The sequence below is a fragment of the Salinimonas profundi genome (assembly GCF_014750655.1).
Lineage (GTDB): Bacteria > Pseudomonadota > Gammaproteobacteria > Enterobacterales > Alteromonadaceae > Alteromonas > Alteromonas profundi_A.
In genome coordinates this window covers 1-53,150 of the sequence record NZ_JABBXD010000017.1, presented here as the reverse complement: position 1 = coordinate 53,150, position 53,150 = coordinate 1, and the positions used below count along the sequence as shown (strand labels likewise).

Below are 53,150 nucleotides of genomic sequence, written 5' to 3'. Positions count from 1 at the left end.
AGAAGTGAAACACGTTAGCGGCGATGGTAGTGTGGGGTCTCCCCATGTGAGAGTAGCACACCGCCAAGCTCCCATTCCACGAAGAAGCCCACTCATTGAGTGGGCTTTTTTCGTTTCAGAAGTGCATGATTGTGCAGTACGCCTGCATTGCAATACCTCACCATCAGAGAGCACCGACTGCAAAGGCTCATAAACAACAATCTATCCTTGGTGCTACGATGCACTTACTCTCTGCGACCTGGCGCTCGTCACTTTAAGCATTATATCGCTGTAATCTGTCTGTTAGCGCAAGACAGTTAACGTTGTTCAAACTCACTTAATATCACTTTATCTTTCTGCGCCCCGACGCTTATCAATCGCTACGATCACAGCGCTTAATTCAATGTAAGCCGGGCAGCAAATGCTAGAATTGGCTGGGATGAGAGATGAATGGCCGGAATAAACCAGCTTTCGTCACAATGAGAAGCGCAATACGTCGCTGTGATACAGAAGTATCAGACATAGAAGCCGTAGGGTTTTCGTTTCAGAACGACAGGTTGGTATAGAATTACGCGCATAGCGTAAATAAACTCATCAGATAGCTGAAGCAATGCATAATCATATGAATAGCTGGTAAACAACGCATGTCCAGATGATGGATGTTTTAGAGCTGCTGACTTATTTTGCCGCACGCTGCTAAAATGGAAGGGTATCAACGACTCTTGTAAGGTTAGAAAAAGTACGAAGTAAAATAAAACCCGGCTGAACCGGGCTTTATTAACAGAACATATTAAAATTAACGACTTACTTCTGCTGAACGGCGATATTCACGATACTCTTGACGAGAGATCATGCTGTCCTTGTCTTCATCCATTTCATCAAAGATACTGTTTACGCCAGCCATGCTTGCCTCTTCTTCAGAGATCATGCCATCGCCATTTTTATCCATCATTTTAAACTCATTTTCAGCTACCATGCGATCGCCTTCATTTCCCGCCATCTCATCATTGTTTCGAAGGTCGGCATCATGATCAGAATCGTAATCATCCATGTTTTCGTCGCGCTCATATGAACTCATGGCGGATTCACTTTCATGCTTCATTGAATCCATTTCATCATTCATTGCGTTCATATCGCTGTCGCTTGAATAATCGCTTCCCATATCTGCACCAACCTGAGTTTCATCGGTTTTCAGGTCTTTGGGTGATGATGCAACGACTTCATCTGCGTCTGCGGTTACTTTTGCCTTGGTGTACTGAACCTGATCTTTTACATCTTCAGAAAACGCTTTTGGGTTGTTTTCCAGGTATGTGATGTATTCATTCTCAGATAATTTTTTATCGCCGTTTGTGTCCAATTTATCGAAATGTTTCGAGATAACGTGATCACTAACTTCGTCTTTGCCTAACATTCCGTCTTTGTCAGCATCAATTTTGGTAAAAGTGTGTTTGACTTGCTTCATATGGTCTTCTTTATCCATATGGTCATGCGCCATAGCTGCTGTCGACATTGCACCTGAAATTAATACTGCTAGTGTTAACTTTTTCATTGTATCTCCTTTAGTCGTTGCCTCCTCGTGGAACTGCTGACAGGAGGTGATTTACATAAGGAGATATTCACTAATTATGCCCAAGTGTAATATCTGATTTATTTCAGGAGGATAGAAGAAACTATAGACGCTTTTATTGTATGCCGATTGTCAGAAGTTTAGAACTAATTGAAAATTATTCGTAAATCGATTGCGAGATAATTGTTGCACTTATGCTCTGCCTGTTAGTTATAATTTTCTCTGAGTGATTTCAGTATGGCCTGCGGGTGACGAATCTGATATTTGGTGTAGATGGACTGAATAATATCGGGGTTGTGTTCAATAAAAGAAGAAAGATCAGCGACTAATCCCGGATGCTTTATGGTGGACAGCATAAACCCGACATCATCGTGTGGCAGCCCCGGAGCGAGTGTAAATGGACCTAGCTCAGGCGTGATGGACGCAATATACTGAACCACGTTGTATTCTAAGTTAGCAGCGTCCACTCTTCTTTTTTGGAGCATCTGTAGCGCCGTGATCGAATCATTGACGGAAATCAGTTTAGTTTGATCATTGTCTACCCGTTTTTGCCAGTTTACGGGTGTGAACCCCAGAGGCATTGCGATACGCTTTATCTTGTCGATAGCGTTATTGCTATCTTCAGGGTGAACAATCGTACCGCCCAGCGCCCTAACCAAAGGCGTCGAATAATATTTCTTCTCATGATTGCCCGGTGCATCATACCATTTGGGATTATCCGGATAGACGAAGTCTACATTGCCTTTTACCAGTTCTCGCTGAAGTCGCAGTATTGGCATTGCATGGTAATTAAAGGTGTGGCCGGAATCTGCAGCGTATGCTTCAAGAATCGCCCACCCAATGCCCTTGTCAACATTTGATTGAAAATCGTAATGAGGGTAGTAATGAATGTTTTGTGCACCCACGATATAACTTTTAGCTTCTGAGTGAAGACTAAATACAACACTGATCACCAGTAATAATGTGCGCACGAACATATACCTGCTAATGTTAGTGATTAATATAACTTTATATATACTACTTAATGCAGACTAATGGAAATCTCTTGAAGGCACTTGTAGTGTTTCCAACCAATCAGACCGATCAGTCAGCTTACCTGCAATAACGTGAATCACACCCTCTTCAGAGCGTTCGAGAATACCATCAACCTGCAGAATGGTTGCTTTGAGGTACGGTTGCTTCTGGTGTCGGGCAGTAGACTGCCAGATAACAACATTGGTATTGCCGGTATGATCTTCCAGGGTCAGGAAAGTGACCCCGGTTGCGGTTCCCGGCGCTTGCCGACAGGTCACGCAGCCTAGCAGATGCACCACGGATTTATCTGGCTTGTCAGTCAATTGCTTTGCAAATGAAATAGCAGGCAAGTGGCGGGTCTTCAAAATCATCTCAATCGGATGGTGACGCACTGATACACTGGTTGAAGCATAATCCTCAAGCATGTTTTCAGCATCAGTGGGTATCAGTGATAACTGCTCAGCGTCAGACTGCCCGGCAAATAATGGCAATTCTGATTGTTTATCCATTATTTGCCACCGAGCCTGATAGCGGTTGCCCGCAATAGAGGAAAAGGCATCGGCACTGGCCAGTGCTTCCACCATATCAGCAGACAAACAAACAGACGAACGCACTTGTTCAATAGATGTAAACCCATTTTCAGGCCGTAGGGATAACAAGTTGCTTATCACGTCTTCATTAAGCCCTTTAACCAGGCAAAAGCCCAGTCGAATCGTTTTTTCGTGCCCGTCTATTATCATCTGATGTGTCCACTGCGAATGGTTGATACACACCGGCCTGATAGTAATATTGTGACGTTTGGCATCCTGTAAAAGCTGGCTCGGGGTATAAAAACCCATCGGCCAGCTATTTAATAAACCCACATAAAACTCGACCGGGAAGTAGTATTTAAGCCAGCAGGATACGTAAGCTAAAACCGCAAAAGAGGCGCTGTGGGACTCTGGAAAACCATATCCGCTGAAGCCTTTTATCTGGTCGAAAAGACGGGTCGCAAAATCTGAATCATATCCTTTATCAAGCATGCCGTTTATAAGCTTTTCGCGGAACAAATTAAGCCGCCCGTTTTTCTTCCAGCTTGCCATCGCCCGCCGAAGCTGGTCCGCCTCACCACCGGTAAAACCAGCCGCAACCATCGCCAACTGAATGACCTGTTCCTGAAAAATCGGTACGCCCATTGTTCTGCCCAGAACGCGTTCAACGTCGGCGGAAGGGTAAGCTATTTTGGTACCGCTTTTTCTGCGTTTGAGGTAAGGGTGGACCATGTCCCCCTGAATCGGGCCAGGCCTGACGATAGCGATTTGTACCACCAGGTCGTAATATTTGCGGGGGCGCAATCGCGGCAGCATACTCATTTGCGCCCGCGACTCAATTTGAAAAACGCCAACGGTATCTGCGTTACCAATCATATCGTAGACTTGCGCATCATCGCCCAGTCCGGTAATAAAAGGAATTGAAACAGGAAAACCTGTCGATTGCTGAATAATTTTAAAAGTCCTCTGTATAGCGCTTAACATACCCAATGCCAGAACGTCGACTTTAAGCAGTCCCAGTGTTTCAAGGTCATCTTTGTCCCACTGTATCACTGTACGATCAGCCATCGAGGCATTCTCAACCGGCACCAGCTCATAGAGATGACCGGCTGATATCACGAAGCCACCCACATGTTGGGACAGGTGACGCGGAAAACCGATGATTTCTTCTACCAGATAGATCAGTTGTCGTACTTTCAAAGTGGTGGGATCAAGCCCAAGTTCCGCAATTTGTGATTGCCACGGAATAGTGCGATCCCGCCGGTTAATATTTTTAATCACAAAATCAAGTTGGGACTCTGCGAACCCCAGGGCTTTGCCCACCTCGCGAAATGCGCTTTTAAAGCGAAAGCTGATAACCGTTGCCGCCAGAGCAGTCCGCTCACGACCATATTTGCTGTAAATGTACTGGATGACTTCTTCACGGCGCTGATGCTCAAAGTCCACGTCAATATCTGGTGGTTCATCACGCTCTTTGGAAATAAAGCGTTCAAAAAGTACATCAATCTGACGAGGGTCGACCGCTGTTATTTCAAGGCAATAGCACACTACCGAATTCGCAGCCGAGCCCCGGCCCTGATATAAAATCCCTTTGGCGCGGGCAAACTGCACCACATCGTAAATTGTCAGAAAGAAGTATTCGTACTGCTGCTCGCTGATAAGCGCCATTTCTTTTTCGATGGTTTGACGTATCTCGGCGGGCAGCGTTTCTCCAAATCGCTTTTTTATCCCAGCTTCGACACAGTGACGCAGATAAGTGCTGGCTGTATAGCCGTCTGGCACAACCTCAGAGGGATACTGGTATTTCAGCTCATCCAGTGAAAACTGACACAAGCGGGCAACAGAGACAGTATTTTCAAGCCATCGTGCAGGAAACAGTTTTTTCATTTTTGCAATCGGGCGCAAGCAACGTTCAGCATTAGATTGCGCGGCAAGCCCGAGTTTCTCCACGGTGGAGGAGGTATCAATGGCTTGCAAAATCTGTTGTACCGGAAGTCTGTCGATGTGATGAAACAGCACCAGTGATGATGCCACAACAGGAAAGTTAAAAGTTTTGTGTAGTCGCACCACTTCTTCTGTGTGAGATTCATCGCTGCCATTTAAAAGCCGGCTTCCGGCCAGATAGCATCGCGATGCGTAGTGCTTTGATAACCAGTTTCCCCAATACTGGTTGTTGTCGCAGTTACGATCAGGTAACCATAATAACAGGCAGTGTTTAACGGATTTTAAATCCCATTCAGCCAGCTTATAGCTGCCTTTTTCAGAGCGACGGCGGGCATTGGTAATGATCCGGCATAATTCGGCATACGCTTTTTTATCAGGACAGAGTAACACCACAGAAAGACTTTCATTGAGCCTGAACAGGCTCCCTACAATCAAATGCAGAGGCAGGTTATTACGCCTGATTTCTGCGTAGGCGCGAACCACCCCTGCTACAGAGCATTCATCGGTAATGGCCAGACTGCTATAACCTAAAAAGGCGGCGGTGTTTACCAGTTCCTCAGGATCTGACGCACCGTGTAAAAAGCTAAAGTTAGTCTGACACACCAGTTCAGCAACCATCAGCAGTACATTCCGCTGATGAACCACGCCCCGGCACTATCCCTGTAAAGGTGCAGACGCCTGCCATCATCAGTGCGTCCGATGTAATAATCACGTTTAACAGTGTTACCGTCCCACCAACCTGTCTGAATTCGCACCGGACCATATTCTATGTGGGGGGATTCATCTAACGGGGCAGGGGATAACAGTGATACACAAGGCAAAGGATGATGTCTTTCCACCTTTACGTTGTTTTGTTGAAAAGACGAGAGCTGATCAGGGCGAAAGTCATCACCGGCATAGGGGTACTGGATGACGGATTCGCCCAGTCTGGCTTGTAAGCGGCTTATAAGTTGCTTTTGAGCAAACTCATGCACCCGGTTGTTAAAAAAATCGCTGGTTTGCTCATCTACATCCTCAAGTTCATCAACCTGCAGAGTGAGTTTTACCACGGGGGCCGGTAACACTATTTGCTCCAGCTTCAGGCTGACCAGACTTTCCCATTGTTTTACTTTAAACAGAGGCGCAGCGCTGCCAACGGTCAACGTCATTGAGGGGATTTCCCGGAAGCAAAGCGAAAAACAGAGCTGCTGACTAAACCTGTTGCGTAGCCGGGCGAACGTCAAAAACTCGTCCGTGAGGTTGCGCATGAAGGGGAGTAATTGTTCGGTATGGCTGATTTCGTAGCTTGGCTCAATCAGGCTGAAGAAAGTATCCGGAGGAGAATAATAGTTCACCCGCGGGAAGGTTTCTGCTCTCAACGCACACAGATAACTGATGAGCGTGTTATCAAACCTGCGCCCCAGTTCGGATGCGGGAACGTCTAAAAGCTGCTGCAGGGAATGAATGCCTACGCGTTTTAACGCATTACGCTGTTTATCGGTTAATTCGGTGGCAGACAGCGGGCATGCCGACAGTGCTTGACGGATTTGTTCATTGCGATGAAATAACTGATTTGCCTTATTCATCGCCAGTGTTTTTGCCGCCTCGATACTCCAACCCACGCCAAAAGCGTATTTAACCTTGGCTGCATTCAGCTCATTCACCAGCACCTGCCAGATATTTTCCAGTCCTTCGTAGTACCGAATAAGCGGATCGAGCCGGAGAGCCAGTCCGTCTGGGGTAAAAGTAACAATATCCGATGCCGCCTGATAAAGCCGGTTAGCCAGCGCCATCAGTCGGTGCGCTTCACGTTGCTCACAATAATCAATCACACTGACAGACTGACAAAGTGCGGCGGCCTGAGCCATTCCCATTCCAACCGCTACTCCTGCGCTTGAAGCCGCTGCGTTACACTGGCGCACCCGATTCGTTTTTGCCTCATAAACAATAACCGCTGCAGTATTGTCCTTTTCACCACCGCTATCGATAGTTAGCTGATAAAAATGAAAGTAAGCCCACAGCATAATTAACCTGTTGCCGAGGTAACGTAATCAGGGGAGTGATGGAGAATCTGATTGATCGTTTTGTTACTAGGTGTGTGGGTAAACCGGATATCCGCTGATACGTCTGTTCGCGCTCCTACGTGCTTATCAATATGTACATGTAACCCGGTCAATGTCGGATTAATACGCATATCAAGCGCAAGGGGTAATGCACATCGTGCTGTATGCTCCGACTCAAACATCAGGCACAAGGTGTTATGCTGACTGGCAGCGACTTGCAGACGGCGGGCCTGTCGCGGAGTCAGGCTGTTTATCCATAACACCACAATATGACAGGCTTCACTTTTTAAGCATTGCTCTGCTGACCACAATATATCCTGGGTCAATTCAGGGCGTATCAGCCTGACATGCTCTGCATCAATATGATACTGATGCAACCAGGCTGCATGTACGTTGCCCGGGCAATTGATCATACTGATAAGCTTTTCATTCGGGTTATCGGCCAGCACCTGATGAAAAACAGATAATTCGCCGATACCCGACAGACTTCTTATTCTGATTAACCCTTTGGACGGCAATCCACCGCCCAGGCGTGAATCCAGCTCACGATGACCTGTTTTCAGCCGGGCGCGGTTATCCGACATTCCCTCTCGGGCACGCCAGACAGCGGGATGTTGAAAAGTGAAAACCGTATCAGCCATAAATAATACCTGTATCTATATACAGTATTATAGGCGATTCTATGTCGCTGACAAGATGCTAATCTTGCCAGATAAGCTAAAACCGCCGTCAGCGTGAGGCAAAAAAACGGATAATTTTTATCGGAATCAAAGCGTTGAGGAAGGCGATGTCAGATTAAAAAAAAGCCAGTTCGAACACTGGCTTTTTTTGAAACTAGGTCTGGCTGGCTGCCTGTTCGTTTTCAGACTGAGCTTGTAATGGCTGTTTGGTAAGATGGGCGCAGGCCTGCATAAAACCATCTGGGGTGTTTTTCACCCAGGCCATCCGGATATGACTGGGCTGCTTTTTCATCACATCACGCACGGCTTGCTCAGTAATTTCAGGCGTTGCCCGGACTGCCGTTTTCAACGCTTCTTCGACCGTGCGTTGCTTCTCAAAGCAGTCCAGAACAATCTGCGCGAAATGCCTCATGATAAATGCTTGCACAGCGTAATCCTCAGCACTGATGAGTCTTTTTTTATAAGCAGATTCGACCCGATCTATATAGACATTCTGTAAATCTGTGCAGACCATGACCAGGCTTGAGTAAGCATCTTTTAAACGTTTATTGCTGACCTTCGCAGCCTGACGCGATTGCGTCGTCTCGCGCTGCAACGTCTGCGAGCGAATCACAAAATAAATAAGTATAAATACAAGGATCCCTATGATGCTAAACGCAATCATGACTACTTTCCTGCTTGCTGCTCTTCAATAAAGCGTTCGATATTTTGCTCAAGAATAAATAGCGGGACCGAACCATGTTCAAGCACGGCAGTATGAAACTGACGTACATCAAATGAGGAACCCAGTGCCTTTTCCGCTTTTTTTCTGAGCGACTTAATCTTTATTTCACCAATTTTATAAGATAATGCCTGCCCCGGCCATGAGATATAACGATCCACTTCGGTTTTAATATTGTGCGCTGACAAGGCGGTGTTTTTCATCATGTAATCGATGGCTTCCTGTCGACTCCAGCCAAACATATGCATGCCTGTATCAACGACTAACCGACATGCACGCCACATTTCGTAACTCAGACGCCCGAAGTGATCGTAAGGCGTTTCATAAATGCCCATCTCAACGCCCAAAAATTCGGTATACAATCCCCAGCCTTCGCCAAATGCTGAAATATAGGTTTCCTGCCGAACAGGAGGAAGGTTTTCCATTTCACCGGCCAAAGAAATCTGTAAATGATGGCCGGGAACGGCTTCGTGCAGGGTTAAAGCCGGCAAGGCGTACAGCGGGCGCTTATCCAGGGCGTACGTATTCACCCAGTAATAGCCGGGCTGGGTATCACTTCCCGCATGTATGTAGCGACCGGTTGTGTATTTAGGTGCGATGTCATCAGGTACCGGCGCAACGCCGTAGGGCTTGCGGGGGATCTTTTCAAAAAAGCGCGGTAACTGGGCATCCGCTTTTTTTGCAATAAACGACGCTTCTTTTAATAACTCTCTGGCTGAGGTCGCATAAAATTGTTCATCAGTGCGTAAAAAGTGAATGAACGCATCCACATCCCCATCAAACTCTACATCTTCTACGATGGCTTTCATCTGTTCACGAATGCGCTTAACTTCCTGCAAACCTAAATCATGAATCTCCTGCGCTGTCATGTCTGTAGTGGTGTAATGCTTAATACGGTTCTGATAATAAGCCTCGCCATCCGGCCAGTTTTTGGCCGCGATATCGGTGCGGGCACCCGGGATATAGGTTTCTACCATAAAATCATAAAAGCGCTGAAAGGCGGGCGTTACCTCATCGCTGATTATCTGTCTGGCTTGTTTGCGAAGAGCATTTTGGGCTGATGCGCCTACGAATTCTGATATGGATTCAAAGGGGGCGTAAAAAGGGCTTTTTTCTGGTGACTCACTGATGAGTGGCGTAATGCTCTCTTCGTAACCCTCCAGTACCAGCTTTGGCTGGGTATAGCCTTCTTTCAGACCCTGTTTCATATAGTCAATTTGCTGGTCAACATAAGCCGGAACTCCCGCGAGTTGTTCCAGGTAAGTTTGATAGTCTTCTTTATTCTTAAAACTCATCTGTCCTGGCAGCGATGCTAACGCGCTATGAAAACCATATTCAGAGGTGATAGGTACTTTAAAGGCACCAAATTCATACTCATCAACTTTATTATTCAGGCGATATTGCTGCATCAGAAGGGTGATTCGGTCATCCTCTGACAATTGCGCTGTATCAATGGTTTGTAGTTCAGACAAATAATCAGAATATTGTTGATGTTGTGCTGATAATGCAGACGGTGAGATATCAGTAGGAACGACTTCATCCAGCGATGTCTCATATTCCCAGATAGCATCGATGAGAGTTTGAAGCTGTTCGTCGGCTGTGGTTTCAGCCTGACTGACAGAAGAAAGAAAGCCTGACGTCAGGATGATGAACAACGTGATTTTTATAGCATTCATAAGCGCATTCCAAGCGATCTGTCCCGGAATACGCCGCAACAGACTAGTCTTTTTTGGGTGTGTATATCGGTCCGGGAAACGCTGTAACTTTGTCTGACAACGTGGTTATGGTGGCGGATCCCTGTTTTTTTACCGCGTCTATTCGTAACACATTATGCATGGGAACGTAAGTTCTTGTCACATCGGAAAATTCAGCTTTCAATTTCTCATGACTCGGGTCTACCACAATACCTGAGTGGGTATCCCAGACAAAGTCACCAATTTCAATAAAGCCGAACAAACTTCCCTGACTGATTTCTTTTACGTACAGCTCGTATCGCTCTCCATTACTCACAAACTGTACTTTGTATAGAAGGTCTGTACTACTCATAATCTATGACTTGCAATTAAAACAGACAGATTAGATGGGGATAAAAACCCGAATTTCACGTCCTGAATCAATGATCATATTGTTATTGGTTTCGTAAACAGATGAAACGAAATTGCGGTTTTAATCTTTAAATCCGCAGACGCGCTATTTCTTTCGATGAGCAAATGATTGCAGCACTGGTCATTTTATCTCACTGGTATACCATAACCTATTCTTATAAGACGAAAATATCTAACGACTATGATGAAAAAACTATTATTCGGTGCCATGGTGTCAGCCCTGAGCACAGTTTCTGCCGCGCAGGATAATCAACAGGATGTTGCTTTTGCGCCGGATACTAACCGCATTAAATCTCACCTTTTCTTTCTGGCTGATGACCTGCTGGAAGGACGCGACACCGGTTCTCGCGGTCACGATATTGCCTCACTGTATATCGCTACCGAGTTTGCAAAATACGGCTTAAAGCCTATGGGTACAGATGGCTACATGCAGTCAGTGGATTTTAGAAAAGCCACACTGGTTCAGGAATCACCGACACTGACGCTTACGCGTGATAGTGCTGAGACTCAGTTTAAATATCCTAAAGAATATCTGACAGGGCCGGATCTTCTGAACACTGATACCAGCCTGCAAGGCAAAATGGTTTTCGCCGGCTATGGCATCGTTGCTGATGAACTGGATCACAATGACTACGACGGCCTGGACGTTGATGGCAAGATTGTAGTTATCTTGTCAGGCAAACCGAAATCTTTCCCCAGCGAAATGGGTGCGCACCTGGCTTCAGGTAGTCAGAAAGCACAGTACGCCGTTGACCGTGGCGCGATTGGCATGATTTCAGTAACCACGCCTACGGCGGAAAAAGTTCGCCCTTATCAGAGCCGTCTTAGTTACATTCACACGCCTCGTCTGGCCTGGCTGGATGAAAATGATAAGCCTGCCAATACCTTTGAACAGATTAAAGGCTCTGCCTTTTTAAGTGAAGGTGCTGCACGCCAGTTGTTTGATGGCGCTAAAATGAGTCTGGATGACATTTATGCCATGCTGGAAAAAGACGAAACGCCAAAAGGTTTTGAGATTCCCGGCGAAATTTCGTTAAACAAGCAAAGCAAGCATTCTCAGATTACCAGCCCCAATGTTGTTGCAGCTGTAGAAGGCTCAGACCCTGAACTTAAAGATGAGTATGTAGTGTTTTCTGCACACTCCGATCATATTGGCTTTGCCAAAACCGTTAAGAAAGACAACATCAACAATGGCGCGATGGACAATGCTTCAGGTACCGCCGTGATGCTGGAAACTGCGCGCTTATTCAGTCAGATGGAGCAAAAACCTAAACGCTCTATTTTATTTGTTTCTGTGACAGGTGAAGAAAAAGGGCTGCTGGGAGCGGATTATTTTGCCCACAACCCGACGGTTCCGGTAGAAAAAATGGTTGCTAACGTGAACCTGGATATGCCAATTCTGACTTATGAATTCGCCGATGTTATCGCTTTTGGTGCCAGCCACAGTGATATGAAAGCATCTGTGACTGAGGCAGCAAATAATGCTGGTATTGAGCTAAGCCCTGACCCCTGGCCGGAACAGGCACTGTTCACACGCTCTGACCACTATGCATTTGTAAAACAGGGCGTGCCTTCTGTATTTTTGGTGCCCGGTCTGAAATCAAAAGATCCCGAAGTAGACGGCTCTAAAGTATTCGGGCAATTCCTTTCAACGCATTATCACAAGCCAAGTGATGATGTGAACCAGGACTTTAACTGGGATGCAGCCCGCACGTTTGCAGAGGTTAACGCTCAAATAGGCCACACCCTGGCGACGCAGGAAAAAGCGCCGACATGGAACGAGGGTGATTTCTTCGGAAAGACATTCGGTAAGTAACTGCTATAGATGAATACTTACTAAGAAAATAAAAAGCAGCCTTTAGTGCTGCTTTTTTTATATCTGCAACTAATTGGTAAAGAAAAAGTCATAAAGTTATTCGAATAACTTAAATCAATGCCAACGTACTGTTATAAAGTGCTTGAAATGCCCATTTAGCTTAATAGTGTTTTAACGTAATCTAACAGTCAGGGAAGTAATGATTACCGGTCAGGTAACATCACGCAGGAGACATTAATGTGATAGATCGGCAAAAGAAATATGTTTTTATTGCCCGAGGAAGTTCTCACATCCGTTATTTTAAAGCGGTAGCCGCTGGATCTTCTTTGAATATTGCCGTGATTAGACTTAGTCCTCTGCACTTAGCTCCATCACTAATACGCTATGCACGTATCACTAAACGTGTAGATCTTGAAGCACTGGTTGCGCCTCATCTTGAAAAAAAGGCCATCAAGCATCCCACTCTGAGACGCTCTGTATTCTGGCCGGCCTTTGTCTCGCTTACCCGCTTTTTGACAAAATTTTCAATTGCCAAAAATGCTGCGATCATCCATCGCGCCAAGGCTGATGTGGTTGGCGTCTGGAATGGTCAGAAACAGCCAAGCGCTGGTATTGCAGTGGCCGCCAGGGCACTGGGTAAAGAAGTCATTTATTTTGAAAATGGTTTGTTACCTAACACCACAACCTGTGACTGGTCAGGCGTAAATTGCAAAAATTCGCTACCCAAAGACGCTGAGTTTTACCGCCGGTTCTATGTTGATAAAACGCTTCCATGTGAATTAGTCACGCGTAAGGCGGTGCGCGAAAAGGCGGCTGGCCTGGGTGCTGAACATTTGCCGGAACGGTATATTTTTGTTCCTTTCCAGGTGGAAACAGATAGCCAGATAATCTCAAACTCCCCATGGATTAAAAATATGAGTCAGCTCTACAGTCACTTATCAAATGTGATTGAGCAGGTGGATGACGCTGATTTGCATATCGTGATTAAAGAACATCCCTCAGAACCCACGAGGCACGATCATTTACATCAAAAAAATACGCGCATTGTGTTTGCTAACCACTGTAACACGCAGGAGCTGATAGAACGGGCGCATGCAGTCATGACCATAAACTCCACGGTAGGCATTGAATCCTTAATGTTGGGAAAGCCCGTAATTGTGTTAGGTGACGCCTGTTACGACATTGATGGTGTGACACATAAGGTGCAGTCAGAACAGGCGATGCTTAAGGCCCTGAATACACTGGAGCATCTCTATTCAAATCCCGAAGTCAAAGGAGGATTTTTACACTTTTTGCATGATCATTATGTGATACCGACAACATGGAAGAATATTGATGAGCAGCACATACGGGCTATTAGTCAGCGTCTGCTCAGACAAGACGTATTAGCACAGTCGCTTGATGATTATAAAAGTGTACGCTCATTACAGGCTGACCAGGGCGTGAGATAAAAAAGGCGCTGGTTAAAGCGCCGATTTTTTACAGAAAAGTCTGGCGATAGCACGACCAGTGATCGGAAAACTGCTCCGTGGGCTTTCTGACAAAACCGCTGCGAATAAACATGTTGATTCTGCCATCAACATAACAAATAAACAGATTGGCTAGCACGGCCTCATCTGCGCCCAGCTCTCGTCCTTCGCGCAATTTTCGTTCACGCAGCACCTGCTTGAATTGCGTTTCCAGTCGCTCAAACAGTTTAGCGATACGAGCACGCAGTCTGTCCTGCTCGCCCTGAAGCGCATCACCATTGAGGATACGACTGATACCAGGATTTTTTTCAGCAAAACCCAGCAACAGATGCAGAATCATCTGGCATCGGGCCAGCGAATCTTTTTCTTCATTAAGAATTTTATTTATTCGAGAGAATAACGTCTCTTCAATAAACTCTATCAGTCCTTCAAACATACGTGCTTTACTTGGAAAATGGCGATAAAGCGCAGCTTCTGATACGCCTACCTTTTCCGCAAGTTTTGCTGTTGTAATGCGCTGACCCGGATTGCTTTCCAGCATACCGGCCAGTGCCTGAAGGATTTGAGCACGACGATTGGTCTTTTTAACAGCAGGCATAACGCGTGTATTTCCTCAGCTTTGGGCTAGCGCCCGTTCCTTGTCTAATACGGCTTATAAGCCAGGATTTTTATAGGTTGTTATCGACCATCTGCGTGTCAATTTGATGATTTATTTTTATATCTTTCATCGATAAGCGATAACAACTCCCGGGCGAGTTGTGTTTTGGGGGCGGGACCAAGTTGTTTGTCACCATTTTCCCAAAAGACATGCAGTGCATTGTAATCACTGTTAAAGCCCAGACCGCTGGTGGTTATATCGTTAGCAGCCACCATCGCCAATTTCTTCTTTTCTAATTTTGACTTGGCATAATGCGCCAGGTTCTGGCTTTCAGCGGCAAAGCCGACCGCAAAAGGCGCATCAGGTAGTGCTGCTACCTCCTTAAGAATATCAGGGTTTTTAACAAAAGTAAGCGTTAACTCATCACCCTTTTTCTTTATTTTATTATTTTCTAGCACTTTTGCTTTGTAATCAGCAACGGCAGCGGTGGCGATAAAGATGTCGGCAGCCTTTACATGTTGCATAACGGCATCCAACATTTGTTGTGCGGTTTCTACCCGCATTACATCAACGCCTGCGGGTGGCCGGACAGAAACCGGCCCAGATACCAAGACGACATTTGCGCCCGCATCAGCCGCCGCCGCAGCCATCGCATAACCCATTTTTCCAGAACTGTGATTCGAAATATACCGTACCGGATCCAGCGGTTCCCGGGTCGGGCCTGCCGTGATCAAAATTGTCTTTCCCTGCAGGTCAGTAGCCTGATCCTGCCCTGTACAATCACCAAGCAGGTGGTCAACAATGTCCGCGGGCTCGACCATTCTGCCATAGCCCACGTCACCGCAAGCCTGCTCACCACTGGCGGGTCCGATAAAAGATATCTGCATTGCTTCCAGTGTTTGTAAATTTCTTTGTGTCGCCGGGGCAGCCCACATTTGCTGGTTCATTGCCGGGGCAATAAAAATCTGCGCATCCGTTGCTAAAAACAATGTCGTAAGTAAATCGTCAGCCATACCACAGGCCAGCTTTGCCATGACATTAGCGGTGGCGGGAGCGATGAGCAGAATATCAGCCCATTTAGCCAGCTCTATATGACCCATAGCCGCTTCAGCGGCTGGATCCAGTAACGTATCATGCACCGGGCTACCTGACACCGCTTGTAGTGACATGCCACTGACGAACGCTTTTGCTGAGTCAGTCAGCACAACTCTGACAGTAGCACCGGCGGCAGTGAGCTTTCTCACCAGATCCGGCGTTTTGTATGCAGCGATCCCACCAGTGATGCCCAGTAAAACGTTTTTACCCTGTAATTGCATAAGCGTTAGTAACCATTGGCGAATAAAAGCGTAGCCTACCACGCTCAGGGGGCAATCGGTAGATTGTGGCGAAGGGTAAAAACCGGCCATAGATCAGTACACGTCAGGTTTTACAGCGTTTATAAATGAGCTTTTTAGGTAGAATCATGACTATCGTCACCTGGCCGTTATGCGAACAACCGCGGGAAAAATTACTCAGGCAAGGCGCTGAGCAGCTATCAGATAGCGAGCTATTGGCCGTTTTTCTTGGCAATGGTACGCAAAAGCAAACTGTCTCCATGCTTTCACAGGCGATGATGCGGGAGTTTGCCACAGTAGGGCGTCTGTTAACTGCAGATCTGCATAGCTTCTGCGCTATAAGTGGTGTAGGGGTAGTGCGGTTTTGCCAGTTGCAGGCCGCAAAAGAATTAGTCAAACGCATGTACGAAGAACCATTGACACAAAAAAACGTATTAAGTGATGTAGCGCAGGTAAGCCGTTATTTACGTGCCCAGCTGATGAACGCAGAGCACGAGATTTTTGCCGTGTTAATGCTTGATTCCCAACACCGGCTGATTGCATTTCGACGTATGTTTAGCGGCACCATCGACAGCGCAGCCGTTTATCCGCGGGAAATATTGAAGCAAGCATTAAAAGACAATGCCGCGGCGATCATTTTAGTGCATAATCACCCCTCCGGGATCGCGGATCCCAGCAGAGCCGATATTGCGCTGACGAAAGAGATCAAGGCAGCCATGGCGCTGGTGGACATAAGCGTACTGGATCATTTTATTGTAGGTCAGGGATATGTGGTTTCTTTATCGCAGCAAGGATTGATGTGACAAAAAACCCCAGCTATACTGACAACGCGTCAAATTCTGACCGGCTTTTTTATAACTGCTGGGGACGGATTTTTGATAAAATCGACGAATTATTGTTTAAAGTATGGTCAGCATCGATCAATTCCTTTAACATAGTGAGTCAATGGATATTTGTAAGGACCATTATGAAAAAGTCATTAGTTTCATTATTAATTGGTGCTAGCTTAGCTTTTTCTGCTACAGCTCAGGATCAGGCTGGCGGAAACACTTCAGGTGATTCTGCTGAAAACGGTATTGCTACAAGCACTATCGCAACAGGTGTTGTTGCAGCGGGTATCGCCGCAGCAGTAATCAGTAACAACCGTGGCTCAAGCAACGTTGATGAAGTAGTAGATCCTTCTCCAACTTGTAACGGCGACGATGAAATCAACTCTGATGGTTTCTGTGTTGGTACAACTAACACGGTAACTAGTCTGACTGGTACTGCTACTACAATGACAGCTGTTACTTTCACTTACGAGCCTTCTCTGTAAGTTGATACAGTTTGTTTAAAGCCGCTCCATTGGTGCGGCTTTTTTTGTTTTTATCCCTCTGGATTTTTCTTAATACCACGCCTCTTCATGAATAAATTTTTTTCAACCGTTTTTACTGTGGCCTTGCTTTGTCTGGCGCTTGTCGGATGCTCATCAACAAACAAAGCCTACTACGACACCATCAAACTCGCGCTGGCGTCTGAAAAACCGCTCTCACTGCCAATAGAAAAGGTACTGGCCAGTCGCGCCGATTTGCTCAAGGTCAGACACGGAGAGCGAAACACGGCGGTCATGGCACTGGCTTATATTGAAAATGGCCAGAATAAGTGGGTTTCAGCTGACAGCGCTCAGCTGCACATGCATAACGGTGTTATTGTCCGCACACACGGACTTAATCAGGATATGCTTTATACCAGCAACCTAGACAAAAACCCGTTGTCTGATCCGTTGCCGTTATCCTTTGACTGGACGCGGGAAGTTGATATCAAGGGCATGGGGTACGGGCTGACGGTAACCAGTCAGTGGAAGGCTGTAGCAGAGGAAGAGCTTACAGAGTTTTCAGCGTCATTCCCCGTGCAGCGAATAGAGGAAACGGTGTCTTTTCCGAAAACCACACCCTACATCGAAACCGGCCTGACCTGGACAAACACTTATTGGGTCAGTCAGGAAAATGGTGAGTTACTCAAAGCGTCAGTAAAAATTACGCCTCAATCCGATCGCTTTGAAATGACCTATCTCAGCCGTGCTGCGCGGCTTCTCAACGAGCGGAAATAATAGCAATGACCAGAATTCTTTTTCTCCTGCTTCTGGTGTCTGTAAGCGCGACTGCACGCGCCGACGTTCGGATAGACATCAATAATCAAGTATTTCGTTATCAGGAGCCTGTGCGCTTATCTCAGGTACTTGCGCCTGTTGCCTCAAACCAGCAATGGTACTGGCCGGCTACCCGGGTTTATGACTTAACGGCAGATGTGGAATCGCAGCGCGCAGAGGTTATTTCATTAATTGATGCGCTGACCGTTGAGCTGGCACCGAAAGATGAGCGCGCCATAGGGCTTCGCACCCTGCGCCAGCAAATCGAAAACTGGAAATTAGCGAAACGCATAAAACTGCCGGTAAATTATGATGTTGCGCGTCTGGATATCTCTCATAATCCAGAATTACAGCACGGTGCTTACAAATTGTCGTTAACCACCCGACCCAATACCGTCCAGATCAGCGGACTGGTTAAGATGCCCGGTGCTTACGAATATCGCGCCATGGCCAGTGGTTTTCAGTATACCCAGGCAGTACCGCTAAGAGAGGATGCAGAGCCGGACTTTGTTTATGTCATTTCGCCTGATGGTGATATCCGCCGGTTGGATACGGCCTACTGGAACCGGGATTATGCGTCAATCATGCCCGGAAGTCAGATTATTGTGCCGGTGTTTTCTTATCTTCTTACCCCATCGCTGTCTGAACTCAATGAAAAAGTCGCGGCGCTAGCAGTAAACAGAGTATTTCAATGATATCCGGAAAACCTACTTACTTATCTGCACTTATCGCCAGTATTCTCGCATCACCTGGCGTGATAGCGCAGGAAAAGCATACATCACTATCGGTAACCCCTTCGCAAATGGTGCAGGGCGGAACCGGACTGATACAAACGCCCACGTCCAGAATGCGCCCGGAAGGGGACCTGGCTATCAGCTACACCGATAATGACCAGTATCGTTTCTGGTCTGTCAGCATGCAGTTGTATCCCTGGATGGAAGCGACGGCTCGTTACACCGATGTGCGTACGCGCCTGTACAGTCAGTCAGAAAGCTTCAGTGGCGATCAAACCCTGAAAGACAAAGGGCTGGATGTGAAATTCAGGCTGCTGGAGGAAAGCTTCTATCTGCCGGAAATTTCCGTGGGCTTACGCGATTTTGGCGGTACCGGCTTTTTTGAAAGCGAGCATGTCAGTGCCAGTAAGGCCTGGGGCCCGCTAGACTTTCATTTAGGTGTTGGCTGGGGCTACATGGGCCGGGCCGATGATATCACCAACCCCTTTTGTAAAATCAAAGACAGCTATTGTTCTCGTCCGCTGGGCTATTCGGGCAACGGTGGAAAGGTGGATTATGACCAGTTCTTTAAAGGGCCGATGGCATTTTTTGGTGGGATAGAATATCAGTCGCCGTGGGAACCGCTTCGTTTTAAACTGGAATTTGAGGGTAATGATTACAGTCAGGACAGAGCCGGTCGTCTGGAACAGGACTCGCGCTGGAATGTCGGCGCGGTGTATCGCTATAAAGGCTTCGATTTTTCGCTGAATTACCAGCGCGGTAATACGGTGGGTTTTGGTATCACCTATAACTTTAATATGGATACCTTCAGCCAGGTCAAAATTGATGAGCCACCGAAATCTCTTTTCAACGCTACCCCCCCTGCGGTGGTTAGTGATGTTAATCGCGCCAGGCTTTCCAGGCAATTAGCTACTGACGGCTCATTTTATATTCATGATGCAAATATCACTGAAGAGAAGGTGACGGTATACGGCTCTCAGCGCGCTTATCGCGACATCGTTGAAGCAACCGACAGGGTCGGGCGCTTGCTGGCGACAGAGATGCCAGAGACAGTGAAAGAATACCGCATTGTAGAAACGCAAAACGGTTTACCCATGACCACCACAACCGTTGATGCAGAGGCCTTTAAATCGGTAGCACGCTACGAAGGGCTGGAAACATCCGTTGAGGATACCTATGAGCGGATTACGCCATCGGATGAAGATATGGCGCAGTATGATCCTAAGGGCGTGACCGGATTTGGCTATTCCACCGACTTTTTCTGGACACAGAGCTTCGGCGGGCCGGAAGATTTCTACCTTTACCAGGGTGGCCTTATCTTTGGTGGTGCGTATTCGTTTAACGAAAACTTTGGTCTGTATGGCAGCGTTTCAGCGACGTTGCTGGAGAACTACGATAAATTCAACTATACCCTGGACCGGGCTGACTCAAGTCTGCCACGGGTCAGAACTTATGTCCGCGAATACGTCACGCGCTCCAAGGTACTGCTAAGTAATCTGTATGGCCGCTGGATTGATAAGGTGGCAGATGACTGGTATGCACAGGCCTACGGTGGATATCTGGAAACGATGTTTGGCGGTGTTGGTGCAGAAGTAATGTATCGCCCGGTGGACAGTAACTGGTCATTCGGCGTGGATCTTAACTATGTTCAGCAGCGTTCCTACGAAAACGACTGGGATTTCTTTGACTATAAAGTACTGACCGGTTTTGCTTCAGCCTACTACCAGCCTGAGTTTCTGCCAGATACTCGCCTGACCGTCAGTGCCGGTCAGTTTCTGGCCAAAGACAAAGGGGTAAATGTCGATTTTGCCAAGCGCTTTGACAGCGGTATTGTCGTCGGGGCTTACGCAGCATTCACTGATGCATCTGCAGAAGAATACGGTGAGGGAAGCTTTACCAAAGGCTTCTATATTTCAGTGCCGCTGGATTTGTTTGTGCTGAAACCGGCTAAAGGCCGTGGACGGTTCCCGTGGGTGCCTATCTCACGGGACGGCGGTCAAATGCTTAATCGCCCGTCGATTTTAAGTGATATTACGGCGCCACGTTCACCGTTCTACCGGTAATACCTATGCCGGATGATGCCTGGCGTCATCCGGCATGGCTTTTCACATTTCCCGTAAGCAATTACCGCTCTTTGATAATTTCAATAATTTCTGTGGTAGAGATTGACGGAGTGCGGGACAGGTAAATTACATCACACGTGTCTTTGAGATCATCAAACCGACCCTCCCAGTCATTGCCCATCACCAGCACATCTGCCTTATGCGCCCGAATATATTCCCGCTTTTTCTCCAGCGATTCTTCTATAAAAATCTCATCGACAAAGCGTAGCGATGCGATCAGTTCATGACGACTTTGATAGGGATAAACGGGGTTTCGTCCCTTTTTATTAACGTTAAGCTCATCAGAAGAAATGCCCACAATAAGAAAGTCGCCCAATGCTTTCGCGCGTTTAAGCAGACGAATATGGCCGATATGTAAAACATCGAAGGTGCCGAAGGTAATCACTCTGCGCACAATATTTCCCGGTAATTAACTATGTTTAGTCAGATACGCCGCAATTCTTGCACCGCACTGGCCATCTGTTTTCCCTACCATGGTATTGACCAGCTCCTGCCGGGCCATTTGTTTTGTCTCTGGATGTTTCAGACAGCCGGCAATCGCCGGCTTTACGTATTTTGCTGCGCTGGTACGTGTTGTCAGCTTGTGAAACAGTTCGATATCCGGGTCCAGCCGCTGCTTAAGTCTGAATTTCAACAAGCCTTTATAACTCCACCGTGTCTGATAAAAATCACACCAGATAACAGGCTTATTCAGTGCCGCAAATTCAAAAATAGCGGAAGACGCATCGGACAGCATTACATCGGCTAATTGCATGAAGGGCAGCAAATTATAATGCGCCACACTGGCAACCCAGACATTGTCAAACTGCGCCCACGCATCGAAACGTTTGCGATGCGCCTTGTACCGGTCCTTGGTCAGGCTGAAAAAGTGTGGCTTAACAATCAGATTGTAATCAGTAAGTGAAGCGGGCCACTCAGCCTGAAAGTGCTCAATACTGGAAGGAAAGAAAGTGGGGGCGTACAAAACTGTCGGTTTTGTAGGATCTAGTCCCAGATCTGACAGCTGGAGATCGGAATGCTGATTATTAAAAACAGGATCCAGCTTGGCAAATCCGGTATCAACGAACTGTTTGTCAGGAAATTGCTGTGACAGCCGCCTCAGACGTTCCTGTCCCTCAACAAACCTCACATCAAAGGGAAACGCCGATACATCGTAATAACATGCTTTAGGGCCAATGCCATGCTGCATCAGCGCCAGTTTTGCAGTAATGTGATTTTTTTGCTGTGCTGAAAATGGCGGGACATTGCCGAAAACAATCCATTGAGCGAGGGCATGTTGATAAAAGTCAAAAGCGTGGGTTTTATCTTCCAGATACACATACTCGAAACCCGCATCAGTGATCGCTTTTTCTTTTACTTTATCAAGCGCTTCTTCGTGATAAAGCACAAATTCAGACTTTACCCCATTCGCTTTTAACAGTGCTGCGACTGGCAGATATTGGGGCAGGTAGTACAGGTGCTGTGTATCAAACAGGACTTTTTCGAACATCACACGTTCCTGATATCGAAATCAGCGCAAAAGGCTGTCGATATATTTTATTATTCTTATAATAGTGACGTTTATCGCATAAATACGCAGGTTGTAGCAAATCTGTCATAAAAATTAGCATCGTCTTTTCTACAAATGCGTAAATAATGAGCAATTAAATTGGTTTTGCGCGTGACTGGATTGTGGTCTAAGCAGGATGATGAATTGATCGCGGAACATTCAAACAGCGCAATCCGGTCAACAGCGAGATCAAATTCTGCGGATCGCAGATTAATTCCTCGTCGAAACGCTGCTTTTTCCTTCAATGCAGCGCGGCTTTGATGTAGAATCCGCAGCCCGGATCCGGGGAGATCTCGATCTGAGGGACATTTACCAGGTTTTTTTGCGGCTTATCTTGTATTTTGGCTAGCTTTACTGTATAAAATGCGCCCTCTAATTTATAGTAATACGTCATTTGACCCAGAGACTAATGAAGTGGTGGGATCGATTGGCGCGACAGTTATCGTTGTTCTGGAGACAAATACAATGTCAAGAGTATGTCAAGTAACAGGTAAGCGTCCTACGGTTGGTAACAATCGTTCGCACGCAAGAAACGCGACCCGTCGTCGCTTCTTACCAAACCTTCAATCTCACCGTTTCTGGGTAGAGAGCGAAAACCGTTTCGTTAAACTGCGTCTGTCTGCTAAAGGCATGCGTATTATCGACAAAAAAGGCATTGATTCAGTACTGACTGACATCCGTGCCCGTGGTGAAAAGATCTAAGGAAGCCAAACAATGCGTGATAAAATCAAATTAGTTTCTTCTGCAGGTACTGGTTTCTTCTACACCACAGATAAGAACAAGCGTAATATGCCTGGCAAAATGGAGATCAAAAAGTTTGATCCCGTTGTGCGCAAGCACGTTATGTTCAAAGAGGCCAAAATCAAGTAATAAAGCTTGCTTTTGTCTCCACGAAAACCCGGCCCACGCCGGGTTTTTTGCGTTTAGCGCCTGATAGCGTTTCCCTGCGCATTCTTATACACTTTGCTATATCATTGATAGTTAAGAGGCCTTCATGGCAAGAACGCGAATTTCTCCCAGAGTAATGAACAATGTTGTGATCTTCGCAATGCTATTCATGATTCTTCTGTTCAATCTGGATGCCTTTTTGCCTGAACCAGCCGCGCCGCAAGCCCGCTCATTGATAAGTCAAAACGATTACCTGCTCAAAGTAGAGCAATCACCCTATAGCCTTGAGCGCGCCGGACAGAGTTGGCGACAAACCCAGCTTAATACTGCGCTTTCCGTAACGCCTGAGACGCAGTTAGCGGCTTGGCAGCAGGGTCAGCTGGCACCGGCAGATGCCGTGCCTGAAGATATCGCCACCGCCCAACCTTATATTGCCGTCGTCTGGCTGGCCGGTAACAGTGAGGGGCAGGTCTTTGCGTTTTATCCCGACCAACAACGCACATTTGTGAAAACCCAACATCAGTGGTTTATCTTGAAAGATGCAGCACTGCCCACACTCTTACCGTGGAATGAATATAACTAAGAGTTTTTTACATGCCTGAGTTACCGGAAGTTGAAGTCAGCCGTCAGGGCGTTTCTCCCTGGCTGAGTAACCAGACCATTACCGACATCGTTGTACGCCAACGACAAATGCGCTGGCCCGTACCAGACGAGCTTTCGCAGGCGATTGGCCAACAGGTGCTGCGTGTTGATCGCCGCGCAAAATATCTGCTGATTGTGGTCGAGACAGGCACCATCGTTATTCATCTGGGGATGTCGGGTAAGTTACGTGTGGTAGATGCATCGCTGGCACCGGTAAAACACGATCATATCGATATTATATTGGGGAGCGGAAAATGCCTGCGCTTTAACGATCCCCGTAGATTCGGTGCCTGCCTTTGGCAACCTGAGGGCGCGCAGCTAGCGCAAATGCAGAACTTAGGGTCTGAGCCACTAACGGACGCTTTTGACGATGAGCGCCTTTACAGGCTGTCTCGGCAGCGCAAAGGGGCGATCAAAAATTTTGTTATGGATAATGCGATTGTAGTGGGCGTGGGAAATATTTACGCCAATGAAGCGTTGTTTATGGCAGGCATCGATCCGCGCCGGGCTGCAGGCAAAGTGAGTGCGAAACGCTATAAACTTTTAACAGCAGCCATAAAGCAGGTGCTGGCAGAGGCGATAGAGCAGGGCGGCACCACGCTAAAAGACTTTGCGCAAAGTGACGGTAATCCGGGTTACTTTAAACAAAAGCTAAGGGTATACGGCAGAGCAGAAGCGCCATGCCTGAGCTGCCAGACTCCTATAAAAAGCGTTGTCATCGGACAGCGTAATACCTTTTACTGCCCGGCGTGTCAGCGCTAGTTACTTCTTATCTGTATGAAAGCGTTTCGCCAGCGCTTTTTCAACTTCAGGGTGGCAAAATTCGGTGACTTTACCGTGATGCATTGCCACTTCCTTAACCAGCGTTGAGGAAATAAAGGAGTTTTCTTCTGACGGCGTCAGGAACACGCTTTCCAGTTTCGGGTTCAGTCTGCGATTCATGTTGGCTAACTGAAACTCATACTCAAAGTCTGAAACGGCGCGCAGCCCCCGGATAAGAATGGTAGCATTTTGCTGATCAGCAAAATCAGCCAGCAAGCCGGTAAATCCCTGCACTTCAACGTTATCCAAATCGCCTGTCACGGTTTTAATCAGTCGGACGCGTTCTTCCAGCGTAAAAACGGGCTTTTTACTGGGATTAGATGCAATCGCCACAATCACATGAGAAAACATCTGTGAGGCGCGCTGAATAAGATCAGCATGGCCATTGGTAATCGGGTCAAATGTTCCCGGATAAATTGCTCTGGTATGCATGGTATACAATCGATTCCTTAGATAAATCGCACACTACCGACTAATTAAAGCGGATGCAATGCGGTTTAAGCTTCCTGGTAGCCAGTTATCAGGGTATTCCAGTTATGCTGATCCCAATAAAAGGTTGCGTTGCGGCCTGATTCTTTTTCAAATGAGCGACGCAAACGTTCAAGGTTGGTTTTCTTCCAGCCACTGGCATTGCGTTTCGCGCATCGATCAAAATCGATAATCCACACCTGACCTGCCGTGTCCAGCATGATGTTCCGCACATTCAGATCGTGATGGTAAACCTGGGTATTATGCATTTTTTTCACTGCGCTTCCCACCGCCAGCCAGGTAGCATCATCAAGCGCATGCTCCGATAGCACATGATGTAGGTCTTGTGCATCCGGAATTCGTAACGTCAGTAAGTCTGCCCGATAAATCAGCCCGGTGCGTTTAACCTGCGCGCCGATAGCTGTGGGTACGTTCAGTCCACACTGCTGCATATAATCAAGCAGCTGCATTTCCATAAACGGGCGGGTTCGATGAAGGCCTGCGTAAAGGAACTGATCGGTAAGCACCTTGCCGATTAAGCCACCGCGGCGATAGTGACGAAGTACCCATTGCTGCGGTGAATCCGGCTGTACAAAGAGAGTGGTTCCACGCCCCTTTGCCTGGCCTTCGACGGCATCACGATTGTGCCAGTAATCTGGTGAAAATACCGCCACATCGGTATCAGATAAGTAGTGGGTATTTACTAACGTATGATGCCCAATACCTAATTTATGGTGTATTATAGCCATATATGCTTTATGTTGTGATAGATTCGCTATTCTAATGATTAGTTTAAGCTTTTTAGAGTTTGAGGAAAGGCGCATTGACGAAAAAGATTTGTCTGGTCCGGCTGTCAGCCATCGGTGATGTTACCCATGCCGCGGCGATGGTCACCCGAATTCGTCAGCGCTGGCCGCAGGCCCAGCTTACCTGGGTTATCGGTAAAATTGAATACCAACTGGTGCGGCTGATCCCTGACGTCCGGTTTATTATTTTCGATAAAAAAGAGAAGAAGGCGGCGGTCACAAAGCTTAAAGCCGAGCTGGCCGGAGAAACATTTGACGCCTTGTTGATGATGCAGGTGGCATTACGCGCCAATCTGGCTTCCCGGGTTATAAAGGCAGAGCGCCGTATTGGTTTTGACTGGTCGCGCAGTAAAGAACTGCACTGGTGGTTTACCAATGAACGCGTCGCGCCTTCCAGGCACGCCCATGTTCTTGAAGGCTTTATGGATTTTGCTGACAAGCTTGGCGTGCCCGAAGCACCATTGCAGTGGGATATTCCCCTTGAACCTGACGCGCTTACCTGGGCAGAGAAGCAGCACCAGGCGTTAGGCAAGTTTGTGGTAATCAGCCCGGCGGCAAGTAAAGCCGAGCGGAACTGGCTGGCGGAGCGCTATGCGCAAATCGCGGATAATCTGGCAGAACGAGGTATTCAGGTGGTGTTGTGTGGTGGTCCCGCTTCACTGGACAGGCAAACCGGCGATGCGATTAAAGCGCATGCGCAAAGCGTGTTGGTGGACTTAATCGGACAAACCAGTCTGCATCAGATGGCGGCGTTGCTAAGCCGCGCTGCGCTGGTGATTGCACCTGATACCGGGCCTGCGCATATCGCGGCCTGTAAAGGTACGCCGGTGGTGGGACTGTATGCACACTCTAACCCGCGCCGCACCGGGCCTTATAATAATTTACACAATGTGGTTTCGGTTTACGACGACGTAATCGCAAAGCAAAAAGGACAGTCGTGGGAGCAGCTTGGCTGGGGAACCCGCGCAAAAGGAGAGGATCTCATGTCGCTAATCACCGTGGAGCAGGTATGGGCGAAAGTGGCGGCGATCATAGAATAAGCGCTGCCAGCTGCCGATAGTTTGCAAAGCAAAAACAAAAACAATAACTACACTTAAAATAATGCGAAAATTCGGCACAACCAGGGAGAAGCGCTGGGTGTCCAGGCTGCTTGGGTTACTTTTTACGAAACGTGTGCGTCACGCGGTGGGAATTGCGCTGATCACAATGATTCAGTTATCTGCAACCTCCGCGAGGGCGGCAGAGGATAACCTTCAGTTTGTCTTTCACCCTTCTGTGGGCAAGCAAGCCCTGTCTCCAACAGAAGCACGTTCCATCTTTACCGCCCGGCAACAACACTGGGAAGACGGTAATAAAATTCATGTGTTTGTTCTGAAAACGGAATCTGACGTGCATCGGCGATTTTGTCGCGAGATGCTGCAAATGTTTCCCTATCAGCTCGAACGGATATGGAACCAAATCATCTATTCCGGGCAGGGTGACGCACCAAAAGTTGTGCCCTCTCAGGAAGCACTTATCGACGCAGTAAAAGCCACTCCGGGCGCGGTGGGCTACGCCAGCGAAGAACTACTACAACAACGGCAAGATAAGGTCGACCCGCAATGAAACGGCTGTTTTTTCTTTCTCTCTTCTCACTCTGCGCACAGGCTCAGGAAGTGCAACAAGTACAATGGCACGGCTATGTTTCGCAGGGTCTTACACAATCAGTTGATAGCGACTATCTGACTGACAACAATGATATAACAACCGACCTGACCGAAATCGGGATTAATGGGCGCTGGCAAATACAGGATCAGCTTGCTCTGGTGGGCCAGCTGAATTACCTCAATGGCGGAAACCGTTATGAGTCAGGTGGCAGGGTCGACTACCTGTTTATCGACTGGGCAGCGCCGCATATTGCGAACTGGTCCACCCATGTTCATCTTGGGCGCTTCAAAAACCGTCACTGGCTGTACTCTGCCAGCCGCGATGTTCCCCACACCCGGGCCACTGCTATTTTGCCACAGTCTGTGTATTTTGATGGCTCCCGGGATATTGCACTGGGCAGCGACGGTATAAGCATACAATCAACGCGCAGTAATGCCAGTGGGGTGTGGGAAGTCAACTGGAGTTACGGTAAATCCCCCCTTGATGATGACGACACTGAAGCGTTTTTGGGCCCGGATGCTCAAGGTGAGGTAAAACAGGACTATGTCCATCAGTTCAGTGTGTTTTATCAACCACCGTCTTATAACTGGCGACTGGGAGCCAGTTGGCTCAGCTCAGATTTTCGCTATGATGCTGCACCACAGGAATCGTTTTTTAACGGCAAAAGCGAAATAGAGCGTATTGTGTTCTCGGGCATTTATTTCAGTGAATTCTGGGAGCTGAGTGCTGAATGGGTGATAGAATCCCGACGAGATTCAGGTGCATACGCGCCTACCTTTGTAACCGACCGCACCGGTGAGGGCGGTTATGTGCAGGCACGCTATCTGTTTAACAGAGACTTTAGCGCGCTGGCCAGTTACGATACCTACACGCTGGACAGAGATGACCCCGACGGACACGCACTTTCTGCGATGAGCGGTGGTCTCGTCCCTGCTTACTACGGATATTCCCGAACCTATGCCGTCGGCGCCAGATGGAATATCGCTCCAAACTGGCGGTTACAGGCCGAACATCATTGGGTAGAGGGGGCCGCTCGCGCTACCAGTCGTATTTTGCCGCGAACTGCCACAAATGTAGATAAGCACTGGAGGATGTGGGCAGTGCAACTGATGTACTGGTTTTAGTTATGCAGGTAAAGCTGTCGTTTCTGACAAAAGTGATGCTGCTGGTCCTGCTGATGATGGCAAGTATCACGGCGCTTATTAGCTCGCTGTTAATTCAGCAGTCAAACAATGCCATTGAAACGCAGCATCAGGCGATGCAGCAGCTGAACATGCGCCGGTATCAGTTGCTCAATACGCTGCTGGATGACCGCATTCAGCTGTGGGCAGAAACATTCCCGCGGACCAAAGGTGGCAGACCTGCCACGCTTAAGGAGCTGACCAGCTCTATTGAGGGTGCCAGGGCATCCCTGGAAGTTTACCTGCAGGTAGACAATATCTGGCTGTTTTCAGCCGCGGGCACACTTATGCATGGTGAGGCGTCCGAGATGCCCGGTTTTGTGGCAACCATGCGTCAGCAGGCCTTTACTGATCTGCGTCCGCAGATGACCACGTCCTGTGAACACCTTTGCCGACGCTATGTGGCGATTCCGGTCATGGTGCAGGATGACGACCCGGCGGTGCTGGTTTTCTCCTCAGGCACGCAGGAGCTGGTGGCGCTGCTATCACGTTTTGCTGATGTCGAGCGTATTGCCATCGTCAGAGGCGAGCAAAAGGCAGCGTCTATGGAAGTGATCAGCCGTTTATCTGCCTCAAACAAAGCGCATGTCAGTAAGATTTTGCGTCAGCTGCCGCAGGATACAACCATCGAGAGCCTCATCGCGCAGGGAAGTCGTATCGACTACGATAACCGGCTGATGCTGGTCAGCCTGTTACCTGTACTGGACGGACGACTACCTGACAGCTACATACTATTTACCCGCGACATAACCCGACAGGTCATGTCAGCCCGAAACTATCAGGACTGGGTTGTAGGCAGTGCTCTTATCACACTGGCTGTTTTTGCGCTGCTGTTTTACTTTATTCTCAATCGCTCGCGTAAAAAGCTGATTGCCCTGAGCTGGCGTTTACCACTGCTCGCCGAGCATCGCTACGATGAGTTTAAGCGTGCCTCCACGCAACATGTAAACTTTGCCGCGAAACGTCTGCCCGACGAGCTTGATGTCCTGGAAACCGCAGCCAGTAATCTGGCTGTCGAGCTGGAACGCGTTGACACCAAGATGAACGAAACCACCGCCAAGCTTGAAAATATGGCGATGTTCGATGTGCTGACCGGGCTTCCGAATCGCAATATGCTGATGTTTCAGATGGAGAAGGAAGTCTCGTTCCGTACCCGCAACGCCAAGCCGATGGCGGTATTGTTCCTGGATATGGATGACTTCAAGCGCATTAATGATATTCACGGGCATGATGTGGGCGATAAGCTTATTAAAGCGGCTGCATCACGCCTCTCTGCGCCACTGCGCGACAGCGATCTGGCTGCCCGATTTGGCGGCGATGAATTTGTGATATTGCTGTCGGGTGTTGAAAACCGCGCGCAGTTAGAGGTGGTTGCCAGCAAGTTGTTGCGGGCCTTTGATGCGCCAATTCAGTTCGATTCACATCAGTTTTATATATCGTTGAGCATCGGTATCGCCTTTACCGACACCGGTGATATCAGCGCAGTAGATTTATTGCGCCATGCCGACATCGCGATGTATGAGGCTAAAGCACAAAGTGGCTCTGCGTACTGTATCTTTGATAAAACCATGCACCAGAAAGTGATGCGGCGGGTAGAGCTGGAAAATGATGCGCGCATCGGGCTAAGCCAGGGTCACTTCTCGCTGGCGCTGCAACCGCAGGTGGAAATGCCATCGCGCAAACTGGTGGGAATGGAAGCACTGATTCGCTGGAACCATCCGGAGAAAGGCTTTATCTCCCCGGCCGAGTTTATCCCGCTGCTGGAAAACACATCACTGATGATGACCATTGATTACTGGGTGATTTCACAATCGCTGTGTAAGCTGGCTCAGCTACATGCCAAAGGCTATACCGATGTGAAAATCGCCATCAATGTATCGGCGGCACAGTTTCTTGACCATTCCTTACCGGCTTATCTTGAGCAACAGATTGCGTATCACAATGTATCGGCTGAGAATGTTGAGTTGGAACTGACAGAGACCGCGCTGGTGGCAGATATGAACCGGGCTACTGCCACCCTGGAAACGATTCGGGCAATGGGCTGTCTTATCGCGATTGATGATTTTGGTACCGGGTATTCGTCACTGGGCTACTTAAAAGCCTTACCGGCGGACTACATCAAGGTCGACCGTTCCTTCGTGTCAGGCATGGTAGAAAGCGCGGATGACCGCAGTATTGTCTCTTCAACCATTTCAATGGTGAAGGGGATGGGGCTGACCGTTATTGCCGAAGGTATCGAGACCGAGGAGCAGTTCGACATGCTGACCGGTTTTGGTTGTCATCAGGGCCAGGGTTACCTGTTCAGTCCGCCGATCCCTGAAGCTGCATTGTGGGAGGAACTGAACAAAAATCTGCATCAGGGTGTATGGAAAAAAGATGCGCCATAGTCTGTAAACCGTTAAGGTGTGGCGAATTATTTACAATTAAATTTATCGTCACCCGTCACAAACACGGAAAGAGTGTACCCTTCCTCCCGCATTCTTTAAAATGACGCTTTTATTTTCTCAATGGAGATAAGCATGTCTGAGGCATTTATTGCACATTTACGCTCGCAGATAGAGCAGGTTAAAGAAGACGGCCTGTATAAAAAAGAGCGAGTTATTACCTCGCAACAAAAAGCAGATATTGAAGTGGGCAATGACCACGTAATTAATTTTTGTGCGAATAACTACCTTGGACTGGCCAATCACCCTGATTTAGTGTCTGCCGCCAAAGACGGGCTTGATAGTCACGGCTTTGGTGTCGCGTCGGTGCGTTTTATCTGCGGCACCCAGGACATCCACAAGCAGCTTGAAACAAAAATCAGTGATTTTCTGGGTACCGAAGATACCATTTTGTATCCATCATGCTTTGATGCCAACGGCGGCCTGTTTGAAACCATTTTAGGGCCTGAGGACGCCATCATCTCAGATGCGCTTAATCATGCCAGTATCATTGATGGGGTGCGTTTATCCAAAGCAAAACGCTACCGCTATGCCAATAACGATATGGAAGCGCTGGAAGACCAGTTAAAGCAGGCGACTGCAGATGGCGCGCGCTTTAAGGTGATTGCCACTGATGGCGTGTTCAGCATGGACGGCGTAATTGCCAACCTCAAAGGCATTTGTGATCTGGCTGACAAACATGATGCACTGGTGATGGTCGATGATTGTCACGCCACCGGTTTCTTAGGTGAGAATGGTCGCGGCAGTCATGAATATTGTGAGGTGCTGGATCGCGTCGATATTCTTACCGGTACATTAGGTAAGGCGCTGGGCGGCGCATCCGGCGGTTACACCTCAGGGAAAAAAGAAATTGTTGAATGGCTGCGTCAGCGTTCACGTCCGTATCTGTTCTCTAACTCTGTGGCGCCACCTATTGTGTCTGCATCGCTGAAAGTGTTTGATATGATGGCCAACGGTCATGATTTGCGTGAACAGCTGTGGAAAAACGCGTCGCACTTCAGACAGCGTATGGAAGAGGCTGGCTTTACTCTGGCCGGTAAAGACCACGCGATTATTCCGGTTATGCTTGGCGATGCGAAAAAAGCCAGTGAAATGGCAGATAAACTGCTTGAAAAAGGCATCTATGTTATCGGTTTTTCTTATCCGGTTGTGCCTAAGGGTGAAGCGCGTATTCGCACGCAGATGTCAGCAGGCCACAGTATTGAGCATGTTGATAAAGCGGTTGATGCGTTTATCGAAGTCGGGCGTGAGATGGGAGTGATCAAATGAAGTCACTGGTAAAAGCTAAACGCGAAAAAGGCATTTGGCTGCAGGATACACCTGAGCCGGAAGTCGGTCATAACGATCTGCTCATTAAGATTCGTAAAACCGCTATCTGTGGTACCGACATGCATATCTACAATTGGGATGAATGGTCACAACAGACCATTCCTGTGCCCATGGTGGTTGGCCATGAATATGTTGGCGAAGTGGTTGGTATGGGCCAGGAAGTACGCGGGTTCGAGATTGGCGATCGTGTTTCCGGTGAAGGACACATTACCTGTGGGCATTGCCGCAATTGTCGTGCCGGGCGTCGTCACCTGTGCCGTAATACCACCGGTGTAGGTGTAAACCGCCCCGGCGCGTTCGCCGAATATCTGGTCATTCCTGCGTTTAATGCATTTAAAATCCCTGACAATATCAGCGATGAACTGGCATCTATCTTCGACCCGTTCGGCAACGCAGTGCATACTGCGCTGTCATTTGATCTGGTGGGCGAGGATGTGCTGATCACCGGGGCTGGCCCCATCGGCGCAATGGCGGCAGCGGTTGCCCGTCATGTGGGTGCGCGCCACGTGGTTATCACGGATATCAATCCGTACCGTCTGGAACTGGCCAAAAAAATGGGCGCTACGCGCACCGTGGATGTCAGTAAAGAAGATTTGAAAGATGTGATGGCTGAAGTCGGCATGACAGAAGGCTTCGACGTCGGTCTTGAGATGTCCGGCGTGCCATCGGCATTCCGCGATATGCTGGATAAGATGAACAATGGTGGCAAAATCGCTATGCTGGGTATCCCGCCTTCGGATGTTGCCATTGACTGGAATCAGGTCATCTTTAAAGGGCTGGTGGTGAAAGGTATCTATGGTCGGGAAATGTTTGAGACCTGGTACAAAATGGCCTCGTTACTGCAAAGTGGCCTGGATTTGTCACCGGTCATAACCCATCAGTTTGATATTGAAGATTTCCAGAAAGGCTTCGATCAAATGGGCTCAGGTGAGTCGGGTAAAGTCATTTTAAACTGGTAGAGGTTTATGTCGGAATTTAAGCACATTAGCGTGCAGGACGTAGCTGAAAATATGTCCGCTTACCGGGTCGTGGATATCCGCGATCCCAACTCGTTCGCTGCTGGTCACATGCCACAGGCAACCCAGCTTAATAATGATAATTTTGCAGAGTTTATTGAGCAGACTGATAGCGAACAGGCCGTTGTCGTGGTGTGTTATCACGGAATCAGTAGTCAGCAGGCTGCGAACGTTATCGCCAATCAGGGTTTTAAAGACGTGTACAGTATGGATGGCGGCTTTGAAGCCTGGAAACAATCACAGCCTGTGGTAACTGAATAACGTGTCACAACCTATCATCGCGCTTCGCGAAAAGAAGTATGCACATCTGCTGGCCAATTACCTGGTCAGGCAGGGGCATCCCGCCAGTGTTACGCCATTATCAGATGGCACTTATCAAATCAGCCTGGACAGTGAAACAGACCTGGCACAGGTCAAACTCATTTGCGAAGCGTTTATCCGGGAGCCGAATCATCCACGCTATCAGCAGGCGGCGTGGCAAACCGGCGAGCAAATCAATCTGCCCGGCAAGGGCGGAATCATCCGGAATAAGTTAATCGATAATGCCAGACATGCACCGTTCACGACGATCATCTTCATTCTGTGCACATTAACCTACGGGTTGTCATTGCTTGGGCTGTTCCCTGCGATTTATCAGGGTCTAACCATGCAGCCGCTGGGCGTACTGCTTAACAACCATGAATGGTGGCGCTTGATTGGCCCGGTATTTTTGCACTTCAGTGCGCTGCATTTTGTGTTTAACCTGCTGTGGTGGGCAACGCTGGGCGCGCAGATTGAGCGCACCCTGGGTGTGTCTATGCTATTGCTGGTCTTTGTCGTCTCAGCGATTGCCTCTAACGTCGGACAGTTGCTTATCAGCGGCCCGAATTTTGGCGGCATGTCTGGTGTGGTGTACGCGCTGCTGGGCTTTATCTGGTGGCTGGGATGGTTAAAGCCGTCCTGGGGAATGACACTGCCGCGCGCGATAGTCGGATTCATGCTGGTGTGGCTGGTCATTGGCTATGCCGACATCCTGTGGGTCAATATGGCTAATACCGCGCATCTGGTAGGGCTTATCAGCGGATGTCTGCTGGCGGCACTGCTGGCAATGGTCAGCGGGCGCCGCAAGCCTGCTTAGGTGTGATATAAATACTTGGTGAAGATAACATTTTTGATGATTTCAGCACCGGTTTCACGCTTCATGTGATCTTGCAGGGCCTTTAGGATAGCCAGACGAATATCCTCTCGCCCTGTCAGTGATTTCACCTTTTCCGCTGTTTGCTGACCAAAAATCTCGATGGCGGTGGCACGCAGCAGCGGCATGTGATGCTCAGCGATTTCCAGTTGATCAGCATCATTAATCATAAGCTCGACAGTTACCCGCACATAACCAAGCTTGCGTGCCGATGGACTGATGAAGTTCGTCACAATATCCGGCTCTAAGCCCAGGTAGGCATAATTGGCTTTGGTCTGAGCACTGGCTGGGGCTGCACATAATGTCAGGGCGCACGCTATCACCAGCGCGAGGTGTCGTAAAACACGCATTTTCATAAACTGCTTTTCTTAAATGGGTTACTGCGACTACAAGTAGTTGTATAGTTTAGCAAAGAAGCAAAATTAAACGAGTCATTTACCGTTTCTGTGTCAATAACAAACTGTGACCGCTTAATACGTAATGTTAAGATAGCGCGCAAAGAAGCAAGAGTGAATTAGTCTTTGGAATTAACCTTTCCTTTTGAGCATGGGATACAGATAGAGTGGGTAGCGGCCACCGATGTTGTTATACCCTCATCGACCCTGCAGCACTGGCTGCTGGATACCGGCTCGCTGACCGAACGGTTACAGGAGTGCTGTGACACTTTCTCACTGCGCCGGCTGGGGCAGGGTGACGTTCCTTTGTACGCTAATGAGAAGCGCTGGTTGCCTGCCGACTTACAGCATCACTGGCAGGCACGTGAAGTTATCTTAGAGGGTGACAGCAAGCCCTGGGTATTCGCCCGTTCTGTGTTACCGCAAACGCTGGTGGAAGGTGAACTGGCCAATTTAGGCGCTCAGCCTCTGGGCAAACGGTTGTTCAATGATACCCGCTTCACACGCAGCGACTTTGAGTTGTGTCAGGTACCGGCGGCTGCTTTTGCTGTGGACGAAAAGCCTTCTGACAGGCAAGTTCTGTGGGGTCGCCGGTCACGGTTTCATCTGGGCGATGATTACATCATTGTGGCTGAAATCTTTTTACCTGACTCGCCGGCATACAGGAACGACTAAGCATGCACTCGCGACTTACCTTTTCCAACCTCGGCGCCTACATAAAGCTAACGCGGCTGGATAAGCCCATTGGCATCTATCTGTTGCTTTGGCCCACGCTGTGGGCATTGATTATTGCCGCAGAAGGCGTGCCCTCATTGAAGATAACTGCCATTTTTATTGCCGGTGTGGTGCTGATGCGTTCGGCAGGCTGTGTCATCAATGATTACGCTGATCGCAAAGTAGACGGTGCGGTAGAACGAACAAAGGCGCGACCACTGGTTTCCGGGCAGGCCAGCGAAAAAGAGGCGCTGCAGTTATTCGCACTGCTGGTGGGCATAAGTTTTGTTCTGGTGTTATTTCTAAATTGGCAAACCATCGCACTGTCTTTCGTGGCCGTCGGGCTGGCATTTTGTTATCCATTCATGAAACGCTATACCCACATGCCACAGGCTGTGCTGGGAGCGGCCTTTGGCTGGGCGATTCCCATGGCATTTATGGCTATCACCGAAACGGTGCCGCTGGCGGGCTGGGTACTGTTTGTTGCCAATGTACTGTGGACCATTGCCTATGACAGCATGTATGCCATGGTCGATCGCGACGACGATTTAAAAATCGGTGTGAAATCCAGCGCGATTTTGTTCGGGCGATACGACAAACTCATCATCGGCATCTTGCAGACACTGACACTGTTATTGTTGATGTGGGTAAGTATGCTGATTCAGGCGAGCTGGGTGGTATATCTGGCGTTGTTGATTTGCGCGGGGCTGTTTATCTATCAGCAGGTGCAAATCCGACACCGCGAAAGGCAGGCCTGTTTCCAGTCATTTCTGGATAATCACTATATCGGCCTGGCATTCGCAGCAGGATTACTGGTGCATTACTTAATCATTGGCTGACTATTGCCAGATTACTTTTTATCAGCAGACTCCGCTTTGCCTTCAAGCTCAGACAGGCGGGCTTCCATTGCATCCAGCTTTTCACGGGTGCGGATCAGCACCTGGCTTTGAATATCAAATTCTTCGCGGGTGACTAAATCAAGCTTTGAAAGCTGAGACTGCAGAACTTGCTTAATTCGGGCCTCTGCGCCTTCTGCTGCATTGCGAACGCCTGGCGGGACCGCGCCAGAAATTTGTTTTGCCAGTTCTTCGAGTTTTTTCGGATCGAGCATGGTTTTCCTCTATAATGCGCCACAACATGGTCTGTCTATTCTAAAGAGAAGTCGGGCACATGCAATGAAAACCGCTATTACCCTAAACTTCGCAATCTTCCGGTAGCTAATTACATGCGATTAAACGATGCCCAACAATCTGCAGTTACATACGTGTCAGGCCCGTGTCTGGTTTTGGCCGGCGCCGGTAGTGGCAAAACCCGGGTAATCACCAACAAAATTGCATATCTGGTACGTAACTGCGATGTGCCTGCGCGCTATATCGCTGCGGTCACCTTTACCAATAAAGCCGCCCGTGAGATGAAAGAGCGTGTGGCGCAAACCCTGGGCAAAGCCGAGGCCCGGGGGCTGAAAGTCTCCACGTTTCACACCCTGGGTCTGCGTATCATCAAGTCACATGTAAAAGACCTGGGGCTGAAACCGGGCTTTTCATTATTTGATGATAAAGACTCCATGGCGCTGCTCAACGATTTGACCGAAGACACACTGGATGGCGATAAAGACCAGCTGTCGTTGCTGCAAAGTTGTATCTCAAACTGGAAAAACGATCTTCTGCTGCCGGATATGTTGTTAAAGCAGGCTACCAGTGCCGGTGAGAAAGAATTTGCCGAAGCGTATCAGCAGTACCAGAACCACCTGAAAGCCTACAATGCACTGGATTTTGATGACCTCATCCTGCTACCCACGTTGCTGCTGAAAAGCTCGCAAACCATTCGTGAAAAATGGCAGCGTAAGCTGCGTTATCTGCTGGTGGATGAGTATCAGGATACCAATACGAGTCAGTATGAGCTGGTGAAGCTGCTGGTGGGCGAACGGGCGCGCTTTACGGTGGTTGGCGATGATGATCAGTCGATTTATTCGTGGCGCGGTGCCAAACCACAGAATCTGAATTTGTTGCAGCAGGACTTTCCGAAGTTAAATGTAATCAAGCTGCAGCAGAACTACCGCTCGTCGGGGCGCATCCTGCATTGCGCGAATATTCTTATCCAGAATAACCCCCACCTGTTCGACAAAACGCTGTTTTCGGAGTTGGCCTACGGTGAGCCGCTGCGCGTGATCGTGGCCAAAAACGAAGAACACGAGGCCGAACGGGTGGTGGCCGAGCTGATTGCTCATAAGTTTATGAACCGCACTAAATTTAAAGACTATGCGATTTTATACCGGGGCAACCATCAAAGCCGGCTGTTTGAAAAGCTGCTCATGAGTAACCGTATCCCCTATAAAATCAGCGGCGGTATGTCGTTTTTCGGGCGTACTGAGGTGAAAGACATCATGGCGTATCTGCGTCTGTTGGTGAACCCTGATGATGACAATGCGTTGCTGCGGGTGATCAATACACCGCATCGGGGTATTGGACGTGCAACGCTCGAAAAGCTGGGGAATTTTGCCAATGAACTGGGTGTGTCGATTTTCGCAGCAGCAGTGCACGACGGACTCTCTCAGGTCATGACCGACAATGCCTATCATCGCGTCGCCGGATTCGGCCGCTGGATGGTAGAGCTGTCTGATAATGCCCAGCGCGGTGATACCAAGGCAGTGCTGCGGGAAATGATTAAGTCGATGCAGTACGAAGAGTGGCTGTACGAGCAAAGCAAAACCCCGAAAGCGGCTGAAATGGGCATGGCAAACGTCAGTACCTTATTTGGCTGGGTGACCGATATGCTGGAAGGCAATGAGCTGGACCCACCCATGTCGCTGCCTGAGGCGGTAAATCGCCTTATTCTGCGCGATATGATGGAGCGGGGCGAAGATGACGCCGAGGCCGACCAGGTTCAGCTGATGACCTTACATGCGTCTAAAGGGCTGGAGTTTCCCATTGTGTTTCTGGTGGGGATGGAAGAAGGTTTGTTGCCGCATCAAAGCAGTATTGATGAAGATAATGTGGAAGAAGAGCGTCGGCTGGCCTATGTGGGGATCACCCGCGCACAGCGGGAGCTTATCTTTTCACTGGCCCGTGAGCGCCGTCAGTTTGGTGAAGTCATCAACCCTGAACACAGTCGCTTTTTAGACGAACTCCCGCCGGACGATGTGGAATGGGAAGATCAAAAGAAAAAAGTGAGTGCTGAAGAGCGTCAGGAAAAAGGCCACAAAAGTATCGCTAACTTACGGGCGATGCTGGGTAAAGACTAAGAAAGAACTGCATCAGCTGAACGCCGTGCAAGGTAGTTATACCGCGAGCTTTCTCATGGGCAGAGGCGTGGGCTCACTGAGTACCTTGCCTTGCGCATAATGGCAGTTAATTTCAGATAACGCCGCCAGCTGCGATGGCGAGTCCACACCTTCTGCGATGACCTTGAAGCGCAGATGCTCAGAAATCAACATAACGGATTGGATAAGCTTTTGGTTACGCTGCGAACGGGGCAGCGATTTCACAAAGCGATGGTCAACTTTGATAAAGTCGAACGGATAAGCAAACAGGTAACTTAACGATGCCAGGCCGCTACCAAAGTTATCCAGAACCAATGTAATACCGGCGCGCTTGAGCTTTTTGATGGCAGGCAGAATAAACTGCGAACGACGATTCAGGTCATTCTCATCAAACTCAAAGACCAGCTCGCCCGGTGAGGTACCGCGCTCTTCAATGATTCGGATGATTTTATTGACCAGCGACTGCTGTAACAGATGGTTGATCGATACGTTCACGGCAATACGGGCAGGGCGACTGTGTGTGTCTTTCCATTCTTCCAGCAGGTCGCAGGCTTTGTGTAACTGGAACAAATCAAGATCCAGTGTCAGGCCGCTTTGCTCCGCGACTTGTCTGAACTGCTCTCGCGCCACCTTACCATATTGCGGGTGTGACCAGCGCACGTACATTTCGTGATAGATTGCTTCTTCGGTGTGCAGATTGATAACCGGCTGCAGGTAGCACTCAAATTCTTCCTGACGTAGTGACTGACGAAACTCGTTTTCAAGCTCAAGTTCCTCAAGCAAACGCTCACGCATGCTTTTATCAAACATCACAAAGCGACTACGACCCAGTGTTTTGGCCTGATACATGGCAGCATCAGCATCACGCAGAACCTCATCAGCAGCCTGATAGTAGCTTTCCAGATGCGCGATACCAATACTGGCGCCCGAGTACATCTCTTTACCTTCCAGCGTAAATGGCTGTGAAACCGCTTCGATAATACGTGCGGCCACTTCCTCAACGTCAGTCAGATCCTCGAAGTTATCCAGCAGCACCACAAACTCATCGCCGCCCAGGCGAGCCAGTAAGTCGTGCCCGCGAATACACAGTGAAATACGCTTTGCCACTTCCACCAAAAATTCATCGCCGGCGTGGTGGCCAAGGGTATCGTTGATTACTTTAAAGCGATCAAGGTCAATAAACAGTACTGCAAACAGATTTTCCGGATAACGTTGTTTATTGGCCAGCGCCAGATCCAGGCGGCTGGTAAACATCACCCGATTGGGTAAATCGGTCAGCGCATCATGATGCGCATCATGAATAAGCTTAAGCTCCATTTCCTTGCGCTCGTCAATTTGCTTGCGCAGGTTGGCGTTAACCTCGTTTAGTTCTTCAGTACGCTCACGCACCCGTTCTTCAAGTTGCTGATTGTACTGATGAATGGCGTCTGTGCTGCGCTTGCGCTCCATGGCCACCGCAATGTGGTGGGAAACAAAACGCAGGAGCTCCAGATCGCGGCTGGTGTATTTGGCCAGCTTACCGTAGGTTTGTACTGCAATTATGCCCGAAACCTCACCATCTACGACCAGCGGCGAACCCAGCCAGGAGTTGGCGCTTTTCAGCATGCTCTGCGCCACGCTGACATCAATATCGCCAGACTCGGCCAGTTCAAGCACCCGTGAAGGGTTAATCAGCTCAGCCTGACCTGTGCGCAGAACAAATTCTGATAAACCCAGGCCAAGAGGACGTTCTTCTGCACTGTGATGCTCTTTATCACTAAAATAGGGAAAGCGTAATTTATCGCGTGTTTCATTTAAGGTAGCAATGTAACAGTTCGGGGCGCTTATGAGGCGGGCAAGGATTTCGTGAAGGCTGGAATAGAAGTTCTTCATGTCGCCTTCAACGTTGGCCGCCAGCTCTGAAATCTCGAACAGCGCATGCTGAAGCTGCTCGACTTTCTGACGCTCCAGAATCTCTTCCTGCAGATCGTCGTTAATTTTACGAAGCTGACGGGTGCGCTCGCGAATTGTTCGCTCAGTCAGTTCGCGACTTTTGACCCGGTCAACGGTAGTCACGATATGCTGAGAAACAAACAACAATACTTCCAGGTCTTCATCCGAGTAAAACACGGCTTCGTCATACGTTTGAACGACCATTGCGCCAATCACCTGTGTACCGCGTTTAAGCGGAACACCCAAAAACTGGTGAGGCAGGGCGCCTACTAACTTTGCGCCACTTTTGGCTTCAAACTCGTCGGCGTTAGATTTATCCAGAAATACGTGGTTGCCCGTGCGAAGAATATGGCCGGTAATGCCATCCATTAATTGTTCGGCAGGGACTTGTTTGATGGTTTGTTCGTCAAACTCATCAACAAAGTACGCAAAGTTGATCAAATTGACGTCACGTTCGTAGAAGGCGACAAAGAAGTTCTCGGCGTTCATGAATTCGCCGATAATTTCATGGATGGCAGAGTAAAGACGGTTGAGATGACTGACAGAGCTTGCCAGTTCAGAAATATCGAACAGGGCTTTTTGCACGCGTTCCGCGCGCTTATATTTTTCAGTCAGTTGCTGTAACTGCGGAATCAGCTCACGGAGCTCTTCCTCAGACAACGGATACTGCGTAGACTCTGTCGACATTAAGTTAGCCAGCTTTTCTTAGAACACCAAATGTTGTTAACAGCTTAAATTAACTGATTTGTGCTCAAATTGCTACTTTTTGTTTAAAAATACAGCACTTGACTCACGTCGGACCAGAGCGGCGCTGGCATTGATGTCAGGTGCGCTTCGTACACATTCAGCTACACCCGACTCATGATTTTTTGTAGGGTAGAGAGGGTCGATAGGTTGGTAGCTACCGTTAAATACCTTCGATCATGTATTCGATAGCTGCTTTAATCTCATCATCACTGCAATCGCCACAGGTACCTTTCGGCGGCATGGCGTTATAACCGTTAATCGCATTTTCAAGCAGCATATCAAAGCCACGTTCATCCAGGCGAGGCTGCCAATCGGCTGCAACCTGCATTTTTGGCGCGCCCAGAACACCGGCACCATGGCAGGCTACGCAGGCATTGTTATAGACAACTTCACCTGAGCGCGTACCGCCACCGCCGCCGCCAGCAGCGTCACCCTGAGCTTCATCACCGGCTACATGTACCGAGCCCACCGGCTTAATGCGATCCTTAATCGCCTCTTCGCTCATCTCCTGAGCCTGCGCTACCGCTGCCACTACCATTGCGCCAGCAACTAACCACGACTTTAATTTCACATCCGCCTCCGGGCGTTACAGTAAAATGCCTATTAAAAGAAGATTATAACGGTTATTTAATGACTACAACCATTTAGCAACAATTAACCAATTTTTAATCAATTGCGAATTCTTACCCCGCCAACTCAGATTTCTGCCACAAAACGGTTGATGCTACCGCCCACCCTAAGTATTATAGCGCTCCTCAACGCCATTCCCGACTCACGCTTTCACGCTGTCGATGGTGGTTGAAACAGTTTGCAAAGTACGCATCCCCCGTAGTTTATATGGGCTCAGCTGGGTGAGTACCGGTCGCCAAAGGCGATGAGGGGTGACTTAACGTCACGCCGAAAGGAACGCAACGCCGCAACAGGACGTTGCGGCTGGAATGACCGACCAGGGACGGGTCAGATAAAAGTTTATAAAGTACGCACCCGTAGCTCAGCTGGATAGAGCGTTGCCCTCCGGAGGCAAAGGTCATAGGTTCGAATCCTATCGGGTGCGCCATTTTTAAAGGGCTGGAGCCCGATTCCTCTCTTCAAAAAATTCCCTTTTCAAAATATGTAGCAAATGTGTAGCAGTTGAATTGAATTTAGCTTACTGCTAATTTCATTTAATAAGTGGAGAAGAAATGTAGATGATCCCTAAGCCTGAACTCAGAAAAGTTGCTGATGTCTTTAGTTCCTCCTTAATAGAAGAACTGGCAAATGACGATTTTAAAAAGATGCTGCAGCTTAAGGCGCTTTTGGGTTTCGATGGATCCGAGAAAATTGAAGTACGTCATCTGCTTCAGTATGCCTTCAATCACCTTACCAAATACTATAAAAGCGAGTATGTTTACAAATGTATTCTTTTTAAGAAAGTAATACTGGGTGTACATTCTCCTAACACTGCAGCAATGCTTTCGGAGCTTAGGCTAGGGAGCTCCAAAGTAGATGCATTTATAGTTAACGGTATTGCCACAAGTTACGAGATAAAGTCTGAGTACGACAATCTGGATAGATTGGAGAAGCAACTGTCAGACTATGCAGCATTTTCTGACAAGGTTTACGTACTTGGAGATATTAAGAAAATAGATCAGCTTGTAAGCAATATACCTTCGCAGTTTGGAATTAAGGTTCTTACTAAAAGGGGTACGATGTCAACTGTTCGGACGTCATCTAATTTCTATCCCGAGTTTTCCGTGGAAAAAGTTGCATCACTTTTGACCGCCCCTGAATTGAAAGATATTGTAAGACCTTGCCTTACATCGATTGATGACGTTCCGAACACAATGGTGTATAAAGCTTGTAAAGAGGTCCTAACTACTTTTTCTGCTCATGAGTTAAAACGCTTGACTCTATCTAGGCTCAAATGCAGGGGTATAGAAAATAACAGATTGTTGGCAAAGCTGCCTTATGAGTTGGTTGGTAGAGTTTCTCATGCCAAGCTTTCTGTGAAAAAACAGAATAAGTTTTTAAATGCACTGACAGCAACGGTGTAATATTGCCAAGGTAGGTGACGATGTACTTTCCAGTTTTGAGAGGGAAGCAGTTTGAATTAATAGCTTTACGTGAGCTAGCAAAACTCGGTCTGAGCAATCACTTTGTTCCAGTGATTGAGCCAGTAAAAAAAATTTCCAACCCGTTTATTAAAACTATTAAAGAGTTGAATGAGGGAGATATTCATCCGATAGTTATAATTAATTCTGCTTTAGGTGAGGAAGAATCAGCAGAAGATGTGATGAGGCTCTTGAACAACGCCGGTGTTACGTTTCTCCCCTGTATATCTTTCGAAAGCCATCACAGCGCAATACAATTTAGCGAACTTCAAGACTACCTATCACAGACTCCCCATGTTTTATACATTAAAGACATATCCGATGAATCTATATTCTCTAAACTTGATAAAGTAGAAATAATACTTCTTGAGGAAAGCACTAGTAAGGCTAGCCAAGCAGCCTCTTTTCTTGATATTCCGGTAGTAGTAATTGAAGATGGCTTTGATAAAAAATTAAAAAATGCAGATTATCCAAGCTTAACCAACTTTAGTTCTGCTATTGGAGAGTATAAAAGCCTAGGGCTACACGGCTTCGGTGATTATACCATTACTGGTAGTTCCTTCGCTGAAGGAGGTGGGCCTGCTTACGTTGTTGCATTGCATTTAAGCCAAGTCTTGAAGAGTCAGAAAAAAAGTATATTTTCTTCAAAAACACAAATAGTCGTAAATCACTTTTGCTCAGAAAACAATGGATCCTACGCAGATCCTGCAGGAAAGTTTTTTGAAGCACTGACAAAGCTTATATCGTTTTTAGACGAAGGGGAGATTTTCGAAACCAATTCCATAGGTGAATTTAGAAAGCTATATAACTCTGAGCATTTCCCTGGTTTGGGGGCTGTCAAGAAACTCTCTGTAAGCCATCACATAGAGATTATCTCAAGAAGTATATAGCTGGAGATGGGAATATGTATTGTTGCAAGGAATGCTTTTGGGATTCGGATCTTAGAGACGTAATACAGAGGAACTTTATTGATGAGGGAAATTGTGACTTCTGTGGTGAATTAGCTCCTCGTATTTCGCCCGCTTCATTGAGCGAGAAATTTGAATTTTTAAAAGATGAGATGTTTGAAAAAAGTGAGGTGGGGAACTCACTAGCGAGCTGTTTTCAAAAGGAATTTAAAGTTTTTAATGACTTGAAAGTTCGTAACATTGATAGGTTACTAGAACATATTCTAGTAGATGACGCTGATGCTTCAACGTCTAATTTTAAACCTATCTCTGATAACGGAAAATTTAGTGAAGAATGGAACGAACTTAGAAGTGAGTTAATTGGAAAAAATCGATTTTTCCCGAATACACAAGTTTTTGCTAATTTATTTCGTGGTGTAAAGTCTTCTGAGTTAAGAGTTTTTGAAGTCATTCTTTCTCAGCTTTCGACTACCCTCCCTATAGATTATCCATTATATAGAGCTAGGATAATAAGCAAAATCGAACACTTTCCGTCCGATTTGGACAAGCCTCCTGCATCAGTTGCATGTGATGGTAGGGCAAATCCAGTTGGGATTTCATATCTTTACTGCTCAGATGATAAAGCTACAGCTGTAACCGAGGTGAGGCCAAGTACAGGAAGTATAGTGCATATAGCTCAGTTAATAACAAAGAGAAGCATTAAACTATTAGATTTGACATGCCCAAGAAAGAAGTTTAGTGCATTTCAGTTTTCTGATACTGATTCAAAATTAGCACTTGAGCTGATTGTTCTATTGGAAAGACTGTCTGAAGAGCTTTCAATTCCGATTGCTGAATCTAGACATTTGAATTATTTGCCTACTCAGTTTTTTTCAGAGTTTATTAAGTCACAAGATGTTTTTGAAGGTCTTGTTTTTTCAAGTTCTTTCACCAACAAGAAAAATTTGGTTTTTTTCTCAGAAGAAAGCTTAGACATTGTTCATTTTCAACGCTATGAAAAAGTAACAGTAACTAGAACACAGCATGAATTTGAAAATACTTAATTCTCAGTACACTTATTTACAGAACTCCAAGTAAAAGCAGATGAGCCGCTATGCGGCTCTTTCCGATTGATGTTCAATGCGCCACTCATGAACGCGGGTGATGACTTCTTTATCTGCATACTGCACGCCTTTTAATGCCAGGGTGACTACGCCGTCAAAGTAGCTTTGCTTCACTTCGCCGGTTTCCTCGTTCACCTTTTCTAGGTACAGCGGCCTAATAGGCTGGTCGTTTCGCTTGCAGAACACGCCGCCCATTAGCTCAACAAACTTTGCCCAATCACCACTATCAGCCGCCTCATAAATAGCGTCGAAGGTTTCAGATAAACCAACAAGCTGCTTTAGCAAACCTCCGCTAAAATAGTGGACATACCTTTCTAGCGTTCTTCGGCCTTCACTTCACTGAAAAGCCTGCATGTCGACACGAAAAGCGCTTATGCTTGAGCTCTCGTAGTTCCTCTTTAAGACGCTCACCTTCCCTCAATGTATAGCCTGCGCGTAATCTGTCGTTCACCAGTTTAATTTCTTTATCAATACCCGCACAGCCGTACTTGGATGGGGAGAATTCATACCCGTTAGAGTGAGCGATAAAGGAAATAAGTAAGAGAGAATACGCCAAAATTTTCTTCATGATTCCGTCCTTGAATAAATGAAAGAACGAGATTAGCCATGTCATTGCAACAGAGAAATATTACTTTGACGCTAAAGGTATAAATTCATATATGGATAATTGAATTCAGTTTCTGCTTTTTACTCAACCAAAAAAATGATACTTGATAGCTTGTTGTGTATGATTGCAACTGAACTTAAGGACATATTTTCAAGCAATAAGGAATGCTCATGAAATCAATTCTATCTTTAGGCGTTGCGATCGGCATCGCTTTCATTTCACCCTCAGCCAATTCTCACAGTGGTGGCACGAATGCAAATGGCTGCCATACGAATAGCAGAACGGGTGACTATCACTGTCATACCCCCAAATCTAACAGCGGCTACGAAACTTATTGTCACGTTTCGGATGGCGAGCGTCGTTGTGGCTACGCTATAAGTAGTTGTCGTTCATTGGTTAGACAACATGGCGGTTACTGTAGTAAGTAATCTTTGTTTTTAGACTGAAATTTAGAAGGAATTAGACTGTGAAGTCTTCAGCAAAAATACTTTCTGCGTTTGTTTGTTCTGCACTCTTCTTAGCGTTGGGGTCATTTTCAGCCCAAAGCGCTCCGATTTACACTTTTGGTGATACGCCTCTCAAAGATACTGATAGAGGTTCGTTCGTAGACCTTGATACCGGTTTGGAGTGGATGGACTTCGGGATAGTCAATAATCTACCTCTATCCCATGTGTTAGAAAATTTAAGTGAAGGTGGTGATTATTACGGATGGCGAATGCCAAATGAAAACGAAGTCAATGATCTTTGGCGTAAAGTATTCTATGACCGTATTGAAGGTCCAACACTCAGTGATGGTCAAGGAGAGAGTTACGAAGAGATCTCCATGAACTTTATTTATTGGGGCGGTTACCATGAGGAGCGAGTGGATGAGTGGGATAAGCTTTTCGATATCATAAGCTATAACCAGGCAGTAGATATCGGTACAGGGTATGGTTTCTATTACGGACTTGGTTGGTTTTATTCAACGGACGGAACGATAGATTACGCAAGATTCCAACTTTTTGAAAAATGGAGCGGCGAAACTGGATATGCGCAGGTGTATCAAGGCGGCGACTATCAGCGCTATTTGGACGTTGTTAGCCCCTATACGGCACCGTTTTTGGTTAAAGGTACAGTTGAAGTAACTGAGCCTGAATCATTCATAGTATTATTGTTATCCATTTTCTTAATACTAAGAGCGCGGAAAACTTGCTAAGGCGGCCACCCGTGGTTTTAGGCTCGGGTGAAAAGTGCGAGACCTCACAAATATATCTAACTAGCCGTGCTTAAGTAGCTCTCTGGCGGCACTTATGTCCTACTATGCCATAAGTGATTTACTGGCCGCCCTTTTGTCAAATAAACAAACTCAGCACGGCGATGCTCAATAGCAGAAAATCACTCCGTAGAGCGGATAATTTCGGTATACTCTGGGCTTTGATATTTAATGGTGGAGCTTCTCAATGCGTGTATGTGGTGTAGAACTGGCAGGAAATGATGCAAACATTGCCCTATGGAATCTTGATAACGGCATGTTTTTGCTCCCTGATTGCCGTACAAGAAAAATGAGTCTGCAAAAAAACGCTACCGCTCATGAGCTTAAGTATTTCCAGAAATCTTTTGCGCAATTGGTGCAGGACTACAAAATTGAAACAATTGTCATCCGTGAGCGCCCTATGAAGGGGAAGTTTGCCGGTGGGGCCATTGGTTTTAAGTTAGAAGCTGCGCTGGAATTGTTAGACGGGGTGAAAGTTATAGTGATGCCCCCAACAGAGATCAAAGCGGCGTTAAAAGATAATCCCATACAGGTTGAGTTTAACGAGACCGGCCTAAAAGGTTTCCAGAAATCAGCGTTTGAAACCGCACTTAGTTACATGAATCAACACCTGTAAGGTTCCCCGCAAGGCCAGTTTGCTTAGTTGGCTTGGTGATGCTTTGACTTCCCAAGTTACCAATTTAGCTCATCAAAAATTTAGTTCTTGAAAGCAGGCTCACACTACATCCAAAGGTTTACAGTCACTGCGTGCACTCGCCATGCGCTTTTGCAATTCTTTGATATAGTTCGTATTGTACTGATCTTATAGAATATATCTGCCAAATCTTGGGTAAATGTTCAGCAGGGAAGTGATGCAACTTGTCAGAAAACATACACTTTTACACCAAAAATGCTGAGAAGCTGACTGCGCAATACAACAGTGTGACCTTTGAAAAGGTGCATCAGAGCTGGCTATCTGAAGTTCCGGACAAAGGTATTGCTCTGGATATAGGTGCTGGGTCCGGGCGGGATGCCCGATATCTGGCTTCGAAAGCGCTTACTGTCTTCGCTGTTGAGCCTGCAACAGGCATCCGCGAACAGGCCCGGCAGTATACTGTAAATCAAAATGTTCACTGGATTGACGATAAGCTGCCTTCTCTTGATAAAGTCTTTAATCTGCAGACAAAATTCGACCTCATTCTTCTTAGCGCTGTATGGATGCATATTGCACCTTCAGACCGTGAGCGCTGCATTCGTAAAGTAAGCTCGCTGCTTAAAGCCAGCGGCAAAATTGTCATTTCTTTACGGCATGGTGCTTGTCGCGATGAACGTACGATGCACCCTGTGCAGGCTGATGAGCTTGCTGTGTTCGCCAGAAAGTTCGGCCTGGCTTTCAGCTTGATAGATGAAAATAAGCGGCGTGATGTGTTGGGCCGCGACGATGTGAGTTGGCAAACCGTTATTCTCACGTTACCTGACGATGGCTCTGGCGCTTTTCCGCTGCTTCGCAATATCATCATGAACGATAACAAGTCATCCACTTATAAAGTGGCGCTGCTACGTACACTACTGAGAATTGCTGAAGGACATCCGGGGGCGGTAATAGAACGAACGCAGGAGCATGTTGTACTGCCTCTTGGTCTGGTTGCACTTTACTGGATTAAGTTATTTAAACCACTGGTCGATCATTTCAAAATTCCCCAGAGCAGTAATATCAATCGGGGATTGGGTTTTGTAAAAGATGGAGGCTGGAATGCGCTCTCTTCTTTTACGGCAAACGATTTTTATATTGGTGCCATGTATCTGAAACCTGAATCTGCTAAAGCGGTATATCAAACAATGAAGGATGTTGCTGTCACTATTCGTGATATGCCGGTTCGCTACACAACGTTGCCGGGAACCGGCAAGGGCATTTTTCTGGCTGAAACCCAGCGCACCACAAAGCCATCCGAAAGCCTCGTTCTGGATGCTGACTTCCTTACTTCACTGGGACGCTTTTATGTGCCTTTGAATATCTGGGATTCGCTCACCCGTTTCAGCGTATGGATAGAACCGTCGCTGGTAAATGAATGGGCAGGGCTTATGCAGAGTTACGTCAAAAATACTGTGGCATCGTGGTCCAGTGTCGATTTATTAAATGCGCTTACCTGGGAAGATCCCAAAAGAACAACAACGCGGGTCAGAAGTCGCATCAATGAATTGCTTCAAACCAGTAGTGTGAATTGTTGCTGGTCAGGAAAAGCGCTTCGCCTGCCAAGCTATGCTGTTGATCATGCTATGCCGTTTGCTCGCTGGCCGAACAATGACTTGTGGAATTTACTGCCAACCCAGGTAGCTGTGAACGGCAGTAAATCTGATAAATTGCCCTCATCTATGCGCATGATGAACAGCAAAAGCCTGATTACCGAATGGTGGGAACAGGCCTGGGACGAGCAAGCTGATGAATTTTTCATACAAGCAAATCTTTCACTGCCCAATCTACCGGCCAGTAACCGAAGCTTTGCGAATGTATTCGAAGCGATGACGATTCAAAGAGATCGAATCAAGGACTTTCAGCAACTGGTGGAATGGTGACAGCAAATAAAAAGTATTTCTTTGCGATGCACCGCAATGCTTTAGCACGTAAAACTAAACCTCTTCCTGAGGCATATCATCATCTAATTTAGCCACTGGCTTTTCTTCTGCAGGCTTCGTTATAACTTTGCCCATGGTGCCCCACTTTACCTTCGGGTTGAGCAGTACTGGCCGCGTCAGAATCAGGTTATTCGGGTACATCAGTGTTTCACGATCTGCAGTCACCAAGCGCGAACTAAACGGGCCGATATCGGCAATAACCCCTTCGATGAAATTATCACCGTCCAGAATGCGAACATAGTTTCCTCGGCGGTAAGCCACATTGGTCAGCAGAATGAAGTATGCGGTGATATTGCTGATCAGCGACCAGCTGGCAAATAGGGCTACGCCTGTAACGGTAAGGATAGACGTGGATAACACCAACAGCCCTGAAAAGTCGATGCCCCATGCAAGTAAAAGTAGCGCGATGGATAACGTTGCAACCAGCACTCTGGCTACAAACAGCCCTTTGATGGCGCTATTGGATTTTAACTTCGACTTTTCCATATTGGCTTCGAGCTTTGGCAATAACTTTTGGGAGGTTGCCAAGTAAATCAATAACACCACTACGCTCCACACTACGTTCGGCTGGTATTCAGTCAACCACTTCAACAGTGCGTCCCACCACTCATTCATTACACTAAACCTCGAAACTTATTTAACGCGCAGAGTATAAGTAGAATTGATGGTATGTACTAGCCATAGAACTTACTTTGTTTTTAAGGTAAGACGAGCGCTTTGTTAAAGTCAGAACGATTAAAATTTATCACTGTTTCTCTGGCAAAGTATTGATAGCTGATGATTTACTCGTTGCAGTTGCTCTGCCGCTATATTCTGTTTCATGCCGTAGCGATAATTTTCTCTCAGTTTTTTCAGCGGCCAAATAAGCACGCTGGGTTTGGTTTTGTGCTCGATAAACCATCCAGGGATCACTACGACTGGTGTGACGTTATTTTGCTCGCCAGTGGCGCTGAGAAGCGTTTCTCTCAGCCATTTGGCTTGGCGCTGGGCTTGTGGAATCGTCTTTGTATCAGTGTAATGTGGGAAGTGTAGCGAATCATTTTTCAATGTAACGCGATATGACTTTTCCTTTGATAAGCTATTGGGTTTGCGGCGACCCTTTGTTTCTATGGCAATGATACCATTTGGTGAGGTAATAACATGGTCAATGTTAAAGTTATCTCCCTGGACATCATGAAAAACTGAGACGTTTGGCTCTCTTATCTGACCGAGCTCGCTGGCCACAGCCCATTCTGCTTCCAATCCCAGCCTGATAGACTGAAGGCGTTTAAAGTTTTTAACAATCTTCACCACCAACCAGCCTACAATTAACAATGTAATGGCGGCGGTAAAGATCAGAGGTTTGTATTCGCGGTTAAATAGCGCATACATGCCCATCTGTGCGAAGGGGATTAAAGTCACAGTGGCTGAGAGTCCGACATATGCAATAACGTCGAATTGCAGAGACTTCAACTCGGTCAACAAAGAGAATCCTGGAATTCTTGAGTATCGTGCGTAATCAATGGGCAGCCGACTTTTACTGCTTAGTCTGTACTGAATTAACGGAAACAAACCTGCTGGGATAATAATCGGGGCCGTACACAGTAACAAAAAAAGAATATTTTCCCTTTAATAACCTCATCCTTGGTTTCCGCATCACTATAACAGGGTGTTAACTGTACTTGCGGATGCACAGTTAACACTATGTATACTTACCTGTCGTGAAAATTATCGTTTTTTGAACACGCCATCTTCTCTTTAGCCCACTCTGCGAATTCCTGGTAAGTGCAATAGCCAGACTGGCCTTTACCACTGCCTTCTGCTACACGATAAATTAGCATGTGCTGATAGCGATTCTTGTGGGCTTTTTCATCAATCACCTGGCGGACTGACCACAACCTGCCGGATTTGTTATTGGTATAAAACGCGCCTATTTCCAGTTCAAATCCGGCAATAAGCTCTTCATGAAGGACGGCGTCGGCTAAATCGATAATATGTTTAAGTTGTATGTCGCTGGCATCAATAACTAAATCGGAACGTTTTATTGCTTCATGAATATGGCGCATCTTTATTCTACGGGTATCGGGATGATATCCGATGGTTTTGTAACGCATTAGGCTTTGAGGATAACGGCGCCATTCAAAGAAGTTGTTAAAAATCATGGCCACCGCAAACAAAATACTGCAGTTGATGAGCGTGGGCGTAATAATATATCCATAGCCAAGCTGCTCAATAACCGGGCCGCCAATCACTGCGGCGAGCGCGGTTGCACCGCCTGGCGGATGGAGTGACCGGGTGATGTGCATAACCAGTATTGAACCGGCAACGGCCACAGGAGCAGCCACAAAGATATTTTCAATAAACTGAGCGCTGGTGACACCGACCACAGCGGATAACAAGTTTCCTGCAAACAGCGCCCATGGGGTTGATAGCTGGCCGTGCGGGACGGCAAAAAGTAATACGGTTGAGGCTCCCATTGACGGTAATATCGCTGCAGAACCCTCTGTACCTAATATCCAGGTCGTAGTGTAAAAACAGCAAAAAATGGCTAGCATGCCGCCCAGGGTTGCTACGAGCTTTTCGGAGGTGACAACACTATTCTGACTACCTAAAAAATGAAAAACGGCTTTTAACATATTATTCCTTCACGTTGTCCGGGGATAACACAGTCACTACTGCGTCACCTTTTTCTCAACTTTTACACCCAGGCGCTTGGCCAGGCGGCTCAGATTGGCCCTGTCCATAGACAAACGTTGTGCCGCTTTACTCCAGTTTCCATTTGTGTGTTTGAGAGTGTCGCT

53 protein-coding genes and 1 tRNA gene are annotated in these 53,150 nt (G+C 47.4%); 30 read left to right on the top strand and 24 right to left on the bottom strand.

Going from position 1 to position 53,150, the window contains the following annotated elements; genetic code table 11:
- Window positions 1-775: 775 nt before the first annotated feature.
- The 8 genes from HHX48_RS18055 to HHX48_RS18020 form a co-directional block, all read right to left on the bottom strand.
- Entirely contained in the window at window positions 776-1,528 is a 753-nt protein-coding gene (locus HHX48_RS18055; RefSeq protein WP_191026693.1) for a CREC-EF hand family protein, read from the bottom strand.
- A gap of 224 nt (window positions 1,529-1,752) precedes the next feature.
- A complete protein-coding gene (locus tag HHX48_RS18050; protein ID WP_317983523.1) occupies window positions 1,753-2,517 on the bottom strand; it encodes a transporter substrate-binding domain-containing protein in 765 nt (254 codons plus the stop codon).
- Window positions 2,518-2,577: 60 nt separating this feature from the next.
- A complete protein-coding gene (locus HHX48_RS18045) occupies window positions 2,578-5,655 on the bottom strand; it encodes an error-prone DNA polymerase (protein WP_191026697.1) in 3,078 nt (1,025 codons plus the stop codon).
- On the bottom strand, window positions 5,652-7,037 hold the full coding sequence (locus HHX48_RS18040) for a Y-family DNA polymerase (protein ID WP_191026691.1): 1,386 nt from the start codon (window positions 7,035-7,037) through the stop codon (window positions 5,652-5,654). Before HHX48_RS18040 ends, HHX48_RS18045 begins: the two co-directional genes overlap by 4 nt.
- Window positions 7,038-7,039: 2 nt before the next feature.
- Complete coding sequence (gene imuA, locus HHX48_RS18035) at window positions 7,040-7,717, bottom strand: translesion DNA synthesis-associated protein ImuA (RefSeq protein WP_191026690.1); 678 nt, start codon at window positions 7,715-7,717, stop codon at window positions 7,040-7,042.
- A 193-nt stretch (window positions 7,718-7,910) separates the two neighbouring features.
- Window positions 7,911-8,420, bottom strand: coding sequence for a hypothetical protein (locus HHX48_RS18030; RefSeq protein ID WP_191026689.1), 510 nt, complete (start codon window positions 8,418-8,420; stop codon window positions 7,911-7,913).
- A gap of 2 nt (window positions 8,421-8,422) precedes the next feature.
- A complete protein-coding gene (locus HHX48_RS18025; RefSeq protein ID WP_191026688.1) occupies window positions 8,423-10,153 on the bottom strand; it encodes a DUF885 domain-containing protein in 1,731 nt (576 codons plus the stop codon).
- A gap of 43 nt (window positions 10,154-10,196) precedes the next feature.
- Window positions 10,197-10,523, bottom strand: a complete 327-nt coding sequence (locus HHX48_RS18020) for a DUF1820 family protein (RefSeq protein WP_191026687.1) — start codon at window positions 10,521-10,523, stop codon at window positions 10,197-10,199.
- A 240-nt stretch (window positions 10,524-10,763) separates the two neighbouring features.
- On the opposite strand from HHX48_RS18020, the gene HHX48_RS18015 reads away from it, so the two are divergent.
- Together HHX48_RS18015 and HHX48_RS19110 are read left to right on the top strand one after the other, a co-directional pair.
- Entirely contained in the window at window positions 10,764-12,398 is a 1,635-nt protein-coding gene (locus HHX48_RS18015) for a M28 family metallopeptidase (RefSeq protein ID WP_191026686.1), read from the top strand.
- Between the two features lie 239 nt (window positions 12,399-12,637).
- Window positions 12,638-13,849, top strand: a complete 1,212-nt coding sequence (locus tag HHX48_RS19110) for a capsular polysaccharide export protein, LipB/KpsS family (RefSeq protein WP_191026685.1) — start codon at window positions 12,638-12,640, stop codon at window positions 13,847-13,849.
- A 28-nt stretch (window positions 13,850-13,877) separates the two neighbouring features.
- Here HHX48_RS19110 and slmA read toward each other — a convergent pair whose 3' ends face one another.
- Window positions 13,878-14,465: a nucleoid occlusion factor SlmA gene (gene slmA, locus HHX48_RS18005; protein WP_191026684.1), complete on the bottom strand. Its 588-nt coding sequence runs from the start codon at window positions 14,463-14,465 to the stop codon at window positions 13,878-13,880.
- Between the two features lie 98 nt (window positions 14,466-14,563).
- The gene (gene coaBC, locus HHX48_RS18000) at window positions 14,564-15,781 is read right to left on the bottom strand and encodes a bifunctional phosphopantothenoylcysteine decarboxylase/phosphopantothenate--cysteine ligase CoaBC (RefSeq protein WP_191026696.1); all 1,218 of its coding nucleotides are present in this window, start codon (window positions 15,779-15,781) and stop codon (window positions 14,564-14,566) included.
- A gap of 146 nt (window positions 15,782-15,927) precedes the next feature.
- Between coaBC and radC the strand changes: the two genes are divergently transcribed.
- The 5 genes from radC to HHX48_RS17975 all read left to right on the top strand — a co-directional run bounded on the left by radC (window position 15,928) and on the right by HHX48_RS17975 (window position 20,724).
- Entirely contained in the window at window positions 15,928-16,602 is a 675-nt protein-coding gene (gene radC, locus HHX48_RS17995; protein ID WP_191026683.1) for a RadC family protein, read from the top strand.
- Window positions 16,599-17,114 (top strand): hypothetical protein, encoded by a 516-nt coding sequence (locus tag HHX48_RS17990; RefSeq protein WP_223858538.1) that lies wholly within the window; start codon window positions 16,599-16,601, stop codon window positions 17,112-17,114. Before radC ends, HHX48_RS17990 begins: the two co-directional genes overlap by 4 nt.
- Window positions 17,115-17,201: 87 nt before the next feature.
- Complete coding sequence (locus tag HHX48_RS17985) at window positions 17,202-17,888, top strand: YjbF family lipoprotein (protein WP_191026682.1); 687 nt, start codon at window positions 17,202-17,204, stop codon at window positions 17,886-17,888.
- 5 nt (window positions 17,889-17,893) lie between these two features.
- Window positions 17,894-18,622: a capsule biosynthesis GfcC family protein gene (locus tag HHX48_RS17980; protein WP_191026681.1), complete on the top strand. Its 729-nt coding sequence runs from the start codon at window positions 17,894-17,896 to the stop codon at window positions 18,620-18,622.
- Window positions 18,619-20,724: a YjbH domain-containing protein gene (locus HHX48_RS17975; protein ID WP_191026680.1), complete on the top strand. Its 2,106-nt coding sequence runs from the start codon at window positions 18,619-18,621 to the stop codon at window positions 20,722-20,724. Before HHX48_RS17980 ends, HHX48_RS17975 begins: the two co-directional genes overlap by 4 nt.
- Before the next feature lie 61 nt (window positions 20,725-20,785).
- Here the strand turns inward: HHX48_RS17975 and HHX48_RS17970 are convergent, their stop codons facing one another.
- Together HHX48_RS17970 and HHX48_RS17965 are read right to left on the bottom strand one after the other, a co-directional pair.
- Window positions 20,786-21,178: an adenylyltransferase/cytidyltransferase family protein gene (locus HHX48_RS17970; protein WP_191026679.1), complete on the bottom strand. Its 393-nt coding sequence runs from the start codon at window positions 21,176-21,178 to the stop codon at window positions 20,786-20,788.
- Between the two features lie 15 nt (window positions 21,179-21,193).
- Window positions 21,194-22,273, bottom strand: a complete 1,080-nt coding sequence (locus tag HHX48_RS17965; RefSeq protein WP_191026678.1) for a CDP-glycerol glycerophosphotransferase family protein — start codon at window positions 22,271-22,273, stop codon at window positions 21,194-21,196.
- A gap of 525 nt (window positions 22,274-22,798) precedes the next feature.
- Here HHX48_RS17965 and rpmB point away from each other — a divergent pair.
- The 4 genes from rpmB to mutM all read left to right on the top strand — a co-directional run bounded on the left by rpmB (window position 22,799) and on the right by mutM (window position 24,625).
- A complete protein-coding gene (gene rpmB, locus HHX48_RS17960) occupies window positions 22,799-23,035 on the top strand; it encodes a 50S ribosomal protein L28 (RefSeq protein WP_139754770.1) in 237 nt (78 codons plus the stop codon).
- A gap of 12 nt (window positions 23,036-23,047) precedes the next feature.
- Entirely contained in the window at window positions 23,048-23,203 is a 156-nt protein-coding gene (gene rpmG, locus HHX48_RS17955) for a 50S ribosomal protein L33 (RefSeq protein WP_013786148.1), read from the top strand.
- A gap of 124 nt (window positions 23,204-23,327) precedes the next feature.
- Window positions 23,328-23,804: a hypothetical protein gene (locus HHX48_RS17950; RefSeq protein ID WP_191026677.1), complete on the top strand. Its 477-nt coding sequence runs from the start codon at window positions 23,328-23,330 to the stop codon at window positions 23,802-23,804.
- 11 nt (window positions 23,805-23,815) lie between these two features.
- The gene (gene mutM / locus HHX48_RS17945; protein WP_191026676.1) at window positions 23,816-24,625 is read left to right on the top strand and encodes a bifunctional DNA-formamidopyrimidine glycosylase/DNA-(apurinic or apyrimidinic site) lyase; all 810 of its coding nucleotides are present in this window, start codon (window positions 23,816-23,818) and stop codon (window positions 24,623-24,625) included.
- On the opposite strand, the gene coaD is transcribed toward mutM, so the two are convergent.
- Entirely contained in the window at window positions 24,626-25,117 is a 492-nt protein-coding gene (coaD, locus tag HHX48_RS17940; RefSeq protein WP_191026675.1) for a pantetheine-phosphate adenylyltransferase, read from the bottom strand.
- A gap of 65 nt (window positions 25,118-25,182) precedes the next feature.
- Window positions 25,183-25,902: a 3-deoxy-D-manno-octulosonic acid kinase gene (locus HHX48_RS17935; RefSeq protein WP_191026674.1), complete on the bottom strand. Its 720-nt coding sequence runs from the start codon at window positions 25,900-25,902 to the stop codon at window positions 25,183-25,185.
- 74 nt (window positions 25,903-25,976) lie between these two features.
- On the opposite strand from HHX48_RS17935, the gene HHX48_RS17930 reads away from it, so the two are divergent.
- From HHX48_RS17930 to glpG, 8 genes are all read left to right on the top strand, one after another.
- Complete coding sequence (locus HHX48_RS17930) at window positions 25,977-26,999, top strand: glycosyltransferase family 9 protein (protein WP_317983521.1); 1,023 nt, start codon at window positions 25,977-25,979, stop codon at window positions 26,997-26,999.
- 166 nt (window positions 27,000-27,165) lie between these two features.
- On the top strand, window positions 27,166-27,564 hold the full coding sequence (locus HHX48_RS17925; RefSeq protein WP_191026673.1) for a type 2 periplasmic-binding domain-containing protein: 399 nt from the start codon (window positions 27,166-27,168) through the stop codon (window positions 27,562-27,564).
- Entirely contained in the window at window positions 27,561-28,730 is a 1,170-nt protein-coding gene (locus HHX48_RS17920) for a hypothetical protein (RefSeq protein ID WP_191026672.1), read from the top strand. The genes HHX48_RS17925 and HHX48_RS17920 overlap by 4 nt, the downstream gene beginning before the upstream one ends.
- Window positions 28,700-31,174 carry a putative bifunctional diguanylate cyclase/phosphodiesterase gene (locus HHX48_RS19105; protein ID WP_191026671.1) on the top strand — a complete coding sequence of 825 codons (2,475 nt, stop codon included), beginning with the start codon at window positions 28,700-28,702 and terminating at the stop codon, window positions 31,172-31,174. The genes HHX48_RS17920 and HHX48_RS19105 overlap by 31 nt, the downstream gene beginning before the upstream one ends.
- Window positions 31,175-31,306: 132 nt before the next feature.
- A complete protein-coding gene (locus HHX48_RS17910) occupies window positions 31,307-32,500 on the top strand; it encodes a glycine C-acetyltransferase (RefSeq protein WP_191026670.1) in 1,194 nt (397 codons plus the stop codon).
- A complete protein-coding gene (tdh, locus tag HHX48_RS17905; RefSeq protein ID WP_191026669.1) occupies window positions 32,497-33,519 on the top strand; it encodes an L-threonine 3-dehydrogenase in 1,023 nt (340 codons plus the stop codon). Before HHX48_RS17910 ends, tdh begins: the two co-directional genes overlap by 4 nt.
- Before the next feature lie 6 nt (window positions 33,520-33,525).
- Window positions 33,526-33,837 (top strand): thiosulfate sulfurtransferase GlpE, encoded by a 312-nt coding sequence (gene glpE, locus HHX48_RS17900; RefSeq protein ID WP_191026668.1) that lies wholly within the window; start codon window positions 33,526-33,528, stop codon window positions 33,835-33,837.
- A gap of 1 nt (window position 33,838) precedes the next feature.
- Window positions 33,839-34,693, top strand: a complete 855-nt coding sequence (glpG, locus tag HHX48_RS17895; protein ID WP_191026667.1) for a rhomboid family intramembrane serine protease GlpG — start codon at window positions 33,839-33,841, stop codon at window positions 34,691-34,693.
- Here glpG and HHX48_RS17890 read toward each other — a convergent pair.
- Window positions 34,690-35,100 carry a flagellar basal body-associated protein FliL gene (locus HHX48_RS17890; RefSeq protein ID WP_191026694.1) on the bottom strand — a complete coding sequence of 137 codons (411 nt, stop codon included), beginning with the start codon at window positions 35,098-35,100 and terminating at the stop codon, window positions 34,690-34,692. The genes glpG and HHX48_RS17890 overlap by 4 nt on opposite strands.
- Window positions 35,101-35,271: 171 nt before the next feature.
- Here HHX48_RS17890 and HHX48_RS17885 point away from each other — a divergent pair, with 171 nt between their 5' ends.
- Together HHX48_RS17885 and ubiA are read left to right on the top strand one after the other, a co-directional pair.
- On the top strand, window positions 35,272-35,820 hold the full coding sequence (locus tag HHX48_RS17885) for a chorismate--pyruvate lyase family protein (RefSeq protein ID WP_191026666.1): 549 nt from the start codon (window positions 35,272-35,274) through the stop codon (window positions 35,818-35,820).
- Window positions 35,821-35,822: 2 nt separating this feature from the next.
- A complete protein-coding gene (gene ubiA / locus HHX48_RS17880; RefSeq protein ID WP_191026665.1) occupies window positions 35,823-36,698 on the top strand; it encodes a 4-hydroxybenzoate octaprenyltransferase in 876 nt (291 codons plus the stop codon).
- 11 nt (window positions 36,699-36,709) lie between these two features.
- Here the strand turns inward: ubiA and ubiK are convergent, their stop codons facing one another.
- Window positions 36,710-36,970 carry a ubiquinone biosynthesis accessory factor UbiK gene (gene ubiK / locus HHX48_RS17875; RefSeq protein ID WP_191026664.1) on the bottom strand — a complete coding sequence of 87 codons (261 nt, stop codon included), beginning with the start codon at window positions 36,968-36,970 and terminating at the stop codon, window positions 36,710-36,712.
- A gap of 114 nt (window positions 36,971-37,084) precedes the next feature.
- Here ubiK and rep point away from each other — a divergent pair, with 114 nt between their 5' ends.
- A complete protein-coding gene (gene rep, locus HHX48_RS17870) occupies window positions 37,085-39,100 on the top strand; it encodes a DNA helicase Rep (protein ID WP_191026663.1) in 2,016 nt (671 codons plus the stop codon).
- A gap of 36 nt (window positions 39,101-39,136) precedes the next feature.
- Here the strand turns inward: rep and HHX48_RS17865 are convergent, their stop codons facing one another.
- Window positions 39,137-41,737 (bottom strand): sensor domain-containing phosphodiesterase, encoded by a 2,601-nt coding sequence (locus HHX48_RS17865; RefSeq protein ID WP_191026662.1) that lies wholly within the window; start codon window positions 41,735-41,737, stop codon window positions 39,137-39,139.
- 220 nt (window positions 41,738-41,957) lie between these two features.
- Window positions 41,958-42,368, bottom strand: coding sequence for a c-type cytochrome (locus HHX48_RS17860; protein WP_191026661.1), 411 nt, complete (start codon window positions 42,366-42,368; stop codon window positions 41,958-41,960).
- 409 nt (window positions 42,369-42,777) lie between these two features.
- On the opposite strand from HHX48_RS17860, the gene HHX48_RS17855 reads away from it, so the two are divergent.
- From HHX48_RS17855 to HHX48_RS17840, 4 genes are all read left to right on the top strand, one after another.
- Window positions 42,778-42,854: transfer RNA gene (locus HHX48_RS17855), tRNA-Arg, on the top strand.
- A 130-nt stretch (window positions 42,855-42,984) separates the two neighbouring features.
- Window positions 42,985-43,830, top strand: coding sequence for a sce7726 family protein (locus HHX48_RS17850; RefSeq protein WP_191026660.1), 846 nt, complete (start codon window positions 42,985-42,987; stop codon window positions 43,828-43,830).
- A 20-nt stretch (window positions 43,831-43,850) separates the two neighbouring features.
- Window positions 43,851-44,777 (top strand): sce7725 family protein, encoded by a 927-nt coding sequence (locus tag HHX48_RS17845; RefSeq protein ID WP_191026659.1) that lies wholly within the window; start codon window positions 43,851-43,853, stop codon window positions 44,775-44,777.
- 14 nt (window positions 44,778-44,791) lie between these two features.
- Window positions 44,792-45,838, top strand: a complete 1,047-nt coding sequence (locus HHX48_RS17840; protein ID WP_191026658.1) for an RES family NAD+ phosphorylase — start codon at window positions 44,792-44,794, stop codon at window positions 45,836-45,838.
- Window positions 45,839-45,886: 48 nt separating this feature from the next.
- Here the strand turns inward: HHX48_RS17840 and HHX48_RS17835 are convergent, their stop codons facing one another.
- Both HHX48_RS17835 and HHX48_RS17830 read right to left on the bottom strand, forming a co-directional pair.
- Complete coding sequence (locus HHX48_RS17835; RefSeq protein WP_223858536.1) at window positions 45,887-46,183, bottom strand: hypothetical protein; 297 nt, start codon at window positions 46,181-46,183, stop codon at window positions 45,887-45,889.
- Between the two features lie 46 nt (window positions 46,184-46,229).
- Complete coding sequence (locus tag HHX48_RS17830; protein WP_191026657.1) at window positions 46,230-46,466, bottom strand: hypothetical protein; 237 nt, start codon at window positions 46,464-46,466, stop codon at window positions 46,230-46,232.
- Window positions 46,467-46,669: 203 nt separating this feature from the next.
- Here HHX48_RS17830 and HHX48_RS19160 point away from each other — a divergent pair, with 203 nt between their 5' ends.
- From HHX48_RS19160 to HHX48_RS17810, 4 genes are all read left to right on the top strand, one after another.
- Window positions 46,670-46,933, top strand: coding sequence for a YHYH domain-containing protein (locus HHX48_RS19160; RefSeq protein WP_397541104.1), 264 nt, complete (start codon window positions 46,670-46,672; stop codon window positions 46,931-46,933).
- A gap of 38 nt (window positions 46,934-46,971) precedes the next feature.
- Window positions 46,972-47,700 carry a hypothetical protein gene (locus tag HHX48_RS17820; protein ID WP_191026655.1) on the top strand — a complete coding sequence of 243 codons (729 nt, stop codon included), beginning with the start codon at window positions 46,972-46,974 and terminating at the stop codon, window positions 47,698-47,700.
- Window positions 47,701-47,944: 244 nt separating this feature from the next.
- On the top strand, window positions 47,945-48,373 hold the full coding sequence (locus tag HHX48_RS17815) for a DUF3010 family protein (protein WP_191026654.1): 429 nt from the start codon (window positions 47,945-47,947) through the stop codon (window positions 48,371-48,373).
- A 242-nt stretch (window positions 48,374-48,615) separates the two neighbouring features.
- Window positions 48,616-50,310, top strand: a complete 1,695-nt coding sequence (locus tag HHX48_RS17810; protein WP_191026653.1) for a methyltransferase domain-containing protein — start codon at window positions 48,616-48,618, stop codon at window positions 50,308-50,310.
- Between the two features lie 54 nt (window positions 50,311-50,364).
- On the opposite strand, the gene HHX48_RS17805 is transcribed toward HHX48_RS17810, so the two are convergent.
- From HHX48_RS17805 to HHX48_RS17790, 4 genes are all read right to left on the bottom strand, one after another.
- Complete coding sequence (locus HHX48_RS17805) at window positions 50,365-50,985, bottom strand: mechanosensitive ion channel family protein (protein ID WP_191026652.1); 621 nt, start codon at window positions 50,983-50,985, stop codon at window positions 50,365-50,367.
- A gap of 120 nt (window positions 50,986-51,105) precedes the next feature.
- Window positions 51,106-51,741, bottom strand: coding sequence for a nuclease-related domain-containing protein (locus tag HHX48_RS17800; protein ID WP_191026651.1), 636 nt, complete (start codon window positions 51,739-51,741; stop codon window positions 51,106-51,108).
- Window positions 51,742-52,061: 320 nt separating this feature from the next.
- On the bottom strand, window positions 52,062-52,985 hold the full coding sequence (locus HHX48_RS17795) for an HPP family protein (RefSeq protein ID WP_191026650.1): 924 nt from the start codon (window positions 52,983-52,985) through the stop codon (window positions 52,062-52,064).
- A 36-nt stretch (window positions 52,986-53,021) separates the two neighbouring features.
- Window positions 53,022-53,150: helix-turn-helix domain-containing protein (locus HHX48_RS17790; protein WP_191026649.1), on the bottom strand; the 129-nt coding region annotated here is incomplete at its 5' end.

Excerpts from the sequence above, each read along its gene's own strand:
- HHX48_RS18030 (WP_191026689.1), bottom strand. The coding sequence starts at position 8,420 with ATGATTGCGTTTAGCATCATAGGGATCCTTGTATTTATACTTATTTAT.
- HHX48_RS18025 (WP_191026688.1), bottom strand. The coding sequence starts at position 10,153 with ATGAATGCTATAAAAATCACGTTGTTCATCATCCTGACGTCAGGCTTT.
- HHX48_RS18015 (WP_191026686.1), top strand. The coding sequence starts at position 10,764 with ATGATGAAAAAACTATTATTCGGTGCCATGGTGTCAGCCCTGAGCACA.
- HHX48_RS17890 (WP_191026694.1), bottom strand. The coding sequence starts at position 35,100 with ATGCGTGTTTTACGACACCTCGCGCTGGTGATAGCGTGCGCCCTGACA.
- HHX48_RS17920 (WP_191026672.1), top strand. The coding sequence starts at position 27,561 with ATGAAACGGCTGTTTTTTCTTTCTCTCTTCTCACTCTGCGCACAGGCT.
- HHX48_RS17795 (WP_191026650.1), bottom strand. The coding sequence starts at position 52,985 with ATGTTAAAAGCCGTTTTTCATTTTTTAGGTAGTCAGAATAGTGTTGTC.
- rpmB (WP_139754770.1), top strand. The coding sequence starts at position 22,799 with ATGTCAAGAGTATGTCAAGTAACAGGTAAGCGTCCTACGGTTGGTAAC.
- HHX48_RS17865 (WP_191026662.1), bottom strand. The coding sequence starts at position 41,737 with ATGTCGACAGAGTCTACGCAGTATCCGTTGTCTGAGGAAGAGCTCCGT.
- HHX48_RS17980 (WP_191026681.1), top strand. The coding sequence starts at position 17,894 with ATGACCAGAATTCTTTTTCTCCTGCTTCTGGTGTCTGTAAGCGCGACT.
- ubiK (WP_191026664.1), bottom strand. The coding sequence starts at position 36,970 with ATGCTCGATCCGAAAAAACTCGAAGAACTGGCAAAACAAATTTCTGGC.
- slmA (WP_191026684.1), bottom strand. The coding sequence starts at position 14,465 with ATGCCTGCTGTTAAAAAGACCAATCGTCGTGCTCAAATCCTTCAGGCA.
- radC (WP_191026683.1), top strand. The coding sequence starts at position 15,928 with ATGACTATCGTCACCTGGCCGTTATGCGAACAACCGCGGGAAAAATTA.
- HHX48_RS17805 (WP_191026652.1), bottom strand. The coding sequence starts at position 50,985 with ATGAATGAGTGGTGGGACGCACTGTTGAAGTGGTTGACTGAATACCAG.
- tdh (WP_191026669.1), top strand. The coding sequence starts at position 32,497 with ATGAAGTCACTGGTAAAAGCTAAACGCGAAAAAGGCATTTGGCTGCAG.
- HHX48_RS17935 (WP_191026674.1), bottom strand. The coding sequence starts at position 25,902 with ATGGCTATAATACACCATAAATTAGGTATTGGGCATCATACGTTAGTA.
- HHX48_RS17975 (WP_191026680.1), top strand. The coding sequence starts at position 18,619 with ATGATATCCGGAAAACCTACTTACTTATCTGCACTTATCGCCAGTATT.
- HHX48_RS17965 (WP_191026678.1), bottom strand. The coding sequence starts at position 22,273 with ATGTTCGAAAAAGTCCTGTTTGATACACAGCACCTGTACTACCTGCCC.
- HHX48_RS17840 (WP_191026658.1), top strand. The coding sequence starts at position 44,792 with ATGTATTGTTGCAAGGAATGCTTTTGGGATTCGGATCTTAGAGACGTA.
- rep (WP_191026663.1), top strand. The coding sequence starts at position 37,085 with ATGCGATTAAACGATGCCCAACAATCTGCAGTTACATACGTGTCAGGC.
- HHX48_RS18040 (WP_191026691.1), bottom strand. The coding sequence starts at position 7,037 with ATGCTGTGGGCTTACTTTCATTTTTATCAGCTAACTATCGATAGCGGT.
- HHX48_RS17830 (WP_191026657.1), bottom strand. The coding sequence starts at position 46,466 with ATGAAGAAAATTTTGGCGTATTCTCTCTTACTTATTTCCTTTATCGCT.
- HHX48_RS17950 (WP_191026677.1), top strand. The coding sequence starts at position 23,328 with ATGGCAAGAACGCGAATTTCTCCCAGAGTAATGAACAATGTTGTGATC.
- imuA (WP_191026690.1), bottom strand. The coding sequence starts at position 7,717 with ATGGCTGATACGGTTTTCACTTTTCAACATCCCGCTGTCTGGCGTGCC.
- HHX48_RS18055 (WP_191026693.1), bottom strand. The coding sequence starts at position 1,528 with ATGAAAAAGTTAACACTAGCAGTATTAATTTCAGGTGCAATGTCGACA.
- HHX48_RS17925 (WP_191026673.1), top strand. The coding sequence starts at position 27,166 with ATGATTCAGTTATCTGCAACCTCCGCGAGGGCGGCAGAGGATAACCTT.
- HHX48_RS17845 (WP_191026659.1), top strand. The coding sequence starts at position 43,851 with ATGTACTTTCCAGTTTTGAGAGGGAAGCAGTTTGAATTAATAGCTTTA.
- HHX48_RS17910 (WP_191026670.1), top strand. The coding sequence starts at position 31,307 with ATGTCTGAGGCATTTATTGCACATTTACGCTCGCAGATAGAGCAGGTT.
- coaD (WP_191026675.1), bottom strand. The coding sequence starts at position 25,117 with ATGCATACCAGAGCAATTTATCCGGGAACATTTGACCCGATTACCAAT.
- HHX48_RS17815 (WP_191026654.1), top strand. The coding sequence starts at position 47,945 with ATGCGTGTATGTGGTGTAGAACTGGCAGGAAATGATGCAAACATTGCC.
- rpmG (WP_013786148.1), top strand. The coding sequence starts at position 23,048 with ATGCGTGATAAAATCAAATTAGTTTCTTCTGCAGGTACTGGTTTCTTC.
- HHX48_RS17850 (WP_191026660.1), top strand. The coding sequence starts at position 42,985 with ATGATCCCTAAGCCTGAACTCAGAAAAGTTGCTGATGTCTTTAGTTCC.
- HHX48_RS18020 (WP_191026687.1), bottom strand. The coding sequence starts at position 10,523 with ATGAGTAGTACAGACCTTCTATACAAAGTACAGTTTGTGAGTAATGGA.
- HHX48_RS17985 (WP_191026682.1), top strand. The coding sequence starts at position 17,202 with ATGAATAAATTTTTTTCAACCGTTTTTACTGTGGCCTTGCTTTGTCTG.
- mutM (WP_191026676.1), top strand. The coding sequence starts at position 23,816 with ATGCCTGAGTTACCGGAAGTTGAAGTCAGCCGTCAGGGCGTTTCTCCC.
- glpE (WP_191026668.1), top strand. The coding sequence starts at position 33,526 with ATGTCGGAATTTAAGCACATTAGCGTGCAGGACGTAGCTGAAAATATG.
- ubiA (WP_191026665.1), top strand. The coding sequence starts at position 35,823 with ATGCACTCGCGACTTACCTTTTCCAACCTCGGCGCCTACATAAAGCTA.
- HHX48_RS19160 (WP_397541104.1), top strand. The coding sequence starts at position 46,670 with ATGCTCATGAAATCAATTCTATCTTTAGGCGTTGCGATCGGCATCGCT.
- HHX48_RS17800 (WP_191026651.1), bottom strand. The coding sequence starts at position 51,741 with ATGTATGCGCTATTTAACCGCGAATACAAACCTCTGATCTTTACCGCC.
- coaBC (WP_191026696.1), bottom strand. The coding sequence starts at position 15,781 with ATGCAATTACAGGGTAAAAACGTTTTACTGGGCATCACTGGTGGGATC.